At 68.9% G+C, this 54768-nt stretch carries 55 protein-coding genes and 2 pseudogenes (1 of these 57 only partly in view); 33 read left to right on the forward strand and 24 right to left on the reverse strand.

All coding sequences use genetic code 11. From position 1 onward, the window contains the following. Positions 1–631: 631 nt before the first annotated feature. The 4 genes from ACFWY5_RS48920 to ACFWY5_RS48935 all read left to right on the forward strand — a co-directional run bounded on the left by ACFWY5_RS48920 (position 632) and on the right by ACFWY5_RS48935 (position 5544). Positions 632–1117 (forward strand): SigE family RNA polymerase sigma factor, encoded by a 486-nt coding sequence (locus ACFWY5_RS48920; RefSeq protein ID WP_379622591.1) that lies wholly within the window; start codon positions 632–634, stop codon positions 1115–1117. Continuing rightward, positions 1114–2442 carry a hypothetical protein gene (locus ACFWY5_RS48925; protein ID WP_379639028.1) on the forward strand — a complete coding sequence of 443 codons (1329 nt, stop codon included), beginning with the start codon at positions 1114–1116 and terminating at the stop codon, positions 2440–2442. Before ACFWY5_RS48920 ends, ACFWY5_RS48925 begins: the two co-directional genes overlap by 4 nt. A 203-nt stretch (positions 2443–2645) precedes the next feature. Further along, positions 2646–4580: a hypothetical protein gene (locus ACFWY5_RS48930; protein WP_379639029.1), complete on the forward strand. Its 1935-nt coding sequence runs from the start codon at positions 2646–2648 to the stop codon at positions 4578–4580. 73 nt (positions 4581–4653) lie between these two features. Continuing rightward, positions 4654–5544 carry a hypothetical protein gene (locus ACFWY5_RS48935; protein ID WP_379639030.1) on the forward strand — a complete coding sequence of 297 codons (891 nt, stop codon included), beginning with the start codon at positions 4654–4656 and terminating at the stop codon, positions 5542–5544. 208 nt (positions 5545–5752) lie between these two features. Here ACFWY5_RS48935 and ACFWY5_RS48940 read toward each other — a convergent pair whose 3' ends face one another. From ACFWY5_RS48940 to ACFWY5_RS48950, 3 genes are all read right to left on the reverse strand, one after another. Next, a complete protein-coding gene (locus ACFWY5_RS48940; protein ID WP_379639031.1) occupies positions 5753–6274 on the reverse strand; it encodes a hypothetical protein in 522 nt (173 codons plus the stop codon). A 314-nt stretch (positions 6275–6588) separates the two neighbouring features. Continuing rightward, positions 6589–6984: a hypothetical protein gene (locus ACFWY5_RS48945; RefSeq protein ID WP_379622581.1), complete on the reverse strand. Its 396-nt coding sequence runs from the start codon at positions 6982–6984 to the stop codon at positions 6589–6591. Between the two features lie 38 nt (positions 6985–7022). Continuing rightward, on the reverse strand, positions 7023–7856 hold the full coding sequence (locus tag ACFWY5_RS48950) for a helix-turn-helix domain-containing protein (protein WP_379639032.1): 834 nt from the start codon (positions 7854–7856) through the stop codon (positions 7023–7025). 96 nt (positions 7857–7952) lie between these two features. Between ACFWY5_RS48950 and ACFWY5_RS48955 the strand changes: the two genes are divergently transcribed. From ACFWY5_RS48955 to ACFWY5_RS48965, 3 genes are all read left to right on the forward strand, one after another. Continuing rightward, positions 7953–8966: an RNA polymerase subunit sigma-70 gene (locus ACFWY5_RS48955; protein ID WP_379639033.1), complete on the forward strand. Its 1014-nt coding sequence runs from the start codon at positions 7953–7955 to the stop codon at positions 8964–8966. 56 nt (positions 8967–9022) lie between these two features. Next, positions 9023–9598 carry a dihydrofolate reductase family protein gene (locus ACFWY5_RS48960; RefSeq protein WP_379639034.1) on the forward strand — a complete coding sequence of 192 codons (576 nt, stop codon included), beginning with the start codon at positions 9023–9025 and terminating at the stop codon, positions 9596–9598. Positions 9599–9693: 95 nt separating this feature from the next. Continuing rightward, on the forward strand, positions 9694–10287 hold the full coding sequence (locus ACFWY5_RS48965; protein WP_379622572.1) for a GNAT family N-acetyltransferase: 594 nt from the start codon (positions 9694–9696) through the stop codon (positions 10285–10287). Here the strand turns inward: ACFWY5_RS48965 and ACFWY5_RS48970 are convergent. Next, complete coding sequence (locus ACFWY5_RS48970) at positions 10272–10529, reverse strand: hypothetical protein (protein ID WP_379639035.1); 258 nt, start codon at positions 10527–10529, stop codon at positions 10272–10274. The genes ACFWY5_RS48965 and ACFWY5_RS48970 overlap by 16 nt on opposite strands. 14 nt (positions 10530–10543) lie before the next feature. On the opposite strand from ACFWY5_RS48970, the gene ACFWY5_RS48975 reads away from it, so the two are divergent. Then, positions 10544–11944, forward strand: a complete 1401-nt coding sequence (locus ACFWY5_RS48975; RefSeq protein WP_379639037.1) for a hypothetical protein — start codon at positions 10544–10546, stop codon at positions 11942–11944. A 48-nt stretch (positions 11945–11992) separates the two neighbouring features. Here the strand turns inward: ACFWY5_RS48975 and ACFWY5_RS48980 are convergent, their stop codons facing one another. Next, on the reverse strand, positions 11993–13561 hold the full coding sequence (locus ACFWY5_RS48980; protein ID WP_379639038.1) for a hypothetical protein: 1569 nt from the start codon (positions 13559–13561) through the stop codon (positions 11993–11995). Between the two features lie 137 nt (positions 13562–13698). Between ACFWY5_RS48980 and ACFWY5_RS48985 the strand changes: the two genes are divergently transcribed. Both ACFWY5_RS48985 and ACFWY5_RS48990 read left to right on the forward strand, forming a co-directional pair. Next, positions 13699–13932: a hypothetical protein gene (locus tag ACFWY5_RS48985; protein WP_379639039.1), complete on the forward strand. Its 234-nt coding sequence runs from the start codon at positions 13699–13701 to the stop codon at positions 13930–13932. A 3-nt stretch (positions 13933–13935) separates the two neighbouring features. Continuing rightward, complete coding sequence (locus tag ACFWY5_RS48990) at positions 13936–15945, forward strand: immune inhibitor A domain-containing protein (protein ID WP_379639040.1); 2010 nt, start codon at positions 13936–13938, stop codon at positions 15943–15945. A gap of 107 nt (positions 15946–16052) precedes the next feature. On the opposite strand, the gene ACFWY5_RS48995 is transcribed toward ACFWY5_RS48990, so the two are convergent. Continuing rightward, positions 16053–16475, reverse strand: a complete 423-nt coding sequence (locus tag ACFWY5_RS48995; RefSeq protein ID WP_379639041.1) for a hypothetical protein — start codon at positions 16473–16475, stop codon at positions 16053–16055. 86 nt (positions 16476–16561) lie between these two features. Between ACFWY5_RS48995 and ACFWY5_RS49000 the strand changes: the two genes are divergently transcribed. Then, on the forward strand, positions 16562–17200 hold the full coding sequence (locus ACFWY5_RS49000) for a hypothetical protein (protein ID WP_379639042.1): 639 nt from the start codon (positions 16562–16564) through the stop codon (positions 17198–17200). On the opposite strand, the gene ACFWY5_RS49005 is transcribed toward ACFWY5_RS49000, so the two are convergent. Next, positions 17139–17702, reverse strand: coding sequence for a hypothetical protein (locus ACFWY5_RS49005; protein ID WP_379639043.1), 564 nt, complete (start codon positions 17700–17702; stop codon positions 17139–17141). The two genes, ACFWY5_RS49000 and ACFWY5_RS49005, sit on opposite strands and share 62 nt — an antisense overlap. Positions 17703–17843: 141 nt before the next feature. Between ACFWY5_RS49005 and ACFWY5_RS49010 the strand changes: the two genes are divergently transcribed. The 4 genes from ACFWY5_RS49010 (at position 17844) to ACFWY5_RS49025 (ending at position 21884) form a co-directional block, all read left to right on the forward strand. Next, positions 17844–19103 (forward strand): sensor histidine kinase, encoded by a 1260-nt coding sequence (locus tag ACFWY5_RS49010; RefSeq protein WP_379639044.1) that lies wholly within the window; start codon positions 17844–17846, stop codon positions 19101–19103. Then, positions 19100–19738 carry a response regulator gene (locus tag ACFWY5_RS49015; protein ID WP_379639045.1) on the forward strand — a complete coding sequence of 213 codons (639 nt, stop codon included), beginning with the start codon at positions 19100–19102 and terminating at the stop codon, positions 19736–19738. The genes ACFWY5_RS49010 and ACFWY5_RS49015 overlap by 4 nt, the downstream gene beginning before the upstream one ends. Positions 19739–19798: 60 nt before the next feature. Further along, positions 19799–20371, forward strand: a complete 573-nt coding sequence (locus tag ACFWY5_RS49020; protein ID WP_379639046.1) for an ArsR/SmtB family transcription factor — start codon at positions 19799–19801, stop codon at positions 20369–20371. Positions 20372–20483: 112 nt separating this feature from the next. Then, positions 20484–21884 carry an alpha/beta hydrolase family protein gene (locus ACFWY5_RS49025; RefSeq protein WP_379639047.1) on the forward strand — a complete coding sequence of 467 codons (1401 nt, stop codon included), beginning with the start codon at positions 20484–20486 and terminating at the stop codon, positions 21882–21884. 27 nt (positions 21885–21911) lie between these two features. On the opposite strand, the gene ACFWY5_RS49030 is transcribed toward ACFWY5_RS49025, so the two are convergent. Next, positions 21912–22271: a winged helix-turn-helix transcriptional regulator gene (locus tag ACFWY5_RS49030; RefSeq protein ID WP_379639048.1), complete on the reverse strand. Its 360-nt coding sequence runs from the start codon at positions 22269–22271 to the stop codon at positions 21912–21914. Positions 22272–22361: 90 nt separating this feature from the next. On the opposite strand from ACFWY5_RS49030, the gene ACFWY5_RS49035 reads away from it, so the two are divergent. Beyond that, complete coding sequence (locus tag ACFWY5_RS49035; protein ID WP_379639049.1) at positions 22362–23849, forward strand: MFS transporter; 1488 nt, start codon at positions 22362–22364, stop codon at positions 23847–23849. 93 nt (positions 23850–23942) lie between these two features. Here ACFWY5_RS49035 and ACFWY5_RS49040 read toward each other — a convergent pair whose 3' ends face one another. The 6 genes from ACFWY5_RS49040 to ACFWY5_RS49065 all read right to left on the reverse strand — a co-directional run bounded on the left by ACFWY5_RS49040 (position 23943) and on the right by ACFWY5_RS49065 (position 29082). After that, entirely contained in the window at positions 23943–24812 is an 870-nt protein-coding gene (locus tag ACFWY5_RS49040) for an alpha/beta fold hydrolase (RefSeq protein WP_379639050.1), read from the reverse strand. A gap of 71 nt (positions 24813–24883) precedes the next feature. After that, positions 24884–25507 carry a TetR/AcrR family transcriptional regulator gene (locus tag ACFWY5_RS49045; protein ID WP_379622542.1) on the reverse strand — a complete coding sequence of 208 codons (624 nt, stop codon included), beginning with the start codon at positions 25505–25507 and terminating at the stop codon, positions 24884–24886. Positions 25508–25664: 157 nt separating this feature from the next. Then, positions 25665–26384: a TetR/AcrR family transcriptional regulator gene (locus tag ACFWY5_RS49050; protein WP_379639052.1), complete on the reverse strand. Its 720-nt coding sequence runs from the start codon at positions 26382–26384 to the stop codon at positions 25665–25667. Between the two features lie 35 nt (positions 26385–26419). Then, complete coding sequence (locus ACFWY5_RS49055; protein ID WP_379639053.1) at positions 26420–27631, reverse strand: FAD-dependent monooxygenase; 1212 nt, start codon at positions 27629–27631, stop codon at positions 26420–26422. A gap of 129 nt (positions 27632–27760) precedes the next feature. Beyond that, complete coding sequence (locus tag ACFWY5_RS49060; protein WP_379639054.1) at positions 27761–28693, reverse strand: NAD-dependent epimerase/dehydratase family protein; 933 nt, start codon at positions 28691–28693, stop codon at positions 27761–27763. Further along, positions 28690–29082, reverse strand: a complete 393-nt coding sequence (locus ACFWY5_RS49065; protein WP_379639055.1) for a hypothetical protein — start codon at positions 29080–29082, stop codon at positions 28690–28692. Before ACFWY5_RS49065 ends, ACFWY5_RS49060 begins: the two co-directional genes overlap by 4 nt. Before the next feature lie 151 nt (positions 29083–29233). Here ACFWY5_RS49065 and ACFWY5_RS49070 point away from each other — a divergent pair, with 151 nt between their 5' ends. From ACFWY5_RS49070 to ACFWY5_RS49085, 4 genes are all read left to right on the forward strand, one after another. After that, positions 29234–30196, forward strand: a complete 963-nt coding sequence (locus tag ACFWY5_RS49070) for a GlxA family transcriptional regulator (RefSeq protein WP_379639056.1) — start codon at positions 29234–29236, stop codon at positions 30194–30196. Continuing rightward, positions 30193–30801, forward strand: a complete 609-nt coding sequence (locus ACFWY5_RS49075) for a DJ-1/PfpI family protein (protein WP_379639057.1) — start codon at positions 30193–30195, stop codon at positions 30799–30801. Before ACFWY5_RS49070 ends, ACFWY5_RS49075 begins: the two co-directional genes overlap by 4 nt. Before the next feature lie 49 nt (positions 30802–30850). Next, positions 30851–31441 carry a helix-turn-helix domain-containing protein gene (locus ACFWY5_RS49080; protein ID WP_379639058.1) on the forward strand — a complete coding sequence of 197 codons (591 nt, stop codon included), beginning with the start codon at positions 30851–30853 and terminating at the stop codon, positions 31439–31441. A 263-nt stretch (positions 31442–31704) separates the two neighbouring features. After that, on the forward strand, positions 31705–31923 hold the full coding sequence (locus ACFWY5_RS49085; protein ID WP_379639059.1) for a hypothetical protein: 219 nt from the start codon (positions 31705–31707) through the stop codon (positions 31921–31923). Between the two features lie 106 nt (positions 31924–32029). On the opposite strand, the gene ACFWY5_RS49090 is transcribed toward ACFWY5_RS49085, so the two are convergent. Genes ACFWY5_RS49090 through ACFWY5_RS49105 form a run of 4 tightly spaced genes read right to left on the reverse strand, consistent with a single transcriptional unit; the run spans position 32030 to position 35987 of the window. Beyond that, positions 32030–33070, reverse strand: coding sequence for an ABC transporter ATP-binding protein (locus tag ACFWY5_RS49090; protein ID WP_379639061.1), 1041 nt, complete (start codon positions 33068–33070; stop codon positions 32030–32032). Then, entirely contained in the window at positions 33071–33877 is an 807-nt protein-coding gene (locus ACFWY5_RS49095; protein WP_379622525.1) for a carbohydrate ABC transporter permease, read from the reverse strand. It abuts the gene before it with no gap. Beyond that, a complete protein-coding gene (locus ACFWY5_RS49100; RefSeq protein WP_379622522.1) occupies positions 33874–34737 on the reverse strand; it encodes a carbohydrate ABC transporter permease in 864 nt (287 codons plus the stop codon). The genes ACFWY5_RS49095 and ACFWY5_RS49100 overlap by 4 nt, the downstream gene beginning before the upstream one ends. Then, entirely contained in the window at positions 34734–35987 is a 1254-nt protein-coding gene (locus ACFWY5_RS49105; RefSeq protein ID WP_379639062.1) for an ABC transporter substrate-binding protein, read from the reverse strand. The genes ACFWY5_RS49100 and ACFWY5_RS49105 overlap by 4 nt, the downstream gene beginning before the upstream one ends. Before the next feature lie 74 nt (positions 35988–36061). On the opposite strand from ACFWY5_RS49105, the gene ACFWY5_RS49110 reads away from it, so the two are divergent. Next, a complete protein-coding gene (locus tag ACFWY5_RS49110; protein WP_379622518.1) occupies positions 36062–36712 on the forward strand; it encodes a transcriptional regulator in 651 nt (216 codons plus the stop codon). A 21-nt stretch (positions 36713–36733) separates the two neighbouring features. Here the strand turns inward: ACFWY5_RS49110 and ACFWY5_RS49115 are convergent. Next, positions 36734–37939: pseudogene (locus tag ACFWY5_RS49115) on the reverse strand (alpha/beta hydrolase); the annotation flags it as partial. A gap of 396 nt (positions 37940–38335) precedes the next feature. On the opposite strand from ACFWY5_RS49115, the gene ACFWY5_RS49120 reads away from it, so the two are divergent. The 8 genes and pseudogenes from ACFWY5_RS49120 to ACFWY5_RS49155 all read left to right on the forward strand — a co-directional run bounded on the left by ACFWY5_RS49120 (position 38336) and on the right by ACFWY5_RS49155 (position 43604). Beyond that, a complete protein-coding gene (locus ACFWY5_RS49120) occupies positions 38336–39556 on the forward strand; it encodes a sensor domain-containing protein (RefSeq protein WP_379622516.1) in 1221 nt (406 codons plus the stop codon). Then, complete coding sequence (locus tag ACFWY5_RS49125) at positions 39508–40158, forward strand: response regulator (RefSeq protein ID WP_379639063.1); 651 nt, start codon at positions 39508–39510, stop codon at positions 40156–40158. The genes ACFWY5_RS49120 and ACFWY5_RS49125 overlap by 49 nt, the downstream gene beginning before the upstream one ends. Before the next feature lie 94 nt (positions 40159–40252). Then, positions 40253–40438 carry a hypothetical protein gene (locus tag ACFWY5_RS49130; RefSeq protein ID WP_379639064.1) on the forward strand — a complete coding sequence of 62 codons (186 nt, stop codon included), beginning with the start codon at positions 40253–40255 and terminating at the stop codon, positions 40436–40438. Continuing rightward, positions 40414–40551 (forward strand): annotated as a pseudogene (locus ACFWY5_RS49135) (FAD-dependent monooxygenase); the annotation flags it as partial. The gene ACFWY5_RS49130 and the pseudogene ACFWY5_RS49135, both read left to right, overlap by 25 nt. Positions 40552–40627: 76 nt before the next feature. Beyond that, positions 40628–40774: a hypothetical protein gene (locus ACFWY5_RS49140; protein ID WP_379639065.1), complete on the forward strand. Its 147-nt coding sequence runs from the start codon at positions 40628–40630 to the stop codon at positions 40772–40774. 157 nt (positions 40775–40931) lie between these two features. Beyond that, positions 40932–41444, forward strand: coding sequence for a MarR family winged helix-turn-helix transcriptional regulator (locus ACFWY5_RS49145; protein ID WP_379639067.1), 513 nt, complete (start codon positions 40932–40934; stop codon positions 41442–41444). Further along, positions 41441–42361, forward strand: a complete 921-nt coding sequence (locus ACFWY5_RS49150) for a DMT family transporter (protein WP_379639068.1) — start codon at positions 41441–41443, stop codon at positions 42359–42361. The genes ACFWY5_RS49145 and ACFWY5_RS49150 overlap by 4 nt, the downstream gene beginning before the upstream one ends. A gap of 49 nt (positions 42362–42410) precedes the next feature. Next, positions 42411–43604, forward strand: coding sequence for a trans-sulfuration enzyme family protein (locus ACFWY5_RS49155; protein WP_379639069.1), 1194 nt, complete (start codon positions 42411–42413; stop codon positions 43602–43604). A gap of 29 nt (positions 43605–43633) precedes the next feature. Here the strand turns inward: ACFWY5_RS49155 and ACFWY5_RS49160 are convergent, their stop codons facing one another. From ACFWY5_RS49160 to ACFWY5_RS49170, 3 genes are all read right to left on the reverse strand, one after another. After that, positions 43634–45301, reverse strand: a complete 1668-nt coding sequence (locus tag ACFWY5_RS49160; RefSeq protein WP_379639070.1) for an ATP-binding cassette domain-containing protein — start codon at positions 45299–45301, stop codon at positions 43634–43636. Further along, the gene (locus ACFWY5_RS49165) at positions 45298–47049 is read right to left on the reverse strand and encodes an ABC transporter ATP-binding protein (protein ID WP_379639071.1); all 1752 of its coding nucleotides are present in this window, start codon (positions 47047–47049) and stop codon (positions 45298–45300) included. The genes ACFWY5_RS49160 and ACFWY5_RS49165 overlap by 4 nt, the downstream gene beginning before the upstream one ends. A 122-nt stretch (positions 47050–47171) precedes the next feature. Further along, positions 47172–48269 carry an acyltransferase gene (locus tag ACFWY5_RS49170; RefSeq protein WP_379639072.1) on the reverse strand — a complete coding sequence of 366 codons (1098 nt, stop codon included), beginning with the start codon at positions 48267–48269 and terminating at the stop codon, positions 47172–47174. Between the two features lie 152 nt (positions 48270–48421). Between ACFWY5_RS49170 and ACFWY5_RS49175 the strand changes: the two genes are divergently transcribed. The 3 genes from ACFWY5_RS49175 to ACFWY5_RS49185 all read left to right on the forward strand — a co-directional run bounded on the left by ACFWY5_RS49175 (position 48422) and on the right by ACFWY5_RS49185 (position 51966). Beyond that, the gene (locus ACFWY5_RS49175; RefSeq protein WP_379639073.1) at positions 48422–50338 is read left to right on the forward strand and encodes a sensor domain-containing protein; all 1917 of its coding nucleotides are present in this window, start codon (positions 48422–48424) and stop codon (positions 50336–50338) included. After that, complete coding sequence (locus ACFWY5_RS49180) at positions 50278–50925, forward strand: LuxR C-terminal-related transcriptional regulator (protein ID WP_379626682.1); 648 nt, start codon at positions 50278–50280, stop codon at positions 50923–50925. The genes ACFWY5_RS49175 and ACFWY5_RS49180 overlap by 61 nt, the downstream gene beginning before the upstream one ends. 186 nt (positions 50926–51111) lie before the next feature. Further along, positions 51112–51966, forward strand: coding sequence for a hypothetical protein (locus tag ACFWY5_RS49185; RefSeq protein WP_379639074.1), 855 nt, complete (start codon positions 51112–51114; stop codon positions 51964–51966). Positions 51967–52061: 95 nt separating this feature from the next. Here ACFWY5_RS49185 and ACFWY5_RS49190 read toward each other — a convergent pair whose 3' ends face one another. Together ACFWY5_RS49190 and ACFWY5_RS49195 are read right to left on the reverse strand one after the other, a co-directional pair. After that, positions 52062–53519, reverse strand: a complete 1458-nt coding sequence (locus tag ACFWY5_RS49190) for an MDR family MFS transporter (RefSeq protein ID WP_379639075.1) — start codon at positions 53517–53519, stop codon at positions 52062–52064. 6 nt (positions 53520–53525) lie between these two features. Then, positions 53526–54107 (reverse strand): NADPH-dependent FMN reductase, encoded by a 582-nt coding sequence (locus tag ACFWY5_RS49195; protein WP_379626688.1) that lies wholly within the window; start codon positions 54105–54107, stop codon positions 53526–53528. A gap of 110 nt (positions 54108–54217) precedes the next feature. Between ACFWY5_RS49195 and ACFWY5_RS49200 the strand changes: the two genes are divergently transcribed. Further along, positions 54218–54768: the 5' portion of a TetR/AcrR family transcriptional regulator C-terminal domain-containing protein gene (locus tag ACFWY5_RS49200; RefSeq protein WP_379639076.1), read on the forward strand. 166 nt of this gene lie beyond the right edge of the window; only the first 551 of its 717 coding nucleotides appear in the window; its start codon is at positions 54218–54220; its stop codon lies off the right edge, out of view.

Below are 54768 nucleotides of genomic sequence, written 5' to 3' on the forward strand. Positions count from 1 at the left end.
TGGGGGGCAGACCGCCCCGGGTGCGGGGGTAACGGCGGCCTTCGAGCCGCCACGGTTCCGGGTGGTCCCGCACTAGGGGTGTGTGTAGCCCAGCTGGTGCTCGAACACGCCCGGGTGGGGGGCCGGTCCTTCGCGGCCCCGCACCGGGACCCTTGCCAGCGCGCGGCGACTCTGCGACCTGGGTATGAGATCGCTTGCGGTGGGGCCATGAGCGAGGTCACGGGACGCCGGAAGTGCCCCGCTTGCCATTGGCGCCGTCACCGTTACCCTGCGGCGCGAGCCGGGCCTGGTAGGTCTCCCACAGCCTGCGACGGCAAGCGGGCGGGTAAGACGGGGAGTTGGGCCTCGATCAGCTCGTGGCCCGCCACGAGCTGATCTTCAGAGCGGCAGCGATGGCACCGGCGAACTGCCACGGTTGGCGTGCCCGCCGCCGTAAATCACGGCGGTCGCACTGGGCGGCCGGGCCGGCAGCGCAGGTCGCGCGGGAGCGCACCGCCGCCGCGCTGATCCTGTTGCGAGCCTCCTGAGGGGGCAAAGCTCCGATCGTCAAGGGGTGGAGTCTCGATATCGCGGACTTGAACAGGTGAGTGATGATTTCGGGTAAAGATCTTTGCAACAGAGCGAGCGGCTCATGCGTCCCGGTGGTGTGGAGTTCGAGGATTTCGTCCGGACCAGGGGATCAGCCCTGCTCCGCTACGGCTACGTGCTCACCGGCAACGCGGAGGACGCCGCCGATCTCGTCCAGGAGGCTCTGCTCAAGGTGAGCGACACCTGGAGCCGCGTACGCAACAAGGACAGCCCCGAGGCGTACGTACGCACCACCATGGCCCGCCAGCACATCAGCTGGTGGCGCAGGCGGCGCAAGGAGCACGTAACCGACGAGATCCCGGAAGGGTCCCACCACGACACCCACACCTTCGGCGAGCTCTGGAAGGAGCTCGCCACGCTGCCCAGGAGGCAGCAGGCCGTGCTGGTCCTGCGGTACTACGAGGACCTGCCGGATGACGAGATCGCCGCGATCCTCGGCATCTCTCGGGGAACAGTGCGCAGCCAGGCGTTCCGGGCGCTCGCAACGCTCAGGATCAGGCCAGCTGTGCTCGAAAGGGGACGCACATGAGATCGGGAGACGAGCCGAGGGCCGGCATGAGGACGGAAGGCGATCTGGTGGGGGCGCTGCGGCAGGCGGCCGATCGGGCTCCGGAGCCCGATCTGCTGGCCGGGGTCGGCGAGCGCAAGCGCCGGAGGACCAGGCGGCGCGCGCAGTTGCTGGCAGCGGCCGCGGTGGTGGTCGTGGTGGGCGCGGGTACGGCCGCCACCAAGGTGATCTTCGCCAGCGGGGGCGGCGAAGGCATCGGGACGGATGCCCGACCCACAGCCGAGGAAGATCGCGGGGCGGTTGCGGAACCCACGGTCACTCAGGGGCTCGGTGAGGGGCCCGAGACGGCCGAACCCACGACCACCAGGATCGTGACGGTGACGCCCAGGCGCCCTGCGGGGACGCCGATCGGGAGGCTGTGGCCGAAGGCGCTCTTCCAGATGCCCGCCAAGAACGCCGACGGCTGGCGCTACCGCCCGGTCACCGGGATCAACGCCACCGAGGTGCTGCTCATGGCGGAGTCCTCGTTTGAAAAGGCCGGAAAGATCGAGATTTATGATACTAAAACCGGCAAGGCGCGGCTGGTCGCCGAGGTGCCGGCGACCAAGGGGTTGAAGGAGTACTTCCCGCAGAGCGCCACGACCGACGGCACGAACGTCGCCTGGTACGCGTCCGGCACGGACAAGGACCGGAACAGGGTCGCGGAGGTCTGGTGGGCTCCTCTGTCCGGCGGCAAGGCGCAGAAGATCCACACCACGACCGAGTACGCCATCGACGCCATCGGACTCGACGGAGATCAGGTCGTCTGGTCGGCCGTGAAGGGCGGGGTGCAACGGAAACCGCTCGTGGGCAGCACCATCGAGCTGCTGAGCAACGAGGACCTGCACCTGATCCGCTGGCCCTGGGCCGGCGACATCGGTGACGGGCCCGACACCCTGGAGGCCAACCAGACGAAGATCGTCAACCTGGCGGAAGGTACGGAGACCAAGATCACCATCAAGCCGGGCACGACGGGCCTGCGATGCGGGCCGACCTGGTGCCACGGTCGTCTGGACGACAGGGGCATCATCCAGCGCCCCGACGGAAGCGGGTTCCGCAGGTTGCCAGGGGCCGGGTTCATGAACGGGCTCTCGCCGTACCCCATTCTCGACCGCTTCCTGCAGTCCGGGGATACCGTGTACGACCTGAACACCGGCAAGCAGGCCGTGATCACGAGAGTCGGCAGCTGGGGCGGCGTCGGCACCTCGTCGGAGGCCAGCACGATCGTCTACTGGGGCGTCACCAAGGAGCAGAAACCGGCCAAGTACTGGATGCTGAACTTGGCGGCCGTCCCGCCCGGGCAATAGCGTCCGGATCATGCCCACCGCCAGCCCATCGGCCGATGCTGCGTGGATCGCCGCGGCCAGGTGGAGGTAGGCCACGACCGTCCACCGTATTGACGTCTCGCGCGCGAAAGATTACGGTCCTGACCATAATTGAACATGAATGGACAGCCTGGAGGTCTGCTGTGCTACGACTCTGTGTGTCCTTACTTATGGTCCTGACCGTTGTGCTGGTTCCAGCCTCCGCCCGCGCGAGCTCCGCGCCGGACTGCGGCACCCAAGCGGTCACCACGTACGGCCCGGCCTCCGTCACCGGCGCGATCGTCGGTGCCACGGTCCACGACGGTCACGCCTACGTGGTCTCCCGCGGGCCGAAGCCTCCGGTCGTAGCCGAGATCGACCTGGCCACCCGCAAAGTAACGCGCACGGCCACCCTGCCGGACGGCCCCGCGGCAGGCGAGCCGGAAGGCGGTTGGGCCACGGCCGTCGCCGACGGCAAGCTGTACATCGGTACCTATCCCGTGCCCGACCTGTACAGCTACGACCTGGCCACGGGCCAGGTGGCGCACCTGCGCTCCTTCGGCGCGAACGGCGGCTTCGTCTGGAGCATGGCGGCCGCGCCGGATGGCGCCCTTTACCTCGGTACCTCCTCCGACGGCCGGCTCTGGGAGTACATCCCCTCGACCGGCGCGGTCCGCAGGTACGGCGTGCTGGCCCAGGGCGAGCACTATGTCAGGGCCGTGGCCGTCGACGACACCACGGCCTACGCCGGGCTGCTGGAAAAGGCCAAGCTGCTGGCCGTTGACCGGGTGAGCGGCGTGGTCAGGGAACTCGCCCAGGGGCCCGCGGCCGTCGGTACGGTGGCGCTGTACGGCGACCGGGTACTGGCGGCGAGCGGGAGCACGCTGATCGACGTGCGCAAGGATGGCACCGACCGCCGGCAGTTCGAAGCCGGAGTGGGCACCATCGACGCCTTCGAGGTGGCCCCTGACGGCACGGTCTACCTCACCTCACGCCCCGGCGGCGCCGTCTACAGCTACCGTACCGGGCAGAACGCGGTGATCAAGGTCGCCGACCCGCCCTCCCCGGGCGAGGAGACCCGGGCGCTGCACCTGAACGGGCAGCAGCTCATCGGCTTCGCCGGCAGCGGCGGCATGTGGTGGCTGAACCTGGCGAGCGGGACTTCCGAGTTCGTCGACCTCATCGACGCGGGCATGCCGGCGGGTCCCGAGCGGACCCAGAGCATCCTGCTGGTGCCCAACCGGGCACTGTACATCGGCGGCCACTTCGCCGTGGAGGTCCGTGACCTGCGGACCGGAAAGCAGCGCAGAATCCGCGTGGTGGGCGAGCCGAAGGCCATGGTACGGCGGGGCAACGAGATCTACGCCGCGCTGTATCCGAGCGGAGAGATCATCTCCATGAACATGCACACCGACGAGGTACGCAGCCACGGCTACATCGGCCATGGCCAGTCACGCCCGTGGGATATCGAGCACGATCCCGTCACCGACACCATCCTGGTGGCATCCGCGCCGACCGGCGCGAAGCTGAGCGGCGCCCTGACGGTGCTCGACCCCGCCACCGGGAAGCTGGACGTCTATCCGAACGTCATCCCCGACCAGAGCCTGATGAGTCTGAGCGTCGATGCCGCGCGCGGTGTCGTCTACCTCGGCGGCGACGTGCTCGGCGGAGGCGGCACCCCGCCGACCAAGACGACGGCCTCGATCGCTGCCTTCGACCTACGGCGGGGTACGGTGCTGTGGCAGATCGATCCCCTGCCGAATCACCGCACCTTCCAGGACCTCAAGGTGCACGACGGGCTGCTGTACGCGGTCTACAAACGTGTGCTCGGCGCCTGGATCGCACTCGACCCCGCCACCGGGACCATCAAGCACCAGGGCCTGCTTTCTGGCCACGGAGAGCTGTACGTACACAGAGGCCGGGTGTTCACCTCCACCTACTTCGGCGGCGGCAACGCCTACGAGCTCGGGTCAGAGGCCAAGCTGCTGGCGACCGGGCTGGGCGACGAGTGGCACACCAATCCGCAACTGCAGTTCGAGCCTGGCTCGTTCAACGCCTGGACGATCGTCGGCCGAAATCTGGCCAAGGTGCGGCTCGACCCGCGCTGCCCGCCCGTGACGATCCCGGACCAGCACGGCTAAGGCGCACTCGCAAAAGTGGAGAAATCCATGCGGGGCGCCGGGCCAGGGCTGATCCTGGGGTGGAGGAGGACTCGTGCGGAAAATGATCGAGTGCCTGTCCCTGGTGCTGTTCCTGTGCTCCTGCGGGGTGGTCCACCAGGCCCCGACCGGCGGATCACCTGACGCCTCGGCCGATGAGTTCGACAGGCGTGCCCGGGAGGTGGCGCAGCGCTGGCAGGACTCGGCCGACGACCGCGCCTGGCGTACAGGATTCGTCGCCCTGGAGGTGCTGAACCCGCAGGGATGGAACCACGTGCGCCAAATCCCGGCATGGGTGAACAGAAGCGCGCACAACGGTGCCTGGCAACTGGCCGCCGAACTGCCCGAGGCCGCACCGGAGCGCGCCGACGTGCGATGGCCGGACGGCGAAGTCTCGCAGGTGCCGCTCATCAGTGCGGCAAGCGCATACGCGCAGTTCAGCCGACCGGCCAAGCTCATCGAAGAGGACTGCCCGGCCAAGGGATGCCGTCCGCTCCGGGTGATCGGCGCCCGCCTGGGCAAGGTCCCGCTCCAGACCAGCCGCGGCACCATCCAGGCGCCCGCCTGGATGTTCGCTGTCGAGGGAGTCGAGCAGAAGAAGGTCCACGTGGCGATCGCCCCCTCGGCTGTCACCGCCCGTCCCGAACGCGTCCAGGGAGACATCGAGGAGGTGATGGCCTTCGAGCTCACCGCCGGCAAACCACACGAACTGCTTCTTCGTTACGGGTACGGCGCCTGCGACACCGTTCACGGGGCACGCGCCTACGAGACCGACCAGCTGGTCGTGGTCGACGTGGACACAAGGGATTCGGGCTCCGGTGAGGTCTGCCCGGCGATGCTCAAGACGGCCACGACCACCGTCGCGCTCGCCCGGCCGCTGGGAGAGCGCCTCGTGCTCGACTCAGGCACGGGGCTCCCGGTGCTGCGGGGGTTGAAGACGCGCTGAGCGCCGCAGGTCCTGAACAGCCTCTCCAGCAACGCCGGAACTTCGCTCGATCCTCCCGAGGTGGTTCGCACCCGCCCTTTCCCGGCTCCGCCGGAATCAGCGGACGGGGCGAGGCGGGTGGCTGTGCAGGTGGAACCCGGAGCGATATGGATCAACTGCCTCAGGAGGCTCGTTCGGCTGGGGGCGCCCCTGAGCGAGGCTATGCGGTTCAGACCACAAAGATGCGGATGGCTTCCATGGGAAGCCCCCAGCCCTCGGATCCGAGGTATATCCGACGCCAGGCGTTACCATCGCCCAGCCAGCCGCGATTGCGCACGTGTGCGCTACCTATCAACCGTGCGTCCGTGGCGTCGATGTCGCGTATCTTGATCTCCACTTGCTCGAGCGGCTGATTCTCGCCGACTGTGCCTACTCTGAACGATTCATTGACGTTGCGGCACTCCCAGGAGTCCCACCTGCGGGCGCCCACCAGCTTGACACGGGCGCAGATACCGCCGGGAATCGTGGTCATGAAGTTGAGCGCTTCCAAGTTCAGCCCCTGTCCCTGGGTGCCCGCCATTTGCCCAGCACACTTCCAGTCCAGCCAGCCCAGATCCTGGACATGGGCGTTGTAGCAGATGGTGCCGGTCGAGGCCCCGCCGGCCGCCGCCGCGGGCGGTCCGGTGCCGCTCACCAGACCGCTGACGGCCAACGTCAGCACGCCGCCCAGAACGGACATGAATCTACGCATGAAAGAAGGCCCTTCTCTTCGGTGAGCGATTCGGAATGGCATGGTCGGCCTTACCGCCATCGACGTGCCAGGACCCGTACGCAAGCCGTCGGCGGGTACACGCCACCGCTGGCATCCGAAGCCACACCTCATGTGTGAACAGGCCCATGCCCGAGAGGATCTCGGGCCTCGCTCACCGCGAACTCACCGCACACTCACCGTCCTGCGTCACAGCGAGCGGACGCGGCCCGTGAGGGGTTCAGCGGTGGGATGAAGGATTCAGGACAGGTGGCCCGGGATGGATCGCCCGATCGCGGGCCACCCCGCTTCTGGGCTCAGCTGCAGGTGACGCGGATCTCGTTGGACGGTCTGGAGTCGGGCTTTCCTGTGTACGGGTTTCGCCAGGTCACGAGCGTGCGCCAGGTCTGCGTTCCTCGGCCGCCGCAGTCGAAGTAGATCCATTCGACGTATCCGGGACCGTTGATGACCTCATGATTCATCTGGACCCAACGCCAGACGTCCCACCTTTGGATGTAGATGTCGGCACGGCTGTTCTGACCGCAACTGCTGTCGATACTGCCGCTGCCCCAGATGAGGTTGCCGTCCTTGTGGGTGACGCCGACGTGTCCTTGACAGGCCGCGGCGCTTGCGGGATTGGCGGGGCTGAGAGCGGTGATGGACGCAGCGAGCGCCGCTACCGCTACGGAGAACCTGAGCAGTTTCAGCTTCATCGGGGCTCCTTCCGGAAGGTGTTCGGATGAAGCCACTGTCAGCCACGCGGCGGCCGGCGTTCTTGCAGATTCGTGCTCAGTTTGCGTCGGAGCCTGGCCGGTGTGTCGGCGAGGTGACGGCGGATGACATTGGTCATATGAGCCTGATCGACGAACCCGTGGAGGACCGCAAGTTCGGCCAGGTCGGTCATTCCTTCGGCGAGGTGCTCAAGGACCGAGCGGACCCGTAACTCGTTGCGGTATGCCGTGAGGGTCTGCCCGGTCACCTTCTTAAAGACCCGGCTCAGGTGGTGTGGCGACGTACCGACTAACTCGCCGAGCCGTTCCAGCCCGCAGGAGGGGTTGCAGTTGAGCGCCTCCTGGGCCGCGGCGGCCAAAGCGTGATGCGCCATTCGGGTGCTCGGCCACGATGTGGGTCCAGGCCGTTCGGTACGCGCCGGCAAGGCTTCGAGCAGAGAAAGAAGCCTTTCCGCGAGCTCGAAGGAGTCGGTCCTGTCGCGGACCGCCGCGAGTAAGAGACGGTGCTGCAAATCCAGGCCGCTGCAGACGTTCAGCAACCAGTGCTTCCGCTGTGCTCCCTCCACACAGGCGTCGAACGCGGCAGGTGAAAGCCGGATCCAGGTGAATCCGCACCGCCGGCCGAATACACGTTCTACGGTTCCTGCCTTCGCGAAGTAGCCTCGGGTGGCGTCGAGAAACTCTCGGCACCCCGACTCTTCCCGCCGGAACCAGCCCGACCTGACCAAGCAGAGCCCGTCGTCGGTTTCTGGAAGTTCAGGTGACCATCGACACCGCTCGCGGGCGTCTCGGAATCTGATGTCGCCGAGCACCATGCCGCCCGTCGCGGCGAGCCGCCGGCCATGAATCACCATATGCGGATGATGCCGCATGCGATGGGTTGCGGCGGGGGCCCGCCCTTATGTGACAGGGCTTTCGGTTCGGCGAAGCTCGGGTTCTAGCCTTTCCGCATGGATGAGAACGTTTTGCTGGAACGGGCCCGCGCCGGTGACGAGAGAGCGTTCGAGCGTCTGGTGCTGGTCTATCGGGGTGAACTGGCCGCGCATTGTTATCGGATGCTCGGCTCGCCGCACGACGCCGAGGACGCGGTGCAGGAGTCGCTGCTGAACGCCTGGCGTGGGCTGGCGGGGTTCGAGGGGCGTAGCTCGTTGCGTACCTGGCTATATCGGATCAGCACCAACACCTGCCTGCGGCTGAGCGGCAAGAGGGGGCCGCGGGTCACGTCGGCGGATCGGGAGGCGGCTCGTGGCCGTACCGACGATCTCGGGACGTTCGTGGGCGGGCCGGTGTGGATGGAGCCGTGGCCGGACGATCTGGCGTCGGACGAGGCGGGACCGGCCGGCAGCTATCTGCGGCGGGAGGGCGTCGAGCTGGCGTTCGTGGCGGCGTTGCAGCGGTTGCCCGGTACGCAGAGGGCGGTGCTCATTCTGCGGGAGGTGCTGGGGTTCTCCGCGGCGGAGGTGGCCGGGCTTCTGGACACGTCGGTGGCATCGGTGAACAGCGCGCTGCAGCGGGCGGGGCAGACCATGCGCAAGCGGGTGCCCGTGGTCAGTCAGCGCGAGGAACTGGCCGCGCTCGGCGCGGGCGGGCGGCGTGAGCTGGTGGCCTCGTTCATGTCCGCATGGGAGCGAGCGGACGTGGACGGGCTCGTGGCGCTGCTGGCGGAGGACGCGCGGTTCACCATGCCGCCGCTGCCCGCCTGGTTCGACGGGCGGGACGACGTACGCCGCTTCCTGGCGGAGCGTGTGTTCGCGTTCGACTGGAGGTTGCGCCCGCTCGAGGCCAACGGTCAGCTCGGCTTCGCCTGCTACCAGCGGGCCCCTGGCGGTTCCGGGTTCGCGGCGGCCGCGATCATCGTGCTGAGCCTGCGGAAGGGGAAGATCGTGGAGATTGCCGGGTTCCTGGACGCGCAGCTGCATCACCTTTTCAGACTTCCGCCGGAAATTTCGCCCGAGGAGCGATGAGTTCGCGGCGGCTTTCGTCTCTGCACTCCTGACAACCGACACAACGGGAGAGCATCATGCGCAAAGTCGTCGTGACCAACATCGTCACCCCGGACGGCTACTTCGAAGGGCCCGGCAAGGACTTCATGGCGATGCCGGAAGAGGACGCCTTCGACGAGTACAACGCCGAACGGTTGCGTGCCGCCGACACCCTTGTGCTGGGGCGCGTGACCTACGAAGGGGCGAAGGCGTACTGGCCGGGAGCCGCCGGCGACGCCGAGACCCGTCCCGTCCTGCGGGAGATGTCGCGGCTCATCAACGCCATGAACAAGGTCGTCGTCTCCGACAGCCTGACGCCGGAGCGGAGCGCGCCCTGGCATGACACGCGTATCGTCAAGCGCGGCCACGCCCATGAGGCGGTGACAGGACTCAAGCGGTCGCCCGGCCGGGACATCATGATCTTCGGCAGCCACGTGCTCTGGAACGACCTGCTCACGCACGGCCTCATCGACGAGTTGCACCTGATGATCGGCCCCAAGATCCTCGGCGGCGGCACTCCGGCCTTCGAACTTCCCGCGCCGATGTCCCTGCGCCTCCTGGAAGCCAGGCCGCTGCCGTACTCCCAGCTCGTCTTGATCCGGTACGGCGTCTAGCGGGACGTGGCGCTGCCGGAGGACCTGACAACCTTGAGGGCCCGGGGCCGGATATTCGGTGGTCTGCCTGCCCCCGAGGACGCAAGATGGTGCGCATGACTCTGGCCACCCCCGTACTGCACACCGCTCGCCTGCGACTGCGGCCGTTCACCGATGCCGACAAGGAGGACCTCTTCGCGCTGCACAGCAGCAGCTACGTGCTGCGCTACTGGGACTCTCCGCCGTGGACCGAACGGGCTCGCGCCGAGCGCTTCATCGAGATGTGCCGGAAGATGGAGGACGAAGGTAGCGGGGCCCGGGTGGCCATCGAGCGTGCTTCTGACGGGGTCTTCGTCGGGTGGTGTGGTCTGACCGGATGGAACCCGGACTACCGCAGTGCGTCGTTGGGCTACGTTCTCCACGATGCGATGTGGGGCCGCGGCTTCGCGACGGAGGCCGCGCACGCCTTGCTGAAGTGGGCATTCGACACACTGGACCTGAATCGAGTCCAGGCCGAGGCTGATACGCGCAATGCGGCGTCCGCCCGGGTGCTGGAGAAGCTGGGATTCATGCGTGAAGGGACGTTGCGGGAGGATTGCATCGTGAACGGCGAGGTATCCGACTCGTGGGTGTTCGGGTTGATCAGGCGAGAATGGCGACCGTCGGACGCGCCGACCCCAGAGCCCCGTCAGGTTCACATTGTGAGATAGCGTTGCCGTCCGAAGCAGCCCTTCCACGGCGACGCTTGCGCGAGGGCCTCGGAAGAGCGTTCAGGTGCAGGCACCGGATCGTCCTGCCTGCCCTCGCCCGTCAGGGACTCGACCGCATGATCCGGCAGCTCGACGAGGATGCCGTAGGTGCAGCCCAGCAGGACGGACACCATCAGCCGCCGCACAATGTTCGATCCGGCCATGTGGTGCCCTAGGGTTCGGTGTCGTGTCTCGACGATCATGGATTCTGTGGAGCGTGGCATTACTGGTCACGCTGATTCCCGACGTCTTCTTCTGGATCCGATCGCTCCTGGCCGGAGATGACGGCGGCAAGAGTTACGTGTGGATGTCCGCGGGTTCGTGCCTGGGCAACCAGATCGACGACCTGATCAGGTACCCGGAACGCATGGTCAGGCTCCTGCCCCTCTTCTGGTACGGCGGCGCCCCCATGATCGTCGCAGCCTGGGGCGGCTGGTACCTGAGCGTGCGGACCGGGCGTGACCGGCTCGGCAGGGTCATCGCCCGCTCGGCCGCCGTGATCCTGCTCCTCCTCCGCCTCCCTGAGCTCCTGCTGTTCACGCTCGACGGGGCGCTGGGCCGGGAATGCCTGGACGCGTGGGGCCCGCCCGCGATAGTGAGCCGGAACGCGGGCATGGATCTCTACTTCCTGGCGCCGCCCATCCTGGTTCTGCTCGCGGTGCGCCCCGTTCGCCGCGGTTTCGTCAGGAGAGGCCGCTTCGCCCGTACGGCGGTCGCGGTCCTGACCCTGATGACCACCCTCCTGGTCGTGGACCAAGCGGCCCCTCCCGGCAAGGTGAGCAGCGAACGGGAGCTCGACTGCGCCGGTTTCGGCGACGGCACCGCAAACGACCTGACCAAGGCGGAGAAGGACTTCCTGTGCCGGGTCCGCGGCTACGACTCCTTCATGGACGATGGCATCGAGAGCTGGGCCGAGGTTCCCGACCGGGTGGTCCTGGCCCAGGGCCATGACCTGTGCCGCGTGGCCGAACAGCATGAGGGCGACACCGGCGCTCCCGCCGTGCGCGAGGCACCCCACGCGGCGCTGGCCGGCGCGCTGGGAGCGTTGTGCCCCGCGGTGGCCAGGGCCCAGGAACTGGCCGGTCAGCGCGGGCAGGCGGAAGAGGCCGCGTACTTCGCCGGCAAGGAGAAGGCCTGCGCCGCGCACCCCGCGCACCGCCCGAAGATCGAACCGGTCCGGCGACACCACGCCACCATGTGGACCGAGTTCTGGACCATCAACGGATGGGACGACGGATACGAAGGCACCAACCCCGAGCTGGTCAGAGACCTGGTCGGAAGTGAACGGGGCGCGCTGACCATCTGGGCGGCCGACAAGATCGGGCACGCCTGCGTGACCACCGAGTCCTACACCCAGCGGCCGCCGCTGGAGACCAAGGGGTGGAGGGAGGTGGTCGAGGTCGCCTACGAGAGCCCGACCGGTTCGCTGGCCCTCGCCGACGGCAGGGGGACCACGTCGCCCAAGCTGACGGCCAGCGGGCCAGGGTCCTACCGGGTCCGGGTCCACCTGCGTGGCCGTGACCTCGTCTACCAGGTTCCCTACCCGCCGGACGCCGCCGTGGAGCTGCTGATCATGGTGTTCCCCGGCGAGCGGAAGGAGCCGGCCGTCTACCGGTGACGGAGTCCGGATCACGACGGCCATCTGGCAGGAGGGCGCGATCACATCTCACGTGCGTGGAGTTCCTTCGGTCATCCACGCACGGTTCGTAGAACGTCGCACCCGTTCGAGCGGCACCTCCACGCGGCTGCCTGGCCGTACGTCCTCGGTGAGCCCGGTCAGCCGGCGTACCAGGGCCATGCCGCCGGGGTTGCGCGGCATCGTGAAGGCCAGCCTGTCGACGTCGAGCGCGCGCAGCTCGTGCCAGAGCCGTGCTGCCGTCGGCAGGGCCAGCTGCCGCCCGCGCAGATCCGGCCGGATCACGAAGGCGCTCACCTCACAGGTACCGGGTTCAGGCCGGTGGAGCCGGACGGCGATGACACCCATGAGCCCCAACCCCGGGTTCCCTCTCCGGGGTCTGTCGGCCACCAGCAGTACCCGCGTGTCCGCGAGCGCCTCCCGGAGGCCGTCCCGCTCGGCGTGCTCACCCGCCGCCTCCAGAGCGGCGGCCATCGACACCATGCCGGGCTCGTCGTAGGGCTCATAGTCCCGCACGATGTATCCGTCGTTGAGTTCGATCTCCAGGTAGGCGTCGTCCTGGCACGGCGCGTGCAGCGGATGCCGCCGGGCGCAGCCGGGATCCCAGTGGCCGGCGTAATGGATCAGCGAAGCGGCCAGATCGGAGTGGGCTGCCGCCCAGAGGTCATCGAACAGGAACCACTGCGCGTGTCCGAAGTAACCGCTGTGGACGCACATCTGGGCGAGATGGTCGCCGAGGTGGATGAGCGTACGGCCGGGGTCGCGCTCGTCCTCCGGGGTGAAACCGTTCAGCAGACGCAGTGCCCTGGCGTGCGCTTCCTGGTGCGGTCGGGCCAGCGCCGCCAGGTGACGCCGGCGAGCGGCGGCGGATTCCGGGATGGACTCGTCCGGCCACCTGTTGCGACGCTCCAGCGCGGCACCGATCCGTTCCTCGCCCGGGGCCGTCAGCGCCCGCAGGGTCAGCAGTTCCTCGTCCCAGCGCTCGGGATCGGCATCACTCTCGCGCAGGGCCGCCGCCAGCTCCGGCAGCCGCACACCGGGCAAGACGGTGGGCCGGAGTCCGCCCGCGCTCCGATCGCCATCGGGGAAGTCAAGGATGACCGCATAGGTGACGCCCACCTGGCCCGCGTGGCTGAGCTCGGTTCTGATCGGGGGCACGGGTGGCTCGAAGGTCCTGCCCTGGTCTGCCGGGGTGTCCGGCAGGCGCCAGCCCTCCTCCCACACGGGATAGGCCCAGCGTTCAGGCTCGGCCAGCACGAGCGCGTCGTCGGCGAAGTAGTAGGCGAGCTTCACGTCGTCATCGTTGGTGAGGACCCGCACGCTGTGGTCGTCCACGCGCAACTCCTCCTCGTAGTAGAGGTGCTCCCGCATCAGCCGCCGCAGCTCAGCCATGCTCTCGGGAGCCGGCTCGCCCGTCTCGAAGATGCTGCCGAGGCCGTAGACATCGGTGCCGAACTCGCGGCGTACCCACTCATAGGCGTCCTCCCCGGCGGCCTCGTACCAGGACCTGCGGAACCAGTCCAGGACGGAGAGGCCGGGATAGTGCCGCACCAGCTTGCTGAGCGGGCCCTCGTACCAGCTGCGATAGACGAAATACATCCCGCGTCCCATCCGTGGTCGACTGCAGCGATCATGGCAGATCCGTAGGACAAATCCGGAAAAGGTGACTCTTCTCTGAGTGCGTGAAGTGTGACATGTTACACGCGACATAGTTGTTATCGAGAGGAAGGCGTGACGTGCGCACGTTATCCGTCGTGCTCTTATCCGGCCTTGTCCTGGGCCTGGTGCCCGGGACCGCTGCCGCCGGGCCAGACCCCCATCCCGCGAAGGTCTCATCAGCGGTCCACCGCGACCGGCCGGTCAACCCCATCGCCGACGAGGAGCGCGCCCTGCGCACCAAGGCCATGGAACAGACGCTGGGGACCACCGCCCCTCTGGCGCGCGGTCGTGCGCCCAAGGTCGGCCGGTAGTACGTGGAGCTGGCCCTGGAGCGCAAGGACCGGGTTTTCACGGTCCTGTCCGAGTTCGGGGACAAGGTCGACAATGAGACACGGCACAACGGCCAGATCAGGTACGGCGGCGCCCCCGGCCCGCTGCACAACCAGATTCCCGAACCCCGGCGAGGATACGACAACCACACCTTGTGGAGACCGGATTTCAACCGCGCCTACTACCAGGACATCTACTTCGGCCAGGGCAACTCGCTGCGCAGCTTCTACCGGCTCCAGTCCTCCGGCCGCTACGACATCGGCGGCTACGTCTCCGACTGGGTGAAGGTCCCGTACAACGAGTCGCGCTACGGCACCCCGCGCTGCACCTCGGGACTGGACTGCGACACCCCGGTCTTCGACTTCGTCCGCGACTCGGTCACCGCCTGGTACGAGGCCGAGCGAGCCAAGGGCCGCAGCGTCGCGGACATCGCCGCCGAGCTGAAGACCTTCGACGTCTGGGACCGCAGTGACCACGACAACGACGGAGACTTCGACGAGCCCGACGGATACCTCGACCGTTTCCAGGTGATCCATGCCGGTGTCGACGAGACCTGGGGCGGCGGTGCCCAGGGCGCCGACGCGTTGTGGGCCGTCAGCCACGACGCCTACTGGAACCTGCGCGGCCAGGCGGGCCCCGCCGGCAACCTGCGCGGCGGCGTCCAGATCGGCGAGACCGGCATCTGGGTCGGCAAGTTCCTGACCGCCGGCGAGAACAGCGGCGTCGGCCTCATCGCCCACGAATACGGCCACGACCTCGGGCTTCCCGACCTTTACGCGTACGGCGAAGGAGGGGACAACGGCGTCAAGTTCTGGTCGCTGATGTCCGACGCCTCCTACCTCGGGCGTAAGCACGGACCACTCGCGGAGTACCCGGGCGACCTCGACGCCTGGAGCAAGCTGCGCCTGGGCTGGCTGGATCACGAGCGCGCCCGGGCCGCGACCTCCTCCGCACACACCCTCGGCGTCAGCTCCTACAACACTCGCGATCCGCAGGCCGTACTCGTCGACCTGCCGCCACGTACGGTCAGCACCGAGCTGACCACCCCGGCACAAGGCTCCTACCAATGGTGGAGCGGCAAGGGCGACTACCTCAACGAGACTCTCACCCGGCAACTGGACCTGACCGGCGTCACGGACGCGACGCTCACCGCGAAGGTCTGGTACCAGATCGAGCAGGACTTCGACTACCTCTACACCGAGGTGTCCCTCGATGGGAAGGCATGGACCCAGGTCGGTGACAGTCTGACCGGCACCTCGGATTGGCGGGACCTGAGTGTCGACCTCCGTGCGTACGCCGGGAAGAAGATCTGGTTCCGGTTCCGCTACTCCACCGACACCAACACCGTCGAGAACGGTTTCGTGGCCGACGCGATCAACCTGCCGGGGGTCTTCTCGGATGACGTCGAGAGCGGCGACAACGGCTGGACCGCGGTGGGCTTCAGCCGCGTGGGCCGGGTCGGAACCAAGGACCACCCGCGCGCCTATCTCGTGGAGAACCGCCGCTACACCGGATACGGCCAGTACCTCAGGACCGGACCGTACAGCGCCGGGTTCCGCAACGACCCCGAGCGGGCCGAGATCTTCGAGCGCTTCCCGTACCAGGACGGTGTGCTCGTCTGGCTCTGGGACACCTTCCACGCCGACAACAGCACCCAGAACCACCCGGGCGAGGGCCTGATCCTGCCGATCGACGCCCGAGCGGTGCCGCTGCGGTGGAAGGACGGCGCTCGGGCCGGAGGGCGGGTCCAAGTCTTCGACGCCACCTTCGGCCTGGCCAGGACCGACAGGCTGCGGTTGCGCAAGGACGGCGTCGAGACGGTCTTCCCCGCCCGGCCGGGCATTCCCGTCTTCGATGACCACACCGGGGTGTACTGGGACGCCGCCTACCCCACCCTCGGCGTCCGCCCGCCGGACACCAACACCAGGATTAGGGTGATCCGAGAAGCCGACCAGGGGCGGCGCACGACCATCACGGTCGGCCCGGCCACCTGACCCGATGGCCGCCATGAGCCCGGCATGCCACGTCTGGCGGGCTCGTACCCTCGTGGAACGGCGCTCGCGCCCGGCGACACCCACGGCTGGGGGACGCCCCGGTTGGGCTATGCGCGGGTCGCGAGGTCGAACAGGGTCGTCAGCTCACGGGCGTAGCCCGGCAGGTCGAGGCCGGCAGCGCTCTGCAGCAGGAACGGCAGGCCGTCGAGGCTCCGCTGAATGGTCGCGGCCATGACGAACGTGTCGAAGTCGCGGAACTCGCCGTCGGCCTGGCCCTTGCGCAGGATGGCCTGGACGCGCCCGACGGCGGTGCGGTCGTCCGCGGGATCGTAGGAGCCGGCGCCGTCACCGTCGCGGAAGTTCAGGAAGATCGACATCAGGGCCTGCATCTGCGTCCGATGCTCGGCGATGAACTCGACCACGCCGGTGATGTACGCGCGGAGCTCGGTGCGCGCGTCCGGCTGGCCGGTCAGCCGCTCGGTGAGGAACCGGCCGAGCAGTCCGTAGACCTCGGTCACGACGGCGCTCATCAGCTCGGCCTTGCCCGCGAAATGGTAGGAGATCAGCCGCGTGCTGCTCAGGCCAGGCGCAGGCCGGGTACCACGTCGTCTTCAGCGTGCTGATCCCGATCATGCTCGTGGACATCCTCTTCCCGGCCCACCGCGATCGGCCCTACCTGCGACCGGGTGGTCTCGCCGGCGTCGCCGCCCTCGCGGTCCTCGGTGTCGGCATGGTACGCATGACCATCCCGCCTTCGCAGGACCCCGGATATCAGGCACCGGTGGCCGTTCTCGCGGGTGTCGTGCTCGCGGTCGCGATCCTGGCCGTGCTCGCCCTGCGCGTACTGCCGGGCCGTACCCCGTCACCGGCCCCCGCGAGCCGTCTCCCACAGCCCGCGGCGGCCGGGCTGCTCGCCCTGCTGGCCACGTTCGGATTTCTGGGCCTGCTGTTCCCGGCGGGAGATCCGCCGGCGTTCGGCGAAGGGGCGTGGACTCTCGTGCCGATGGCGATGGCGGCGGCCATCGGCGCCGGTGCGGGATGGCTGTTCCTGCGGTGGTCGGCAACCGGCGGATGGAGCGATCAGCACCGGATCTGGGCGGCGGGCGGTGCGCTGATGGCCCATTCCGTCGTGGCCGTGTACGTCTTCGCGTCGAGCACCTTCGACCGCGTCGGCCAGATCGTCCTCGCCGCGATCACGGTCCTCCTGCTCGCCCTGCTGGCACGACGGACACGCCGCGCCGCGCCCTGCCTCTGACGGTGCGTCCCCATGGCTTGACGATGGAGAGCACCGTGGCGAGGAAGAGGACGGCCAGCATCACGACCGACCCGGCGATCAGGCCCGGCTCCAAGGAGCCGACGTCGGCCCGCGGATCGGCCAGGGTGGCCGCGAGCGCGGCCTTCACCCCCTGGGCGGTGTACGCGTATCCGAAGACCATGGCGAAGACGGTGAGCACCAGCTTGGTGATCACCCACCAGTGGTGCAGGACGCGCCACTTGGTGTACAGCGCCAGCACCAGACCGGTGATCAGCGCGGCCAGACTCCCCGGGATCATGATCGCCGTGTCGCTGACATGCATCAGCTCGTAAGCCGCGGGCCGCAGCGGCTTTCCGCCGCTGGTCAGCGCCACGACGCCCATGACGAGCATGGCGTAGCACCCGCCCAGCCAGCCCACCGAGGCGCTCACGTGCAGAACCAGCCACACCTTGCGTGCACTGGGCTTCATCCGCCAGGTGATGGCGGTATGGACTGTTCTCATGTGATGCCCTCCTGCGTGATCGACGACGATGCCTCCAGCACACAGGCGATCGGCAGCCGGGCGAATCACGGCAGATGCCACTCTTCTTGGTATAGCTGGCTGTCATGGCACGGGCGTACAGACGTCCTAAGCTGCGACGGTGTGGAGAGCACGCATCCGCGAGAGGCGGCGAGGCTCCTGGCCTCCGCCGCCCCCTGGCGCGCCTGGGCCTACGCGGCGACCGGCGCCCTGCTCGGCGGCGGCACGATGGCGGTGGTGCTGACGCTCGTCCTGGTGGGCGCGACGCTGGCGCCGGTTCTCGTGGGATTCGTCCCGCTCACGGCGGCGGGGCTGGCCGGGATCCCGGTCGGCGCCATCGAACGCCGGCGGCTGCGATTGCTGGGCCTGCCGGCGCACCCCAGCCCTCACCGGACGCTGCGCGGCGCGGGGACCGTGGCCTGGCTGCGCACCAGGCTCCGTGAGAACGCCTCCTGGCGAGAGTTCGCCTACACCATGGCGCTGATCGCCGGACTGTGGCTGCTCGACTACGTGGTCGCGGCCGTCCCTCTCGCCTGCCTGGTCTGCCTCGCCGCACCTGTCGTCTATCTGGTGTCCGGGCCGGTGGACGTCCTCGGCATCCATCTGGCCACGCTGGGGGACTCGCTCCTGACGGCTGGATTCGCCGGGCTCGGGCTGGTCGCCGCGGCCTATCTGGCCGTCGCGGTCGCGAGCGTCCGCGTCGCGGTGGTCCGGGTACTGCTCGCGCCGCCACCGTCCGAGGCCCCTGACATGGAGACGGTCGGCTCCAGCGGCCGGCTGCTCGACGCGTTCGACGCCGAGCGACGACGTATCGAGCGTGACCTGCACGACGGCACCCAGCAGCGGCTGGTCGCGCTCGGCGTGATGCTGGACATGGCGCGGATGGGCGTGGAAGACCCTGAGCTGCGCGGTCTCCTGTCCCGAGCCCATCGGGAGACGCTCACGACGCTCGACGAACTGCGCGATCTCGTCCGCGGCATCCATCCGCGGGTGCTGACCGAGCGCGGCCTGCCCGAAGCCGTCGCCGAGCTGGCCAGAGCTCACCCCCTGGCGATCCGGGTGAAGGTCGAGGTACCGGGCAGGCTCGCGCCCGGCGTGGAGAGCACCGCGTACTTCGTGGTCTGCGAGGCGCTGGCGAACGTCGCCAAACACGCCCAAGCCGGTGACTGCTGGGTCAGCGGGCGGATCGTCCGCGACGTACTGATCCTGGAAGTAGGCGACAGCGGGCGGGGCGGCCTCGCCCCTCGGGAGGACGGAGGCGTTCGAGGCATGGCCGATCGGGTGGCCGCGGTGGGCGGCCGGGTGAAGTTCGACAGCCCAGAAGGAGGGCCGACCGTGCTGCGCGCCGAGATCCCCTGCCTGCCACAGGCGATGACGGCATGAGAGTCGTGCTGGCCGAGGACTCCGGCCTGCTCCGGGAAAGCCTGGTCAACCTCATCACGCACTTCGGCCACGAGATGGTGGCCGCGGTGGCCACGGCCGGCGACCTGCGTACCGCTGCCGCTGAAACCCGGCCCGACATCGTCGTCACCGACGTACGCATGCCGCCCGACCACACCGACGACGGCCTGCGGGCCGCGATCGAGCTGCGCCGCGGCCGCCCCTCGCTGCCCGTGCTGGTCCTCAGCCAGTACGCCGACACCGCCTCGCTCACCGAGTTGCTGCGCAGCGGTGGCGCCGGCACCGGCTACCTGCTCAAGGACCGGGTGGCCGACGGAGCCCAGTTCGTGGCGACCATGTGCGAGGTCGGCGAGGGTGCGACGGTGATCGATCCGGATGTGGTGCGGCGGCTGCTCACGCACCGGGACGACCCCTTGCTGCGGCTCAGCGCCCGCGAGCTCGAAGTGCTGGCCCTGATGGCCGAGGGCCGGTCCAACGCCGCCATCGGCAGGGAACTGGTCATCTCCGACGTAACCGTCTCCAAGCACATCGGCAGCATCTTCACCAAGCTGGACCTGATCGAGGACCAGGTCAGCCACCGAAGAGTCCTGGCGGTTCTCAGCTACCTGCGCGGCTGACCGCGTCGCTCCTTGCAAATTGTCTTTGCAAAGAGTCTTTGCATCTCGTAGTCTGGTCTCATGCCTGATCCGCCGGGTCCCCAAGAGATCACCGACGTCGAAGCGCTGAAGCTGCTGGCTCACCCCATGAGGCAGCGGATCGAGCGGCAGCTACGGCAGGGCCCGGCCAACTCCACGACACTCGCCCGCGCCCTGGGGGAGAGCAGCGGGCTGACCAGCTACCACCTCCGGCAACTGGCCAAGCACGGCTTCATCGAAGAGGTCCCCGAGCTGTCACGGGGACGGGAGCGATGGTGGCGTCATGTGCCGGCGGATCGCCGGATTCCGCCTTACAGCAGGCAGAGCCCGGAGATGCGGGAGGTGGTCGAGGAGATGAATCGCCTCGACTTCGCCGACGAGCTGGAGCAGTTCACCCGCTTCCAGCTCCAGCGCGGGCAGATGGGGGAGTGGGCCGACGCCCTGGCCTGGTCCCGCTCGACGATCAAGCTCACGGCCGATGAGCTCACCGAATTCCTTGAGGAGTATGTGAAACTGCTCTACCGCTTCAAACGGCCGGAGAAGGAGACGCCACCCGGCGCGCGTGTCGTGCTCGCGCGGCTGCTGGCCTTCCCCGCACCCGCCGACGGCGAGTGAATCCGGGCCGCCGAGTGCCAGCTCGGCGGCCCAGGAACGGAATCCGCATCACCACGCCCGCGAAGGGCGTGTTTCACCGTGCGCGAATACCGCAAAGAAAGGAGAGCAGCTCATGCTGCTCCGACGCAAGTTGCCGGCCCTGTTACTGCTGCTGGCCGCTGTTCTGCCAGCCGGCCCCGTCCGGGCCGAGACCCGGGACGTGCGCAGCGGCGACGTCACCTTCACCGGTGCCGGCGGAGTGACCCTGCACGGGACGATCATCGGCCCGAAGACGACGAAGGGGCGCGGCCCGGCCATCGTCATGGTGCACGGCGCCGGCCCGGTCACCCGGGACGAATATCGGGACGAGGCGGAGGCGTACGCCAGACAAGGGGTCGTGACCTTGATCTACGACAAGCGCACCGACGGCTACTCCACCGTGCGGCGGGACTACGGGATGCTCGCCACCGACGCCCTCGCCGCCGTGCGGACCCTGCGCGCCCGCCCCGAGGTCGACCCGGACAGGGTCGGCATCTGGGGACTGTCGGAGGGCGGCTGGGTGGCGCCCCTGGCGGCGGCGCGTTCGGCGGACGTCGCCTTCGTGATCGTCGCGGGGGCGGTCGGCACCACCCCCGCGAGACAACAGGCGTGGGCGTACGGCGAGCGGCTCCGCCATGCCGGGATCCGCGGATCGCTCATCCCGGCGCTGCAACGACGTCTCATCCGTTACGCCGTCGCCAGCGGGCTGTTCGGCGAGGCCGCCCACGATCCCGTACGCGGCTGGGAACGTGTCCGCCAGCCGGTCCTCGCGGTATGGGGAACCCTGGATCGGGAGGCGGTGCCCGCGGAGAGCGCGAAGATCATTGCCGGGGCGCTGGCCCGGGGCGGCAACGAACACTACGCCATCCGCTTCATCGCCGGCGCCCGGCACAACCTCAACGGCACCCGGGACGACGGCTTCGACCGGCCCGACCTGCTGCCCGCGGCGTACGCCACGCTGGAGGTCGCCTGGATCAAGAGCCTGGCCGGCGGGCCGCCGCCGATCCGGATCGGCAGCCCGCCGCCCCAGGCACAGGCGAGCCGCCCGGTCGACGGGCCGCTCGCGTGGTACGAGGCTCCGCAGTGGCAGCTGGTCGCGTTCGTGCTCTTCGCGATGGCTTGCCTGAGCTACCCCGTCGGGGCGCTGGTGCGCCGGGGGCGCGGACGCCGCGGCGCCCCCGTGGCCGCCCGGCCCGCCCGCGTGTTCGTCGTCGCGCTGACGGCGACGGTGATCGGCTTCCTCGCCTATCTGGGCGTCCTGATCCTCACCGGCGCGACCGTGATCGGGCCGGTCGTCCTCGCCCGGTCCGTCCCGTGGCTGCTGCTCCAGGTCCTCGCCGTGACCGTGGTCGCCGCCGGAATCGCCACCGGCGCCGCCGCGTGGCGATCGCGGCGTTCCCTGTCCCGTGGCGGCCGGCTCCGGCTCGGCGTGCTGATCGCGGCCGCCGCGGCGTTCCTGCCGTGGGCGCTGTACTGGGGACTCGTTGTTCCGTAGACACCCCTGTCCGAGTGGAATCGGCGGTCACACCACTTCGCCATCCGCGTGGACGGCGGGGTGGTCCTCGAGGTATGACCTGCCCCACGTGTCGAGCAGGCCGACGATGGTCTCCAGGCTCCTGCCCGTGTCCGTGAGTGAGTACTCGACCCGGGGCGGCACCTCGCGGTAGACCATGCGCGAGATGATCCCGTCCTCCTCCAGTTCCCGGAGTTGGCGGGTGAGCATGCGGGGGGTGATGCCGGGCATCTCCCGCTGGAGTTCGCCGAAGCGGTGCGTGCGCTGGAGCAACTTGTAGACGATCGCCAGCTTCCAACGGCCGCCGAGGATCTCCATGGCCACCTCGACCATGCAGTTGGCGGGCTTGTCGTGCAACCCCTTACGCACCGGTGACCTCTATTTCTATACAAATCGTCACTATGACACATGAAAGACAGTACTTGTAGAATATGCACTATTATCCCCAGGCTGGTGCCTATGCACCAGGACATCCATCCACCCTCGACACCTCACAAATGGGCAGTACTCGCCGTCATGTGCGCGAGCCTGTTCCTGGTCGGCATCGACGTGACCGTGCTGCACGTCGCCCTGCCCAGCCTGTCCAGGGACCTGAAGCCCGGCGCGAGCGCGATGTTGTGGATCGTCGACAGCTACTCGCTCACCCTCGCGGCGTTGCTGGTGACCTTCGGCACCCTGGGAGATCGGCTCGGCCGCAAGCGCATGGTGCTGGCCGGGTTCGCCGTGTTCGGCGTGATCTCGGCCGCGGCGGCGATGTCCACCACGACCGCCCAACTCGTCGGGGCAAGGGTCCTGCTCGGCGTGGGAGCGGCGATGATCATGGCGTCCACCGTGGCGATCATCAGATCGGTCTTCCCCGACGCCCGCGAGCGGACGATCGCGCTCGGGGCGTGGACGGCGGCGCACAGCGCGGGCGCGATGCTCGGCCCCGTCCTCGGCGGGCTGCTCCTCGAACACTTCTGGTGGGGCTCGGTCTTCCTGGTCAATCTGCCCATCGTGGCTCTGGTGCTGATCATCGGTGCCCGGCTCATCCCTGAGTCCAAGGATCCCGCGCCGCGCCGCTGGCGCCCGGCGGACGCGGCGCTGTCGGTCGCCGCCCTCGGTCTCATGGTCTACGGGCTGAAGCACCTGGCCGAGGATCCGTCGCTGGTGCCGGCGGTCGCCGGGTCGGCCGGAATGGCGCTGGCGGTGCTGTTCGTGCTGCGCCAGCGGCGTGACTCCGAACCGCTGCTGGATCTGTCGCTGTTCGCCGACCGCCGGGTCAGCGTCGCGACGGTGAGCGTGCTGGTCTGCTTCGGCGCCAACACGGCGCTGCTGTTTTTCCTCACCCAATGGTTCCAGCTCGTGGACGGGCTCACTCCGTTTCAGGCCGGTTTGTCGCTCGTGCCGCTGGCTGCCGCCAACGCGGTGGGCGCGGCCGCGGCACCGTGGCCGGCGGCACGCTGGGGACGCCGTTCGAGCGTGGCGGCGGCGCTGGCCGCCCTCGGTGCGGCACTGGCCGTTCTCCCACTGGCCTTGGGCGGGCCCGCCGTACCCCTTGTGCTGGTCCTCGCGGGAGCGGCCGCCGGGGTGGTGATGACGCTCGGCGCGGACCTGGTGATGTCGGCGGCCAGCCAGGAGCGTGCGGGACAGGCGGCCGCCATCCAGGAGACCTCGTTCGAGCTGGGTGCGGGGCTGGGCATCGCGATCCTGGGTACGGTCGTGTCGGTCGTCTACCGCGCCGCGCTGCCCGGCCCGCCGTCCGAGGCGAGCCAATCGCTCGGCTCAGCCGTCGACAGCGCCGCGACGCTCCCGCCCGACCAGGCGGCCAACCTCCTCCAGGTGGCACGAGGCGCATTCCACACCGGCCTGAGCACCACCCTGACCGCCGCCGCGGTCGTTCTGTGGCTGACCGCCGCCATGGCCATGGCACTGCTGCGAAACACACCCGCCCACGATCGCCTGTGACCTCGGCCTGCACCCTGACGAACGCACCCGCCTGCCCGGGTTTCTCGGGCCGTCGGCGGTCGGCCTCCGGCGGGAGCCGGAAGGTCGGCGGGCTCAGGCGTCCGGCTCGCTCGTGTGCCGGAGGATGGCGGCGGCGATGCGGGGGAGTGCCGGTGCGGGCAGGGTGTGGCCCATTCCCTCGATGGGCATCAGGACGCCGCCGGGGATCGCCGCGGCCAGCGCGCGGCCCTGGTCGAAGGGGGCCATGGGGTCCTCCGTGCCGTGGATCACCAGCGTGGGAGCCGTGATCGAGCCGATCAGATCCGAACGGTCGCGCGAGGCCATCACCGCGAGGATGTGGTTGCGCATCGAGTGAGCCATGTCGCCGGCCCGGGCCGCTTCCCGCTCGATGATCCGGCGCGTGGCCGCCTCGTCGAACGAGGCGAGGGAGCCCGACAGGATGCGGGCCAGGTCGATCCGGGACTGGATGCGCTGGTCGTCGGTGGTGGGGGGATCGGTGGCCTGCCGGGTGTCCCAGGCGACCAGTCGCGGGTCGCGCTCCGAGCCGCGGAAGGTACCGGTCTGCGGGTCGACGGCGGCGGCCGCGGACATGACGGCCGTCAGGGTGCGTACCCGGGCGGGGTGTTCCAGGGCGATCTCCTGCGCGATCATGCCGCCCATCGAGGCTCCGACCACGTGCGCGGCCTTGACGCCCAGCCCGTCGAGCAGGCCGATCGCGTCGTCGGCCAGGTCGGTCAGGGTGTAGGGGCGGGTCGCGTAGTCGACGGAGCCGGACAGGCCGGTGTCGCGGTTGTCGTAGCGAATGACACGGCGCCCTCCGGCCCGCAGCATGTCACACAGGTCGTCCGGCCAGGAGGTTCCCTGGGCGCCGAGCCCCATCACCAGCAAGATCGCCGGGTCGGCCGGGTCTCCCAAGGTCTCGCACCACAGCCGGATCCCGTTGCTCTCGACCCAGCGTTCCATCGCGTGCTCCCGTCTGTGGCAGACTGCTTCCGGCAAAAAGTATAGGCCCGTTAACTTTTTGTCGGAAGTGGTCAGGGAGCGGGTGCCCGTATCACCGCGAGCATCTGCGCTCTCAGGTGGTCGCGGACCACCGCGAGGTCGCCACCGAGCCGGGCAGCGATCACCGGCGTGACCATGCCCATGACGGAGATGACCGCGATCTGGGCGGCCAATGCGGACAGGTCCGGCCGTACCTGGAGCAGGAGGGAGACCCACTCCTCGCGCACCACGCGCATCGCACGGATGAGACGCCGGCGGTCCTCCTCGGGGAGCCTCGGTAGTTCACCCTGCAGGATCAGCATCAGCTCCTGGTTCTCCAGGGCGAATGCCGCGAACCACTCGATGAGCGCGACCAGTCGCTCCTCGGGCGCCTGCTCCCGCGCGGTCAGTACGGCCCGCCCGCCCTCTCCCAGCCGTTCCAGCGACAACTCGATCAACGCGATGAGGATGGCCTGCTTGCCCGCGAAATGCCGGTAGACCGCGGGCCCGCTGACGCCGGCCGCCGCGCCGATGTCGTCGATCCCGGTGAGGTCGTAGCCGCGTTCGACGAACAGGCGGGCGGCCTGCAGCAGGATGACCCGTTTGCGCGCCCCGTGCTTGCGCCCGCTGCCGACGAAGGCTTCCAGCTCGGCCATCACGGGCCCGTCTGATGTCACCGCCCGCCTCCGTTCCTGTCCTTGGTGACGCTCAACGTACGACACCCAGACGTCGGCGTGTGAGCCAGGAGGTCCCGAATGATCTGGTGTACGGTCTCCCGCTCCCCGGCAGGCGCGCCCATCAGGTCTATGGAGGGCGGCAGCGCGTACAGGATGATCAGGGTTCGGGAGTCTCGCCGCGGTGGATGAGATCGAGCACGGCGTCGCGGACGTCGTTGAAGACGGCGATGGTCTCCTCGGCTGCTGCGGCGATGGCCGCCCGGCTGGGTGGGGTGGCGGGTTCGAGCAGGGTGGCCATGGTGTCGGCGAGGACTTCGACGGGGTCGTCGACACCGGCCGGGGCGATGGCCGGTTCGGAGACGGCGGCGAAGAATCCACCGAGTACGGCGTGCACGACATACGTCTGGCGAGGCAGGGGCTGGTCATGGCGGATCAGGCCGTGGCGGTGCAGGATCGGCATGACCGCCGAGCACATGGCGGCGGGATTGATGCGGGCGAACAGCTCACGGTCGGCGGGCTCTTCGTCGAACAGCCGCAGGAGTTCCGTGTCGCCCCTGTAGGTGCGGTGCGCCAGCGGGAGTTGGTGGGTGGTGCGCAGGAGCAGTGCGGCCAGGTGACGAGGCTGGACCGTCGCGGGGTCGGCGGTGATGCGGCCGATGCTCTGGTCCATCAGCGTCAGCAGGTCACGGGCGAACAGTCCGCGAATGAGGTCTTCCTTGCTCGGCCAGTACAGATAGACGGTGCCCTTGCCGACTCCGGCCGCGCGGCTGATCTCGGACACCGTGACCTTGCCCGCGCCGTGGTCGAGCACCAGTTCGCGTGCGCTGTCCAGGATGCGGGCGGCTTTGCGCGAGTGGTGTTCGACCAGCTGGCTCATCGGGTTCGTTCCTCTTGTTCCAGATCCGGGACGTCTCAGACGGCGGCGACGTCCACCTCTTTGTTGCTCATGTCCGGGCCTATTATCTTGCCCAGGAACTGCCCGATGGCCGGGGTGTGCACGAGGCGCATCATCAAGGTGCGCAGGAGCCGCTCCTTGCGGTCATGCGGAGTGAAGATCTTGCGCATCTGCAGCGCGCTGTTCTGCTCGGTATGGATGAAAGGCCGCATCCTGGCCTCCCACGCCCGCAACGCGCCAGGCTGGTCACCCGGGTGGCGTTGCAGCATGGTGCCCAGCAACTCGGCTCCGGCGATGCCGCTGGAGGCGCCCATGCCCGCGTACAAGGTCACGCACCAGGCGGCGTCGCCGATCAGGACGACCCGCCCGCGGTGCCATCGTGGCATCTTGACCTGGTTCACGGAGTCGAACAGGTATTCCGGCGCCTGTTCGAACCGCGTGAACAACTCTTCCAGCAGCCGGCCAGTGGGTTCGGGGCCGAAGGCGGCGCGGATGGACTCGATCGGCGGACGGCGGAACTCGGCGTCGATGTCGCGCGTGCGGTAGGAGAACAGCAGGCTCGGCGTGTGGTCGGAGAAGGGGAAGATGATCGCTGAACGCCCCGGTTCGGCCAGGGACAGGCCCACGTCCAGGCCGAGACCCTCGATCGGCTGGTCAAGGACGGTGGCGCCGATCATGTAGTTGAGCGGGTGCAGGTACTTTTCGGGTCCGAAGGCCAGCTCGCGCACGGTCGAGCGCATCCCGTCGGCGCCCACCACCAGGTCGAAGCGCTCGGTGACGGTGGCCCCGGAGACGGTGTCGAGGAGGGTGACCTCGGCCGCGGAGTCGTCCTGCGTGATCTGGGTCGGCACCGTGGAGTAGCGGATCTCCACATCGGCGGGCAGCGCGGAGAACAGGGCCTGCTCGATGTCGCCGCGCAGTAGCTGCCGGGGGATGGCGGGCAGGGCGGCCGGGCTCATTCCGGGGCTGCGGCGCCCGGCCCGGTTCACGTCATGGCTGACCATCCGGGCGGGCGTCCGATCTCCGATCGCCTCCAGGACGCCGAGCCTGCGCGCGGGGGCGGCGCCTGCCTTGAACAACATGATGAAGTACCCGCCCGCACGACGGGCGGGTGCTCGTTCCACGACCACGGGCTCCCAGCCCACCTGGCGTAGCCGCAGCGCGGTGGCGAGTCCCGCGACGCCGAGGCCAACCACCAGAGCCCGGCCGCCCTTGCCCGTTTTTGTCATGACAGCTCCTCTTGTTCGCGTCCTGAGCAGAAGGCTAATTGAGAAACTGACCAAATTGGTTCTGGCGGTCAGTTCGTGCGGGTGAGATGCCTCACCGCCGGTTCTGGACCCTCGGAAGCGCCTTCGACATCACGGCCTCTCACGGGCCTCCAGACCCTCGCGCAAGGTGCCGTACGCAGGGGTCCAGCCGAGTTCCCTGGTGGCCTTGGCATGGGAGATGCGCATCGTCGTGTCGATCATCAGGCAGCCCAGATACGGCACGGCGAGCCGGAGCAACCATCTCGGCGTCACCACGGGCCGCGGGGTGCCGTGGGCTCGGGAGACCTCGGTGAGGAAGGCGCGCCAGCTTACCGGCTGGTCGTCCACGATGTTGTACGCCTCGCCGGCCCGGCCGCGTTCCATGGCCGCGACCGTGGCGGCGGCCGCGTCGTTCACGTGGACGAAGGAGGTGGTGGCGGTCTTGCCCCGAGGCAGGATGGGCGCCCGTTTGCGCATCATGTCGGCGAACATGTCGCTGAACGCGTTCTTGCCGTAGAACATCCCGTACCGCAGAGCGATGCCCTCGATGCCGTCGGCGGCGAACACCTGGCTTTCGGTGGCCATGCCGGCGTCGGTGACCAGGTCGCCGATGTTGCCGACGCGGGAGCCGAAGGTGTCGTCCTCGGTCAGGACGGTGTCGCCGTGATCGCGGTAGCCGTACCCGGTGATCAGTGATTGTGTGACGAACCGCCGCGCGCCGACCAGGCGCGCGGCCGCCAGGAGGTGCTCGGTCCCCCGGCCGCGCAGGGCAAGGGTGGGGTCGTCGGGGCGCAGGGTGCGCGGAGCGTTCCGCAGCGCTGTGGCCTGGTGCATGACCACGTCGGCGGACCGGCCGTCGACGGCGCGGAGCAACGCGTCCCGATCCAGTACATCGGCGATCACCGGGTCCGCGCCATGCTCGGCGACCAGTCGTCGCTTGGCGGGATCGCGGATGACGGCAGTCACCTCGTGACCCGCGCCGGCCAGCGCCGACAGCAGCGGTACCCCGATCGCGCCGGTCGCTCCGGCGAGCAGGACCTTCATCGCGCTTGCTCCTTGGTCGCTCGCGCGCGCAGATGCCGGGCCCGGAGGACAATGCCCACCAGTGCGAGGAGGGTCTGCGCGCCGATCACGTAGGGATCGCTCGCGGCGCCGCCGAGATGAGAGTCGATCGTGTGGTTGACCGTGTGGATCAAGCTGGCCGTCGCGAGGCCGACGAGGGCGACGAGGATGGCGTCCCGCCAGATCAGCGAGACCAGCAGGGCGACCCCGATGCCCAGGTGGAAAGCACCCAAGTCATGCAGGAAATGAACATGATTGGGATAGTTGACGAACTCGGCGAACTCGCGTGGCCACCCCCACATCCAAACGCCGAAGTACAACGTGTAGAGCGCGCTGACGATCACGACAATCGTCGTCACAGCCCGTGTCATGAAGACCTCCTGCCTCGAATGAACATCGCAAGGACGGAGCAGCCGGCGTCGGTGTGACATGAGGGCGGCCCTTGTGGCACAGGTCACCGTGGCGCGATCTGTGGGGTGTGTGTCGTTGACGCCCGGCCCGGGTTGGTCGCACCGTCGAAGTGTGCAGAAACGTCAGATCGCCTTCGTCGTCTACCCGGGCTTCCAGTCGCTCGATCTTGTCGGACCGCACGAGGTGTTCAGCCGCGCGGAGACCTACGCCGCAACGATCGTGGCGCCGGAATCCGGGCTGGTGCGCGCCGAGAGCGGGCTGCCGGTCCACGTCGCGCACGGCCTGGCCGACCTGGATCCGGCGGGCTTCGACACGCTCATCGTGGCCGGCGGGTCGGGGGTTTACGCGGCCAGGTACGACCGGCGCCTGACCGCCTGGGTCGAGGCGGCGGCGGCGAGCGCCAGGCGGGTCGCCTCGGTGTGCAGCGGCACTTTCCTGCTGGCCGAGGCCGGGTTGCTGGACGGCCGCCGGGTCACCACCCACTGGAACAGGGCTCGGCGGCTGGCGCGGGAGTATCCGCGGGTCAGCGTCGATCCGGAGCCGATCTTCATTCGTGATGGGCGCATCTGGTCGTCGGCCGGGGTGACCGCGGGGATGGATCTGGCGCTCGCCCTGATGGAGGAGGATCTGGGCCAGCGGGTGGCGCTGGAGGTCGCGCGTGACCTGGTGCTGTTTCTGCGCAGGCCGGGCGGGCAGTCGCAGTTCAGCGTGGGGTTGTGGTCGGTACGGCCGGCCAGCGACCCCATCCGCGAGGCGGTGTCGTCGATCCATTCGGCGCCCGGCGCCCGGCACGACATCGCCGATCTGGCCGAGCAGGCGGGGCTCAGCACCCGCCACCTGCAACGTCGTTTCACCGCCGAGGTCGGCATCCCGCCCGCCGCCTATGTCGAACGTGTGCGGTTGGAGGCCGCGCAGCGAGCACTTGAGGAGGGCGGGGACCCCGTCGACGTCATCGCGCGCCGGTTGGGCTTCGGCACGGCCGAGACCTTGCGGCGTGCTTTCCATCGGCGCCTGGGGGTCGCCCCTTCGGACTATCGCGACCGATTCCGTTCCGCTCTGAGAGGATCGTCATGACCACCTACGGACTCCTGGTCTTCAACAGCGCCGAGGAACTCGACTTCGTCGGCCCCTGGGAGGTCTTCATGGCCTCCAGGATGCTCCGCGAAGACGCCGACACCGGCGTGCTCGTCGCCGAACGGTCCGAACCCGTCCAGTGCAGCAAGGGCATGCGCGTGCTGCCGCATCACACGCTCGATGACCATCCGCCGCTCGACGTGCTGCTGGTTCCCGGCGGCAACGGTGCGCGGCGGGTCGAGCCGAACAACCCGGTCGTGACCGGCTGGATCGCCAAGACCTCCGAGCGGGCCGCGTGGACGGTGGGCGTGTGCACGGGAGCGTTCCTGCTGCATGCCGCCGGGCCGGCGCGCGGCCGCCGCGTGGCCACCCACTGGAACCACGAGGACTCGCTGGAGGCTCTCGGCGACGTCACCGTCGTCCGTGACGCGCGTTACGTCGTGGACGGCAATCTCCTCACCAGCCAGGGCGTCTCCGCGGGGATCGACGCCGCGCTCTGGCTCGTGGGGCGGCTGCATGGACGCGAGCACGCGCGGGCCGTGCGCCGCATGATTCAGTACGAGCCGGCGCCGCCGTACATGGCCGACGAGCCGCTGGCGCTCTAGCGGGTGATTTATAGTTCACTGGCAAGTGCACTTACAGCAGGGGTGGCGCATGACCAGCTTGCATGACCTGACCGGTACGCTCGCCGCCAACGTGCGAGGAAACCGCCAGGCTCGCGGCTGGACGCTGGATGAGATGGCCGAGCGATGCGGTCTGAGCCGGCGCATGATCGTGCAGATCGAACAAGGGCAATCCAACCCCAGTATCGCCACCTTGTTGCGTATCTCCGATGCCCTCGGGCTGGGCCTGCCCCAGCTCGTGGCGCTTCAGCAGCCGCCCAAGCCGAAGGTCGTCCGTTCCGGGCAGGGCCCGCGGTTGTGGCGGGGGACTCACGGCGGCCACGCGCATCTGGTGGCCGGCTCGGGCCCGCCCGACGTGCTGGAGCTGTGGGATTGGACGCTCCATCCCGCGGAGTCGCACAGCAGTGAGGCACACTCGCCGGGCACCGTCGAACACCTGCTCGTCATCAGTGGCGAAGTCGATCTCCGGGTCTCCGACGAGGTGCGGCGCCTGCTTCCCGGTGACGCCGTGAGCTTCAACGGAGACCAGCCGCACAGCTATGCCAACGATCCGGACGCCGAGGGTCCGGCTCGATTCGCGCTCAGCGTTCTTCAACCCGGAGTGGGCGCCGCGACAGGCTGATGACAAGGGAGTGATCGCTCTGGATCCATCGATCGTCGACCAGCAACTGGACGCGGTGATCCGGTCATTGACCGCGACCGTCGACGGGGACGTGGTCGCCTCCGCGACGACCCTCACCCAGGAATACCCCCTCGCTCTGGAGAGCCTGTGGGAAGCGTGTACGGCCCAAGAGCGTCTGGCCAAGTGGCTGGGGCCTCACGGTGATCCATTCCGCCGGCATAGCGGCACAGCGATGGGAGCAATACGGAGCCGGTGAGACCGGTGTGGGCTGGGACATCTGGTTGCTGGCCCTGAGGTGGCACCTGGCCACCGGAGACGCGGTCGCCGGCGACATCATCAGCTGGACCGAGAGCGCCGCCGGCCACACCTTCGTCACCAACAGCAGTCGCAGGTGGGCGGACGCCTCCATCCTCGCCGGCACGCCGGAAGCCCAGGCGCGGGCCGCCGAATCCCGCATCACGTCGTTCTACGCGAATCACTGATTCCGCCACCCGGCTTGCACTAGAGAGTGCATTATGGTGCATTTCGGAAGGGTGCGGACAGCTCCGCGCTCCGAAAGGGAGTCCGGAATGGGGGCTGACGGAACGGCTACGCCTGCCGCTCACCCGTTTCCGCGTCGAACCAGGACGCGCCGGTCAGGTCCAGGTCGACCCGGCACTCGCTCCCGGGCGCGAACGTCAGGTCGCCCGGCATGCGCGCGTAGTGCAGTTCGGGGCCGTCCAGGGTGAAGGCGATCACGGTCTCGGCGCCCAGGTGTTCGACGACCACCACCTTGCCGCGTAGCCCGCCCGGTTCTGCGGAGATCGTCACCTTTTCCGCGCGTACGCCGAGCAGCCGCCCGTCCCGGGGCAGGAGGTTCATCGGCGGGCTGCCGATGAAGCGGGCGACGAAGGTGTTGGCCGGCCGGTCGTAGATCTCCTTCGGCGTGCCGTACTGCTGGATGACGCCCTCGTTCATCACGATGATGCGCGTGCCCATGGTCATCGCCTCGACCTGGTCGTGCGTGACGTACACGAAGCTCTTGCGTACCCGCTGGTAGAGCGCGCTGATCTCGGCGCGCATCTGCGTGCGCAGCTTGGCGTCGAGGTTCGACAGCGGCTCGTCGAGGAGGTAGAGCGACGGCTCACGCACCAGGGCGCGGGCGACGGCGACCCGCTGGCGCTGCCCACCGGACAGGGTCTTGGGACGCCGGTCCAGGTGCGCGGTCAGCTCCATCATCGCGGCCACCTCCTCCACGCGGTCGCGCACCGCGGGATCGCGCAGGAACTTCCGGCGCATCAGCCGGTTGACCACCGGGAAATGGTGATACCAGCGGAAACGGCCCATGAGCAGCGGGAAGGCGATGTTCGCCCGTACCGTCATGTGCGGATACAGGGCGTAGGACTGGAAGACGAAGGCGATACGCCGCTCGCGCGGTTCGAGCCCGTTCACCTTCACGCCGTCGAACTCCAGCGTGCCGCTGGTGATGTCGGTCAGCCCGGCGATCATGCGGAGCATGGTCGACTTCCCGCACCCGGAGGGCCCCAGCAGGACGAGGAACTCCTGGTCGGGAACCTCCGCGTCGAAGTTCTTGATGACGCTGACGTCACCGAAGCTCTTGGTGACCGCGTCGAAGCGAATGTTCGGCATCTAACCCTTCACCGACCCAGAGGTGAGCCCGCTCACGATCCTGCGCTGGACCAGCAGGAAGAAGATGATGGCCGGCACCGTGAAGATCAGGGCCGCGGTCATCACCGTGCCGAGCGGGGTGACGAACTCGCCGACGTAGGAGGCCAGCCCCTTGGACGCCGGCCACTTCTCCTTGTCGACCATGAACGTGTTGGCGAACAGGAATTCGTTCCACCCGTCGAAGAACGTGATGACGGCCGCCGCGGCCACCGACGGCATCACCAGCGGGAGGATGATCTGCGGGAGCATCGCGTACTGCGGGCAGCCGTCCACCCGCGCCGACTCTTCGATCTCGATCGGGATCCGGTCCATCGCGCTCTTCATGATCCACACGGCGACCGGCATCGCGAAGGCCGTATTGGCGAGCACGAGCCCGCCGAGGTCGTTGAGCAGCCCCACCACCAGGAAGATCGCGTAGAGCGGCACGACGACTAGTGCTTCGGGCAGCATCTGCGTGGCGAACAACGCGAAGCCGAACACGCCCTTCCCGCGGAACCGATAGCGAGAAAGGGCATAACCCGCCAGTACGGCGAGCAACAGGCTCAGCAGCGTCGTGCCGAACGCCACGAAGGCGCTGTTGGTCAGCCAGCCCAGCATCGGACCGAGCGCGCCGAAATCCAGCCCGCCAGGGTCGGGCACCAGCGGCGGCGACGCGGAGAAGATCTCCTCGGTGGTCCGCGTGGCCGTCGTCAGCATCCAGTAGAGCGGGAAGCCCGTGCCGATCACCAGCACGAGCACTGCGAGAAAACGCAGGATCCGGCCGATCACCACGCCTCCTCCCTTCTGTCGAGCAGGAAGTGGGCCACCGTCACCAGCGCCGCCAGCAGCAGTCCGACGGTTCCCAGCGCCGCCGACAACCCCAGGTCGGAGTTGAGGAACGACTCGCGGTACACGCTGATCACCACCGTGTTCGTGGCCTCGACCGGTCCGCCTTGGGTGAGCAGCCAGATGATGTCGAAGCGCCGCAGCGACCAGATCGTCATCAGCAGGGCCACGATCCTGAGCGTGGGGGTGAGGAACGGGAAGACGATGTCCCGGAAGGTGTTGACCGGGTCGGCGCCGTCCACCCGCGCCGACTCGTAGAGTTCGTCGGGCACCGACTGCAGCGCGGCGAGCACGACGAGCATGACGAAGGGGAAGACCTTCCAGATCGAGGCCACCGTGACCGCCGTCAGGGCCCAGGTGGTGTCGGTGAGCCAGCCTTGGCCGTCGAAACCGAGCGCGCGCACGCCCCGGTTCAGCACCCCGCTGTCGTTGTTGTAGATCCACACGAAGATCAGGGCGACCGCCACGGTCGGTACCGCCCAGGGCATCGTGAGGATGGTCCGCGCCGCCGTACGCCCGGGGAAGGTGCGGTTCAGCAGAACGGCGGCCAGCGTCCCGAGCAGGAGAGAACCGGCTACGGTCGCCGCCGAATAGACGAGGGTGACCACGAGCGAGTGGTAGAAGCCGGGCTCGCCCAGCAGGTTGGCATAGTGCTCGAACCCGATGAACTCTCCGGCCGTGGGATTGAGCAGCTTGGCGTCGGTGACGCTCAGCCACAGGCCGTTGAGCAGCGGCGCGGCGGTCAGCAGAACCAGGTAGACCGCCGCTCCCGCGATGAGGAGGTACGGCAAGCGCCGGGTCACGCCAGTTTCTCCGCCTCCTGTTGAGCCCGCTTCAGTGCCGCCGCCGGGTCCTCGTCCTGCACCAGGACCTTCTCGATCTCCTGCAGCACGATGTGCCTGATCTGGGGCGTCTTGGTCTCGAAGCCGTCGATCACCGCGTCGCTGGAGTTCGGCGCCTGTTCGCGGAAGGTCTCGACCCACGGGTTCTCGGTCAGGAACGCCCGCGGTGGCTGGGCGTCGGTGCCGATCACGCTGGCGCCCAGCGCGGCGGCGGCCGACTCCTGCGCCCGGGCCGAGAAGAACCACTTCAGCCAGTCCTTGGCCAGCGCCTTGTTCTTGCTGTTCTTGTTGATTCCGACGAAGAAGCTCGCGTGGCTGGAGCCCTGGCCGGGGAAGGGCAGTTTGCCCGCGCCGACCCCGCTCGCGCTGGGAACGGCCTGGTTACCGTTGACCATGGTGAACAACGCGGAGCTGTTGTCGATCATCATTCCGATCTTGCCCTCTTTGAACTTCGACCGGAAGGTGGAGGCGTCGTCGCCGACGGACATCGCGCCGCTGTCGTACATCTGCTTGTACGCGGTGACCGCCGCGACGTTCTCCGGGGAGTCGATGGTGAGCTTGCCGCCCCGCGACCAGCCGCCGCCGAACCCGTACGGCCAGTTGGAGAAGTCGATCCACCAGGGCGCCTCCTCGTTGATCTGATGCCGTACGGCGAAGCCGGGATTGCCGGTCTTGTCCTTGATGGCCTTGGCCGCCGCGACCAGGCCGGGCAGGTCGGTGGGCGGTTCGACCCCGGCCTCTTTCAGCAGCTTCTCGTTCCAGAACAACGCGTAGTTGACGATCTCCCAGGCGTACGCGAGCTGCTCCTCCTTGAAGACGGCCGCCTTGTTGCCGTTGTTCAGCTTGGCCTTGTCCTCGGGGGCGAGCACGTCACCGACCGGTTCGAGCAGGCCGTTCTGGGCCAGTTCCGGGAAGAAGGTATCGGGAATGAGGAGAATATCCGGCCCGCCGCGCGCGCCCATCTGCGTCTTGAGCGTGCTCTCGTAATCCTTGCGGGTGATCGCCTGCTGCTTCAGCCTGGCCTTGGGATTGGCCTGCTGGTAGCCGGTCACCGCTTTCCATAGCTGGTCACCGCGGTTGGGTTCGAGCCACTGGAAGTTCGCGAAGACGAGTTCCCCGCCCTCGTCGGCCGGCTTGCCCGTACCGCCGCCTCCGCCGCAAGCCGTCACGGCCAGCACCGCCGCCGTTAATAAGGCTCCGAGTTTGCGCATGGCCAAGTGTGGTCAGAACTTTTACAACGAATCAATATGCTGGACAAAAAATCTGTCAATGGGACACTGTCCGCGTGAGCGCCATCGAGGAGTTCGAGCCGCTGCTGCGCCCCATCATGAAGGCGATCGCGGCGGCCGTCGGCCCGCATTGCGAGGTCGTGCTGCATGACCTGTCACGCCACGACATGCACAAGACCATCGCCGCCATCGAGAACGGCCACGTGACCGGGCGTCAGGTGGGAGGCCCTTCGACCAACCTCGGCCTTGAGGTGCTCAAGACCGAGGCGGAGGACCACGACGAGTTCGGCTACCGGGCCCGTACCAAAGACGGCCGGGAACTGCGCTCCTCCTCGGTCTACATCCGCGACGACTCCGGGCGGGTGGTCGCGGCCTTCTGTATCAACGTGGACATGACACCCCTGCAGGCCGCACGGGCCAACCTGGCGGCGATCCTCGACGGGGACGCGCCGGTGCGCGAGGAGATCTTCGCGAGCGACATCGTCGAGGTGCTGGACAACCTCATCGAGACCGCGATCGGCGGGAGGTCAGTGGCCCTGATGTCCAAGGACGACAAGCTGGAGGTTCTCCGGTTCCTGGACGCCAAGGGGGCCTTCTTCGTGAAACGCTCCATCGACCGCATCGCCCGCCGGCTGGGCATTTCCCGGGTGACCGCGTACAACTACCTCGACCAGATCCGCACCACCCCGACGAAGCCCGCGCTCTGAAACGGCTGGGCAGGAAGCGTCCTTCCCGGGCAGGACGCCGTCGCCGATCCAGTCGGCGATGTGCCTGTCGGCGCACTTGTTGCCGTTGCCGAGGATCGCGTGGTTCCATCCCTCCACGGTGACGAACGCCGCCCGTCGTCCCAAGGCGCGACGGGTGGCGAGGGCCCCGCCCAGATCGGAGATCCGGTCTCGGGTGTTGTTCAGCATGAGGATGTTCCGCGGGCCGTACGCGTCGGCCCTGACCGGTTCGCCGGTCGGCTCGCCCGGCCAGAAGGCGCAGGCGCTGACGTTGGCGAATCCGCCCCGGGTGATGGGGTAGCGCCTGGCGTCCACCCGCGTGTTGCGCCGGTAGACCTCGATGTCACGCGGCCACGCGGTGTCGGAGCACTGAATGGCGAGAAAGGCGGAGACTTCCCGGTCGCCGTCGGCGGTGGCCCCGGTGGTCAAGGCGTTCAGGAGCGCTGCCACGGCCGGCTCTGGCGGGGCGCCCGGCAGCCTGCCGAGAAACTGGATCAGGCCGGCGAGGGAGGGGAAGGCGCCGTTGGAGCGAAGCAGCGCGTACGTCGCCCTGCGCAGCTCGCGCCCGTCCATGGTGAACGCGCCGACGCGGATCGGCGCCGCGTCCAGCCGGGTGCCCAGCGCGAGAAAACGGGCACGGACGGCGGCGGCCTCCGAGCCGAGACCAAGGGTCTGGTCCTGGCCGCCCGCCCATGCCGCGAAGTCGTCGAAACGGAGCTCGGAGGCCCGGCCGATCAGGCGGTTCTGGTGATACCAGCCGTGTTCGCTGTCGACATTGGAGTCCAGGGTGATCCGATCGGTGTGCGGGGTGAACATCGACGCGTACGCGACTCCCAGGTAGGTGCCGTAGGAGTTGCCGTAGAAGGAGATCTTCCGTTCGCCGAGCGCCTGGCGCAGCAGGTCCATGTCCCTGGCCGTGTTGGCGGTGGTGAGGTGAGGCAGAATGGCTCCGGCTCGGCGCTCGCAGGACGTGGCGATCGACTCCGCCGTGGCGGCGTCGTCGTGGTGCGGGAACGGCACCTGCGAGTACACGATCTGCTCGTCGGTCAGCCCGCAGGAGATCGCGTTGCTCCTGCCGGTTCCCCGCGGATCAAACCCGATCAGGTCGAACCGCGCGAACGCCCGTCGCACGGACGGCGGGCCGACTCCGGCCAGGCCCACGGTGTAGGCCAGTCCCGGCACCCCTGGGCCGCCGGGGTTGGCGAGCATCACACCCCGCCGGTCGGGACCGGTGGCGGGAACCCGGGACACGGCGATGCCGATGGTCTGTCCTCGCGGTTTCCCATGGTCCAAGGGCACGCGCAGGGTGGCGCACCTGGCCTCGGCGGGCCAGCCGCCGGAGGGTGCGGAATCGGCCGGGCACGGCCCCCAGTCCAGGGGCTCGCCCCCGGCCGCGGCCACCGCCGACGTGCAGGAAGCGGCCACGAGAGTCGCTAGAGCGATGATTTTGCCGATCACACGTGATCTCCTTCTCCGATGGACGAGACCACATCGTTTCCGGCCCCACGCCGAGGCGGCCACGGGCCTGGGCCCCCGATCATGGGGGCCTACACCCCCTGCGGGCGGGACGGTGACGCGGGAGAATGGGTCGTCATGCAAGGGGAGATGACCGCGCGGCGATTCGGCGCGCACGTCCGGCGCCGGATGGCGTCCGCAGGCGGCCTCGTGCTGGGCCTCCTCACCGGTGCCGCAGCGTTGTCCTTGGTGGTGCTGGTCGTGGCCGGGCTGATCCTGGTGCCGGTCGCCGGCCTTGGCCTGCCCGTTCTGATCGAGGCGCTGGTGCTGGTCAGGGCACTGGCCGGGCTGCACGGCCGATGGGCCGCGCGCGTGCTCGGCACCCCATCCTCCGGTTCGTACGGCGAGCGGCCCCAGCGCCGGCTCGGCGCGCGGTTGCGCGACCCGCGTACACGTCGCGAGATCCGCTGGCTGCTCGCCTGCGGGCCGGTCGCGGCCGGTACCACGCTCGTGCCCGGCGCGCTCGTGGCCGGGGCCGTGGCGGTGATGAGCAAGCCGAAAGATCTCGCCGGTACGGTGGCGCAGGCGTTCGCGGCCGCACTGCTGGTGCTGATCGCCTGGTTGCTGCTGCCCTGGCTGTGCCGCCTGCAGGCGAGGATCACGTGGAACCTCCTGGTTCCGGCCGATCGCGCCGAACTGGCCGCACGGGTGGCCGAGCTGACCGCCTCACGGTCGATGGCCGTCGACACGCAGGCGGCCGAGCTTCGGCGGATCGAACGTGATCTGCACGACGGCGCGCAGGCCCGGTTGGTCGCGCTCTCGATGAGCCTGGGACTGGCCGAGCAATCGATCGCCGGCGATCCCGAACAAGCCCGCCGCCTCGTGATGGAGGCCCGGGAGTCCGCGACCACCGCGCTGGCCGAACTCCGCGATCTGGTCCGGGGCGTTCATCCACCTGTCCTGGCCGACCGGGGCCTGCCGGGTGCGCTGGAGGCGGCCGCGCTGCTGTGCCCCGTGCCGGTGCGGGTGGAGGGCGGTGTGCAGGGGCGCCCGCCGGCGCCGGTGGAGTCGGCGGCCTACTTCGCCGCCGTCGAGGCGCTGACGAACGTGGCCAAGCACAGCTCGGCGGACCGCGCCTGGCTGGGCCTGGCCTACGACGGCGGCGTGTTGAGGTTGGTCGTGGGGGACGACGGTGTCGGCGGCGCGAGCCTGGATCATGGCAGGGGTCTGGCAGGGGTTCGGAGCCGGTTGTCCGTCTTCGACGGCACGCTCACCGTCCGCAGCCCGCGCGGCGGGCCGACCGAGATCATCATGGAGGTGCCATGCGCGTTGTCGTCGCCGAAGATCACGCTCTCCTCAGAGACGGGCTGATCCGGCTGCTGGTGGCGTACGACTTCGACGTCGTGGACGCCGTCGCCACCGGCCCGCTGCTGCTGGAGGCGTTGACCCGGCACCGGCCGGACATCGCCGTGGTGGATGTACGGCTGCCGCCGACCCTCACCGACGACGGCCTGCGAGCGGTCATCCAGGCACGACGCACCCAGCCCGGCCTGCCGGTCCTGATCCTGTCGCAGTACGTCGAACAGCTCTACGCCAAGGAACTCCTCTCCAGCGGCAGCGGGATCGGCTACCTGCTCAAGGACCGGATCGGCGATGTGACCGAGTTCGTCGACGCCGTCAGGAGAGTCGCCGCCGGAGGCACCGCGATGGACGGAGAAGTGATCGCACAACTCCTCACCCGGCGCGGCCGGGACGAACCGCTCGCCGACCTGACGCCCCGGGAACACGAGGTCCTGCGGCTCATGGCCGAGGGACGCTCGAACGCCGCCATCGCCGGACGGCTGTTCATCACCGAGAAGTCGGTCGGCAAGTACACGACCGGCATCTTCCTCAAACTGGGGCTCGCACCCTCTGACGACGACAATCGCCGCGTGCGGGCCGTCCTGACCTACTTGCAGTCCGATCCGCGTTAGGGCCGCTGCCGGTTGAGCAAAATTGCGCACTTGGAAATATTGACGATCGACCTGGGAGGCGACCGGCTGCGGGCCCGCTACGTGGTCGGCTGCGATGGCGGCCTATCGTGCGCAAGCGCGGCGGCATCGGGTTTCCGGCTCCACCAGCAGTGAGGTCTCCAGGATGGGCGAGGTGGAGCTGCCGGCCGCCGAGGCGCTCCGGCAGGTCTTCGGCGAACTCCTCCGGTACGACCACCCGCTCCAGGCCCTCACCACCTGGTTCGGGATTGCCAAGGAGTGACACGCTTCTACCTGTTCACGCCTCTGCCCGCGTACCACGAAGACCGGGTGGTTCTGATCGGGGACGCCGCCCATCCGATGACGCCCGACCTCGGTCAGGGAGCTGCGCCGGCCGCGGTCGTGCTCAGCGCCGAACTCGCCGGCATCCGTGCGGACGTCGACGCGGCGCTCGACCGCGTACGGAAGGCTCATGCGCGCCTGCGCCCGCTTCGCGAAACTCGCCCAGGCGCCGCATCCGGTCACCGCCGCCACGCGCAACCTGGTCACCAGGATGATCCCGGCGAAGGTGTTCCACGCCGCCGTCGAAAGGACCCTTGGCTGGACACCACCCGCCTGACCGGCCGGCGCCGGTAGTGCTCGAGCAGCCTATTGCTCGCCGTGGGTGGGGAGCCGCCGGTCAGGTTGACGAGCGTGCCGCCTGAAATTTCGGTGCGACCGGCGGTGGCCGCATTGATGATCTTGACAAACATATGCATGAGTTATATACATGAGTCATGTGTTATCGGACGGCCAATCTTCTCGGTGCGCTCGGCATCGCCCTGACCGATGCGCAGAATGCGGTGCTCGGGGCGTCGTCGGGGCTGGCGCCGACGGACGCGGCGGCGCTCAACGCGGTGGCGGTGGCGCCCGGATGCAGCATCGGGGCGATGCAGGTCGCTCTGGGGATCACGCAACCCGGCACGGTCCGCGCCGTGGATCGGCTCGCCGGCGCGGGGCTGGTGGAGCGTCGTGCGGGCATGGACGGTCGTACGGTGTCGCTCCATCTGACGTCGGCAGGCCAGGAACTGTGGCAACGGCAGGCTGACGCCCGCCTCGATTGGCTGCGGCAGGCGATCGAACGGTTGCCGGCCGCCGAACGTGCCGATGTCGAGCGGGTGATCTCGGCGCTGCTGACCGCCGTTACCGGTGACGAGGAGTCGGCGGAGCGGATCTGCCGGTTGTGCGATGAATACCGCTGCCCGCAGGATCGGTGCCCCGTTACCCTCGCGATAGGACCGGGCTCATGAAGGCCGGTGGGCCGCTGCTGATGGTCGCCAGCGCGGCTACGTGGGCCGCCGGGCTGGTGCTGACCAAGGTGGCGCTCGACGTGACCGGGGCGGCTCCCGGCTCGGTGCTGGTGGTGCAGCTGATCGCTTCCGTTGGCGCACTCGCCGTCGCCTGCTCGCTCACCCGATGCTCGCTCAAGGGCGCGTGGCGGCAGGGCTGGGTCGGTCTGCTGGAGCCTGGGGTCGCCTACCAGTTCGCCCTCGCCGGGCTCGCGCTCACCAGCGCCGCCAACGCGAGCGTGCTGGGGAGCCTGGAGCCGGTGATGGTGCCGCTCATCGCCTGGGCGCTGCTACGCCAGCGACCGCAGCGGCGGCTCATCGTCGTCATCGGGGGCGCCACGGTGGGATCGGCGCTGGTGTCGTTCTCGTCCGGCGCAGGGGGCGGTTCGTGGGCAGGAGACGGCCTCGTCGTCGCGAGCGTGGTCGCGGCCGCTGTCTATGTGGTGGTGGCCTCCAGGCAGGTCGCCGCCACCGGGCCGCTGGCGGCGGCGCTCACGCAGCAGGTGTGGGCGCTGGGGTTCGTGATCGCCTGTCAGCTCATGCTGGGGGGCCAGTTGGTGTGGTCCTCGGCCACGCCTGCCCAGCTTCTGCTGGTCGCCGCGGCGGGCGTCCTCAACTACGCGTTGCCGTTCTGGCTCTATCTGACTGCCCTCACGCGGATGCCGGTGGCGCGCGCGGCCACCTACCTCACCCTGATCCCGGTGTTCGGGGTGCTGGGCGCGGTGCTCGTGCTGGGGGAGCGCCTGACGTGGCTCGACCTCGTCGGCGGCGTCCTCGTGGTCGGCAGCCTGGTCGTCGACGCGCGCAGGGCCCCCGCGGACGACGGCGTACGCGACAAAGAGGAAGCTCGACTCGGCAACCCTGACCCTTGCCCATAATGCACTTCAAAGTGCATTATGGTGCACTATGGGAACGGATACGGCTGACATGGGCTTCAGCACCCTCGCAGTGCATGGCGGGGTGGCTCTCGATCCCGTCACAGGAGCCATCGGGCCGCACATCGCGACCTCGACGAACTTCGCCGCGGAGTACGGAAGCATAGGATTCAGCGCCGAGGCCACGGTCGAGGCGGAGGTGCCCTTCGCCTACGCACGCGAAGGCCATCCGAACGCGGCCCAACTCGAAGAGAAGCTGGCTCTGCTGGACGGCGCGCAGGCGGCGGTGGTGTTCGCCACGGGGATCGCGGCGATCTCGGGACTGATGCTTCAGGTGCTCTCGCCCGGCGATCACCTGCTGGTCAGTGACGTCAGCTATGCCGGCACCGCTGAACTCACCCGGGGGCTTTTGCCCGGCCTGGGGATCGAGGTGAGCATCGCCGACATGTCGGATCTCGACGACGTCCGCGCGGCGTTGCGTCCGAACACCCGCCTCATCTACGCCGAGACGCCGTGTAACCCGGTACTCAAGCTGGCGGACATATCGGCACTCGCGCAGATCGCGCACGACCATGGAGCGGAGCTGTGCGTCGACGGGACCTTCGCCACACCCGCGGTCACCCGCCCCCTGCGTCTCGGGGCCGACTACGTGGTGTACTCCCTGACCAAATACATGGGCGGTCATGGCGACGCACTGGGGGGAGCGGTGCTCGGCAGGGCGGAACCGATGGATCGCCTGCGGCGCCACATCGGGGTTCACCTCGGCGGCACCCTCAGCGCCTTCAACTGCTGGCTCATCCTTCGCGGGCTGGAGACGTTGCCGATCCGGATGGCCGCCCACGCGCGAGGAGCCACGCGGGTGGCGCGCTTCCTTCAAGATCATCCCAAGGTCCTGTCGGTCCGGTATCCCGGACTGCCGTCCCACCCGCAACACGCCCTGGCTCGGCGACAGATGATCAGCCCGTCCGGCATGGTGTCCTTCACGGTCGCGGACCATGAGAAGTTCGGTCGGGGACTCAAGGGCAACCTGCGGGTCTTCTCTTACGCGGCCTCGCTGGGCCTGACGCGAAGCCTCATTCTGGAGGCCCGGACGGCCGACCTTCAGCGCACGACCTTCAAGCTCGACGCGGAGCACCTCCGGCGCTACCGGGACTGGGCGGGCGAAGGATTCTTCCGTTTGTCGATCGGGCTGGAGGATCCAGAGGACCTGTGCGCCGACCTCGAACGGGCCCTGTCAGTGATCTAGCGGCCCTCGGGACGGATGAAGACAGGGGCTCAACGAACGTCACACCCGCGAGACCGGACGCGGCCGTGGTCGAGTTCGATGACCTGGTCGGCGCGGGCGAGGGTGGCCGGCCGGTTGGACACCACGAGCAGCGTCGTGCGCCGATCGGCCAGGAGCCGGTCCCATAGCCGTCCCTCGGTCTCGACGTCGAGTGCGCTGGAGACGTCGTCGAGCACGAGGAGGTCGGGGTGACGCACCAGTGCCCGGGCGATCGCCGCACGCTGGATCTGCCCTCCGGACAGGCGTACGCCGCGAGCGCCGATCTTGGTGTCCAGACCGTCGGGCAGGGAGCCGAGGTCGTCGTCCAGGACGGCGGTCCGGAGTGCGGCCGTCAGACCCGCGCCGGTGGGTTCGGATCCGAGCAGGATGTTGTCGCGAAGGGACTCGCTGAACAGCATCGGCACCTGCGGCACGTACGCGGAGTGCGGCGGGATGAAGAAGGCGCCCCGGTTCCCGACCGGCCGGCCGTTCCACCACACCGTTCCGGACTGGGCGGGCAGGAGCCCGAGCAGGGCGCGCAGCAGGGTGGTCTTGCCCGCTCCTGCCGGGCCGCTGACAACGGTGAGGGTGCCGCCGGTCACGGACAGGTCCACCTCGTGAACGCCGCGGCCGGAGATCGCGTTCACGCTGGTGAGCCCCTGGACGCGCAAGCTCCGGAGCCTGCCGGCACGCGGCGGCGTCGTGTGGCCGGGCCGGCGCGCCACCAGGTCCGCCGGCGATTGCGTGGGGAGCAGTTCGCTCAGGCGCTCGATCGCCACCCCGGACTGGCGGTGCCGGGTGAGCAGACGGCCACCGTAGTGCGGCAGGTAGACGAGCGTGCCGGTGTAGGCGGTGAAGAGGGCGAGATCGCCGATGGTGAAATCGCCACGTCGCATCGCGGGTACGGCGAGCATCAGCACCAGCCCGACGCTCACATCCACGGTCGTGCGGTTGAACGCCGACAACAACGCGCTGATGAGCTGATCGCGCAGCCCGGCCGCACGGCGTTGCTCGTTGAGCAGGTCGAGCCGCCGCAGGACCCCGTCGCCGGCCTGCGCCGCCTTGATCGCGAGAACCGCGCCGAACACCTCACCGAGCAGCCGGGTCACCGCGGCGGACGCCTGCCGGTAGGCGACCCGGTGCGAGCGGATCCGGTGGCCGGCCATCCGGGCGCCGATCATCATCGCGGTCAGGGGCAGCACCACGGCGACAGCCACGAGGGGATCGACTCTCAGCATGATCGTCATGGCTCCGGCGGCGAAGGCCAGTTTTCCCACCACGTAGACGCCCGTGTCGGCGAATCCGAGGAAGTCATCCACGTCGTCGCGGAACCGGCTGATCGCCTCACCACTTGACGCCGGCAGGACGGCCCGAGGCCCCCGTACCTGGGCGCGGAGGAGATTGCCCCTGAGCAGCCCGCGCATGGACTCCATGCAGATCGTCCACAACATTCCGCCCCAGACGACGCCCATCCGGACGGCCTCCACCGCGATGAGCACGGCGATCAGCTCGTACGTCCCCCATCCGGCAGAGGCGGCGCCGGTGAGTGAGTCGAAGATCTTCTGCAGCAGCCAGCCGGTGATCAGCCCGAGGCCGTTGGACGTGACGAGCAGGAGGACGACGGCCGAGAACAGTCCTATCCGGTGGCGGGCCACCTTCAGGGTAAGTCGGATGGTCATCTCGCGGCCCCGCCGGCGGTGGTGAGCAACTGGGCGAAACGGGACGAGGGGTCGGTGGTGAGGTCCTCCCGGCAACCGTGTTCCACGATGCGGCCCCGGCTCAGGACGGCTATCTCGTCGGCGCGATCGAGGGTGGCGAGCCGATGGGCGATGAGGATCGCGGTACGTCCCTCGATCAGGGTGTCGACGGCCCGTTCGATGCGCGCCTCGCTGACCGGATCCAGGCGCGAGGTCGCCTCATCCAGGATCACCAGTCCCGGATCCCGCAGAAACACCCGGGCGAAGGCGACGAGCTGGGCCTCACCGGCCGACACGCCGGCCGCCCCGATCCCCACCATGGTGTCCAGGCCATCGGGCAGCGCTCGGTACCACGGCCCGAGCTGGAGCTGCTGGAGCACCTCGACCAGGCGAGCATCGGTGGCGGGCTGCGCACCGAACAAGGTGAGATTGTCCCGGACGGAAGCGTCGAAGAGCTGTACGTTCTGAGTGACCAGGCCGACACTGCCGCGAAGGCTGTTCAGGCGTGCCTCACGGAGATCCACGCCGCCCAGCCGCACCACTCCGCCGGAGGGGTCCGCCAGCCGGAGCATGAGGCGGACCAGGCTTGTCTTCCCGCTGCCAGTACGGCCGGCCACTCCCAGGACCGAGCCGGGCTTCAGGTATAGGTCGATGTCATCCAGAACCGGTACGCCTTCCCGGTAGGCGAAGCGGACCCGCTTCAGCTCCACCGAGAGCGGCCCCGAGGGGATCGTGGCCCGGCCGTCGTCGCCGATCGACGGCGATTCGTTCAGTAGTTCCTGGACACGGGTGAACCCCGCGATCGCCTCCTGGGCCTTCTGCACCTGTGAGGAGATCTGCTCCAGCGGATCGCGCAGCAAGGTGGTGTATCGGAACAACAGGTAAACGGTACCCAGGGTGATCGCCCCGGAATGGAACAGCGCCGTCCCCGCGCCGAGGCTGCAGGCACTGCCGACCGCGAACACCGCAAGGGTGATGACGTAGATGCTCCGGGTGGCGACGGCAGCGCGCGCGGATGCCCGGAGCAGCGCGTCCTGCGCCCGCTGGAAGCGTCCCAGGGCGTGCGCGCCCCCGCCGTTGGCGCGCAGGTCCTCGGCGCCGGACAACCTCTCCTCGATTTCGCCGAACAGCGTGGCCGAGGCGGCCCGCCGTTCCGCGGCCCGAGGGACTGCGGCGTGCCGCAGGCGAACCAGCGTGACTCCGGCGACCGCGACGAACCCGGCCAGGCCGAGGCCTACGCGCCAATCCTCGATGAGGACGAGCACGAGCACGCCGGACAGCGTCAGGACGCTACTGATCATCTGAACCGCGAAAGTGGAGACGAACGATGACAGCGCGGTGATGTCACCATCGGTCCGCTCGATCATTTCACCGGGTGTCCGGCTGTCGTGGAAGGACAGATCCAGGTCCAGAATGTGGCGCGTCACCTTCGTACGGAGTGCGTTGGTGACGCGCCAGGACAAGTGCGTGGCTCCGTAGACGGAGCCGACGGACACCACCTGCTGGATGACGGAGACCAGCAGGTAGGCGCCGACCAGCCACCACAGGGCCGACCACCGGCCGCTCGCCACCTCATCGATGAACACCCTCAGCAATTGCGGACCGGCCAGCGGCAATGCCGAGCTCGCGGCGAGCAGCAGGCCCAGCCCTGCCAACCGGGCGCGCCTTCCCCGGGCGAGCACGCCGAACAACTGCCTGTAGGACGGATTGCTCGCGGATCGGCTTCGCAACGTCCCGCCTCCCCATCAATTGCCTGAGTCAGTCACATGTTCTCCCTGCATCGTGGCAAGACCGGGGAGGGGTGTACACGACGCGTACCCCACCAATCACGCCTCGCTGTTGATCGCACGTCTCAGAGCACGCGCCGGACCATTGGCAGCGCGCGAACGGCGGCCGCCACCATCCAGCACAAGGGAAGCGAGAGGACCGCCGCGAGGGCGAACTTCACCAGCGCTCCAGCGGGGAGGCCGGAGAGCGCGACAGACACCACAACGAGCACGCTCGCGTGCAGGACATAGACGGCGTACGCATGAGCGGACATGAAGCGGCCGAGGGGACCCGGCGCCGCCGTGAATCTCCGGCTGAACAGTCCGAGCATCCCCAGGGACATGCCCACGCAGTAGACGCCGTCGAAAAGTCCATGCGCCACCTGCGCGATGAGTGCCGTGCCTCCCAGCGCGACGGGCAAGAGGGGCAGGGCCGCCACAGCGGCGGCGGCGAACCCCCAGCCGGTAGCCCGCGCCGGGATGGCCGCCAGCCAGCCGCGCCGGTAGGCGATCACCCCGGCGGTGAACATGCAGATGTACTGCGGCAGGTAGTCCGGGACGGGAAACTGCACCACGGGGACGCGCTCAAGGGGCAGCACGCGCCAGAGGACGCCGAGCACCGCGAGGAGCGCGGCGAAGCCGATCACGGTGCGTGCCCGCAGCCGCGTGGCCGGCCGCGGGGGAGGTGCCGGGCGAAGTGCCCGGATGACGGCATAGGCCGCCACGAAGATCATGAGCGTCACCAGGAACCAGCCCGGACCCTGCTCGAGCTCACGAAGGTAGAAGTCCAGGTAGGGGACCGGGGCCCGGGCGTTCTCCCAGCGATACAGCGGCAGCTTGGCGAGCGGAACGACGGCGAAGACCAGCAGGATCAGCGGGATTCCCAGCCTGATCACCCGATCGGTGAGGAACCGCCGTCCGCCCTTCCGGTCGTAGGAGCCGGGTACCAAGTAGGCGGAGATCAGGAAGAAGAGTCCCATGAAGTAGGTCTGGTTGAGCAAGAGGAAAAGGTCCAGCAGCCGGTCCCATTCGCCTGGCGGCGACGGCTTTCCCATGCTCGGCTCGTGGTAGTACCACAGGTCGAAGCTCCCGTACGTCAGGGCGACGTGATGCAGGACCACGAGTACGGTCAGCAGCACGCGCACGCGGTCGAGGTAGTGCAGCCTTTCGGCGGTGATGGTCACGGGCGCCACGCTAGGAACGAAGAGAGGCGCAGGTAATGGGCCTGGCTCCCGGCCGGGGTGGGGGCTGGCACCCATACCGTCCAGGCCGCCCGCGTGGTTTCATCGATCGGGTGGGAAGGCCGTGGGGGAGCGACGCCGGCAGAGGCGCACGGATGCTCATGTTCGCCGCGGCCCCCGTGCGAGGTCTGGCGCTCGCCCTGCCGGCGATGCTGGGGCCGCCGCTCCTGGTCGTCTTGTTCGTCACCGGGCACATGGGCCTGCCGTCTCCGGCCTTCTTCCTTGAGCACGCCCGCCGCCTGCCGGCTCTGGCCCGGTGGCTGGCGGGGCGATGGGGCGGGGTGGAGATCCCCTCGCCCTACCGTCCGGCGCCGGAGCAGCCCGAGCGCGACGCCGATGGGTGGTATCACGACGGCGATGATCTGTACCGTTCCGCATTCGTACCGGCCTATCTGGCGCGGCTGAGATGGATCGCCGGCGATTCCGCGACCGTGCGTGACCTGTGGTGGATGGCACTCAACCCGGTGATCGGCGCTCCGATCGCTCTGCTGTCTCCGGCTCTGCTCGGTTGCGGTCTCGTAGCGGCGTGGCTGCGGTTCCCGGTTGCCGGCGGCGCGGCCGTTCTGCTCGGAATCGCGGTGGGTCCGGCGTCGCTGCACTGGCACGCCCGCTGGACCAGGGTGCTGCTCGCACCCACACGCGCGAACCCGGGAAGGGTGCTCGATCCGCGTATCGTCGCCGGTGTACGGCTGTGCGCGAGCATGGGGCTGGCCTTCATGGCGGCGGCCCTGGCGGCGGTTCAGGTGCTGGCGATCGTCGTGACGGCGACGAGGCTGTGGCCGGACATCGTGCCGGCCGGTCGCCGATTCGTGTCCTGGCGCCGGGCACAGATGGGTGAGTGGACGGGCGCGCGGATCGCGGAGCCGTACCACAGGGAACCTCCACCGCCTCTGCCAGACCACAACGGGATGTACCGGACGGCCTGGGGGGAGTTCGGCACGCTGCATCGCACGCGAGAGTCCGCGGCCCGCGCGCAGCGATGGCAGTGGACCGTGCGGGATCCAGCCTCGTGGCGCGATCTCGCCTGGTTGTCGCTGGAGCTCCCTGCCGCCACCGTGGTGCTCGCCGGGCCGGCCGCGCTGATCGCCGGCGGCCTCGTGCTCTGCTGGCTGTGGATGTGGATCAACCTCCTGCGCTTGGCCGGCGCGCAACTGCCGTGGTCGCCTGATGACCTGCTCCACGCCTTGTTGCCCGCGCTGGCCGGTGTACCCATGCCGGTGGTCGCTCTGGCCGCCGCCGCGCTCGGCATCGCCGTCAGTCCCGCGCCGTTGCGCTGGCACGCTCGCCTGAGCCGATCGCTGCTCGCGCCCACCAAGGCGGCGGTGATGACCCGGCGGATCGGCGAGCTGGCGACCAGCCGGACGCAGCTCAGCGATGCGCAGGCCGTCGAGCTGCGTCGGATCGAGCGCGACCTGCACGACGGCGCGCAGACCCGATGGATCGCCGTGGGCATCGCCCTGGGAGCGGCCGAGGATCTCATCACGCGAGACCCGGAGGCCGCCAGGGACATGGTCGCCAAGGCCAAGGACCTGTCGGTGAGCGCGCTCGGCGAGCTCCGCGAGCTCATCCGTGGTATCCATCCACCGGTACTCGCCGATCGGGGGCTCGCGGACGCCGTACGCACTCTCGCACTGGACGCACCGCTGGATGCCGACGTGCGGGTGGCGGTCGGCGGCAAGATCGCCCCGCCGATCGAGGCGGCGGTCTACTTCGGCGTCAGCGAACTACTCGCCAACATCGCCAAGCACGCGGAGGCCAAGAAGGTCGTGGTCGACCTGCGACACGCGGACGGGGTGCTGAAAGCCACCGTCACCGATGACGGCAGGGGCGGCGCGACGGCGAGACCCGGTGGTGGTCTGCACGGCATCCGGCGCCGGCTCGAGGGGTTCGACGGCGTCCTCACCCTTGTCAGTCCGCCCGGCGGGCCTACCGTAGCGACCTTGGAGATCCCATGCGCGTTGTCCTCGCCGAGGACGCATTCCTCCTCCGAGAAGGGCTCATCCACCTGCTGAAGGCGCACGGCATCACGGTCGTGGCCGCCGTGGACACCGGCGAGGACCTGCTCGTCGCGCTCGCCGCGCACGGGCCCGACCTGGCGATCGTCGATGTACGGCTACCGCCCGGCTACACCGACGAGGGCGTGCGGGCCGCTCTGGAGGCGCGCCGGCGTCACCCCGGATTCCCGGTGCTCGTGCTCTCGCAGTACGTCGAGCAGATCTACGCCAGGGAACTGCTGGCGGACGGCGTCGGCGGCGTCGGCTACCTCCTCAAGGACAGCATCTTCGACACCGGCCACTTCGTCGACGCCTTGCGCAGGGTCGCATCGGGCGGAACCGCCATGGATCCAGAGGTGATCGCCAAGCTGCTCGGCGGTACCTCACCGCAGCACCCGGTGGCGCGGCTGACCCCGCGCGAGAGGGAGGTGCTCCAGCTCATGGCCCAGGGGCGATCGAACGCGGCCATCGCGGGGGCGTTGTACGTCAGCGAGGGGACGGTCGGCAAGCACATCGCCGCCATCTTCACCAAGCTGGACATCGAGGCCACCAACGACATCCATCGGCGTGTGCTGGCCGTGCTGGCCTACCTGAATCGGACATAGCACCCCAGGCGACAGGCCTGCGACAGCTCGACGTAAGCCAGTGTTTCCAGGCTATGAACACCCTCTGAACGCACGGTCGGACAGGAAGGCTCCATGCACTTACGCCCGGATCTGATCATCCGCTGTGGGAATACCTTTGCCGGTCTCGTCATTCCCTACGCCATCCTGGGGGGCATCTCAGCCTTCTTGACCGTCCCCGATCCGGTCGCCCTCGGCCTGCTCGTCGTAGCCGTCGTGGCGATGCCATACCTGGCCGTCCGCGGCTACCGGATGGCGATCATCTGCACGCCCGCGACCGTCACCGTGCGAGGTTGGCTGCGCAGCCGCACCATGTCGATCGAGGATGTGGTCGACGCCGGCGATCTCCTCTCGGGCCGCCTGCTGCGGCTGGATGCGAACGGACGCGTGCGCACGACACCGGTGATCGCCTTCGTCACGATCGTCACCGCCTTCAGCCGCACAAAGGAGCACAACCTCCTGGCTCGGCAGCGGCTGCGGGACTGGATCGTCCGCCACCAGAGCGGCTCGGCCAGGCGCCGGAATACGGCGGCCTTGAGACGCAGGCCGGTCAGGAGACGCCTGCTGTGGCTGGGCGGGAGCTTTGACGATGTGATCGGCTGGGTGTTCATCGCGGTGATGCTGATCTGCGGAGGGCTCCTCGTGGAGGGGCTGCCGGCAGAGATCCGTGCCGCTCAGGGCCAGGGCCGGCCCGGGACGTTCACCGCGGCCGAACTCGACTGTGATCGTGCCATCTGCTCTTGGAACGGCGCCTTCCGCTCTCACGACGGGACGGAGATCAAGGGCGAGGCATGGCTGTACGGCACGCACGCCGACGACATGCAGGCCGGCGACCAGGTCGAGGCGCTGGACACCGGTCATGCCCACAAGGTTTTCACGCCCGGCACCCACGACCTCATCTCCTGCTCGATCGCTCTGATCGTGATGGTGATCCTCGGCTGGTACGGGTTCTGGCGCCTAAGAGGCGCCCGCCGAAAACGCCTGGCCGAACTGAGAGCGTACGGGGGCAGGTCCAGGCGCTGAGGCCGACCGCGCCAGGTTTTCCGACGAACGCCTGCGCATGCCGCCCCGCCTCCACCAGCTTCTCGCGCAGTGCGGTGGTATCAGAAGCATTGGGCCTATTCATCATGGGTTGCGGTGCGCAGCGGGGTTTCGCGGATCAGCCAGGCGATGGTGAAGGCGGCGACGGACAGGGCGGCGGCGCCGATGAGGATCACGTGCAGGCCCGCGGTCACGGCCAGCCGGACCGCGTCGGCCACCTGGGCGGGCAGGTCCGGCAGCAGGGCGGGGGTGAGGTCGCCACGCGTGGTCAGCCGGTCGGTGGCGGCCGGGCCCAGGTGGGTGGTCAGGTCGTCGCGTACCCGGGCGGCGTACAGGGTGCCCAGCAAGGCGATGCCGAGTGAGCCGCCGATGGTGCGCAGCAGCGTGAGGGTGCCGCTGGCGGCGCCCATGTCGCGCGGGCCGGCGCTGTTCATGGTGATCAGGGTGGTGCTCTGCAGTACCAGGCCCAGGCCTGCGCCGATGGGGAGGGTCAGGGCCGAGGCGAGCGCGGCAGGGGTGTCCGCGTCGAGCGGGAACAGTGCCAGCGCGCCGCCGGCCATGAGGGCCGCGCCGAGGATCGGGTAGGCGCGGTAGCGGCCGTTCGCGCTGATGAGGCGACCGGTGAGCAACTGGGCGCCGAGCATGCCGAACATCAGCGGGAGCAGCAGCATGCCGCTGGCCGCCGGGGAGGAGCCCTGCACGAGCTGCAGGTACTGCGGCAGGTAGTTGGTGACGGTGAGCATCACCGCGCCGACCAGGAAGCTCAGGACCTGGGCGAGGGTGAAGTCGCGGTTGGTGAACAGCCGGGGCGGGATGATCGGCTCGGCGGTGCGGCGTTCGACGGCCACGAACGCGGCCAGGGCCAGCGCGCCGGCCGCGCCGAGCGCCCAGGGCCAGGAGGTGCCGCCCGCCAGCAGGGTCAGGGCCACGATGGCGACGGTCAGCAGCACCGCTCCGGCGTAATCGATGCGCGGCCGGCCCCGCTCCGCAGGTGGCAGGTGGATCCTGGTGGCGATGAGCAGCAGCGCGAGGGCGCCGATGGGCAGGTTGACGTAGAAGGTCCAGCGCCAGCTGAGGTGGTCGGTGAGCAGCCCGCCCAGCAGCGGCCCGCCGACGTAGGCGACGGGCATGATGGCGCCGATCATCGATTGCAGCCTGCCGCTGTCGCGGGGCGGGACCAGGACGCCGATGATGGCCAGCGCGCCGACCATGAGCCCGCCGGCGCCGAGCCCCTGCACGGCGCGGAAGGCGATGAGCTGCGGCATGGTCTGAGCCAGGCCGCACAGCGCGGATCCGGCCAGGAACAGCACGATGGAGCAGACGAAGATGGCCTTGCGGCCGAGCAGGTCGCCGAGCTTGCCCCAGAGCGGGGTGGTCGCCGCGGCGGCGAGCATGTACGCGGTCACCACCCCCGGCAACTGGTCCAGGCCACCGAGGTCACCGGCGATGGTGGGCAGCGCGGTGCCCACGATCAGGCCGTCGAGCATGGCCAGGAACATGCCGGTCAGCAGCCCGAAGACACCCAGGCGTGACATGGCCACTCAGACGGCGTAGGGGCGGGCGGACCTGGCCTCGCACAGCGATCGCGCCCACCAGGCGAGCCGGTCCAGCATGACCTTGGCGGCGGCATCGGCGGCCGGGTCGATGGCCTTGCCGTCGCCGTCGAACTGCGCCCACGGATGCTGCAGGCCGACGGTGTCACGCAGGGTGACGGCGTGCAGCTCGGCCAGGACGAGCCGGAGCTGCTCGACCGCGCGCAGCCCGGCGGAGAAGGCGCCGTAGGAGACGAACGCGACGGGCTTGGCCTGCCATTCGACGCCGTGCCAGTCAATGGCGTTCTTCAGCGCGGCCGGGAAGCTGTGGTTGTACTCGGGTGTCACGATCACGAAGGCGTCGGCCGCCGCCAGGCGCGGTGAGACGGCCGCCAGCAGATCTCTGTCCTCTTGAGAGGACGGCGGCTGGCCGAGCACCGGCAGGACGGTCGGCAGTGGGGTCTCGGCCAGGTCGATCAGGTCGGCGCTCATGTCGCCGCGCTGATGGAGGTGGTCCAGCAGCCAGTTCGCCACGGCGGGTCCGAAGCGTCCCTCGCGGGTGCTGCCGAGAATGACGGAGATCTTGAGCACGACACTTCCTTCTGTGTACGCTGTATTGGGCGGATACAACGTACACATGAGCGTGTACGTTGTCTACTGTCGGTACGTTGTATCGGCAGGCGAGGAGAAGGGGCAACGGCATGACGACCGACAAGGGCGCACCGCTATGGGAGCGGCTCGAACGGCCCGCACCAGCTCCACGCCAGACGTTGTCCCCCCAGCGCATCGCCTCGGCCGCCGTCGCGGTCGCCGACGCCGAGGGCCTGGAGGCCATCACGATGCGCCGCCTGGCCACGGAACTGGGCGTCGCTCCCATGGCGCCCTACCGCTACGTGTCAGGCAAGGACGACCTGCTGGAACTCATGGTCGACCACGTCTACGCGGGCATGCGCGTGCCCGGCGACCTCGGCTGGCGGGAGAGCCTGCACGCGCTGGCCGTACGCACTCGCGAGCTGATGCTGGAGCACCGGTGGCTGGCGCAGCTCCCACCGCGGACCAGGCTCGCCCTGACACCCAGCCGTATGGCCGTGGCCGAGCAGTCTCTGACGGCGCTCGACGGCCTGGGCCTGGACCCCGACACGATGATGGGCATCTTCCGCAGCGTGGACGCCTACGTGCACGGCGCGATGAGTCACGACAGCGCCGTCGACGCGTTCATGAGCGAGCAGAGCCTGTCCACCAGCGACGAACT

It is taken from the genome of Nonomuraea sp. NPDC059007 (assembly GCF_042740555.1).
Classification (GTDB): domain Bacteria; phylum Actinomycetota; class Actinomycetes; order Streptosporangiales; family Streptosporangiaceae; genus Nonomuraea.

Excerpts from the sequence above, each read along its gene's own strand:
- ACFWY5_RS48920 (WP_379622591.1), top strand. The coding sequence starts at position 632 with ATGCGTCCCGGTGGTGTGGAGTTCGAGGATTTCGTCCGGACCAGGGGA.
- ACFWY5_RS48925 (WP_379639028.1), top strand. The coding sequence starts at position 1,114 with ATGAGATCGGGAGACGAGCCGAGGGCCGGCATGAGGACGGAAGGCGAT.
- ACFWY5_RS48940 (WP_379639031.1), bottom strand. The coding sequence starts at position 6,274 with ATGCGTAGATTCATGTCCGTTCTGGGCGGCGTGCTGACGTTGGCCGTC.
- ACFWY5_RS48945 (WP_379622581.1), bottom strand. The coding sequence starts at position 6,984 with ATGAAGCTGAAACTGCTCAGGTTCTCCGTAGCGGTAGCGGCGCTCGCT.
- ACFWY5_RS48950 (WP_379639032.1), bottom strand. The coding sequence starts at position 7,856 with ATGGTGATTCATGGCCGGCGGCTCGCCGCGACGGGCGGCATGGTGCTC.
- ACFWY5_RS48955 (WP_379639033.1), top strand. The coding sequence starts at position 7,953 with ATGGATGAGAACGTTTTGCTGGAACGGGCCCGCGCCGGTGACGAGAGA.
- ACFWY5_RS48960 (WP_379639034.1), top strand. The coding sequence starts at position 9,023 with ATGCGCAAAGTCGTCGTGACCAACATCGTCACCCCGGACGGCTACTTC.
- ACFWY5_RS48965 (WP_379622572.1), top strand. The coding sequence starts at position 9,694 with ATGACTCTGGCCACCCCCGTACTGCACACCGCTCGCCTGCGACTGCGG.
- ACFWY5_RS48970 (WP_379639035.1), bottom strand. The coding sequence starts at position 10,529 with ATGATCGTCGAGACACGACACCGAACCCTAGGGCACCACATGGCCGGA.
- ACFWY5_RS48980 (WP_379639038.1), bottom strand. The coding sequence starts at position 13,561 with ATGTATTTCGTCTATCGCAGCTGGTACGAGGGCCCGCTCAGCAAGCTG.
- ACFWY5_RS48995 (WP_379639041.1), bottom strand. The coding sequence starts at position 16,475 with ATGAGCGCCGTCGTGACCGAGGTCTACGGACTGCTCGGCCGGTTCCTC.
- ACFWY5_RS49005 (WP_379639043.1), bottom strand. The coding sequence starts at position 17,702 with ATGAGAACAGTCCATACCGCCATCACCTGGCGGATGAAGCCCAGTGCA.
- ACFWY5_RS49015 (WP_379639045.1), top strand. The coding sequence starts at position 19,100 with ATGAGAGTCGTGCTGGCCGAGGACTCCGGCCTGCTCCGGGAAAGCCTG.
- ACFWY5_RS49020 (WP_379639046.1), top strand. The coding sequence starts at position 19,799 with ATGCCTGATCCGCCGGGTCCCCAAGAGATCACCGACGTCGAAGCGCTG.
- ACFWY5_RS49025 (WP_379639047.1), top strand. The coding sequence starts at position 20,484 with ATGCTGCTCCGACGCAAGTTGCCGGCCCTGTTACTGCTGCTGGCCGCT.
- ACFWY5_RS49035 (WP_379639049.1), top strand. The coding sequence starts at position 22,362 with ATGCACCAGGACATCCATCCACCCTCGACACCTCACAAATGGGCAGTA.
- ACFWY5_RS49040 (WP_379639050.1), bottom strand. The coding sequence starts at position 24,812 with ATGGAACGCTGGGTCGAGAGCAACGGGATCCGGCTGTGGTGCGAGACC.
- ACFWY5_RS49050 (WP_379639052.1), bottom strand. The coding sequence starts at position 26,384 with ATGAGCCAGCTGGTCGAACACCACTCGCGCAAAGCCGCCCGCATCCTG.
- ACFWY5_RS49055 (WP_379639053.1), bottom strand. The coding sequence starts at position 27,631 with ATGACAAAAACGGGCAAGGGCGGCCGGGCTCTGGTGGTTGGCCTCGGC.
- ACFWY5_RS49060 (WP_379639054.1), bottom strand. The coding sequence starts at position 28,693 with ATGAAGGTCCTGCTCGCCGGAGCGACCGGCGCGATCGGGGTACCGCTG.
- ACFWY5_RS49065 (WP_379639055.1), bottom strand. The coding sequence starts at position 29,082 with ATGACACGGGCTGTGACGACGATTGTCGTGATCGTCAGCGCGCTCTAC.
- ACFWY5_RS49075 (WP_379639057.1), top strand. The coding sequence starts at position 30,193 with ATGACCACCTACGGACTCCTGGTCTTCAACAGCGCCGAGGAACTCGAC.
- ACFWY5_RS49080 (WP_379639058.1), top strand. The coding sequence starts at position 30,851 with ATGACCAGCTTGCATGACCTGACCGGTACGCTCGCCGCCAACGTGCGA.
- ACFWY5_RS49090 (WP_379639061.1), bottom strand. The coding sequence starts at position 33,070 with ATGCCGAACATTCGCTTCGACGCGGTCACCAAGAGCTTCGGTGACGTC.
- ACFWY5_RS49105 (WP_379639062.1), bottom strand. The coding sequence starts at position 35,987 with ATGCGCAAACTCGGAGCCTTATTAACGGCGGCGGTGCTGGCCGTGACG.
- ACFWY5_RS49120 (WP_379622516.1), top strand. The coding sequence starts at position 38,336 with ATGACCGCGCGGCGATTCGGCGCGCACGTCCGGCGCCGGATGGCGTCC.
- ACFWY5_RS49125 (WP_379639063.1), top strand. The coding sequence starts at position 39,508 with ATGCGCGTTGTCGTCGCCGAAGATCACGCTCTCCTCAGAGACGGGCTG.
- ACFWY5_RS49130 (WP_379639064.1), top strand. The coding sequence starts at position 40,253 with ATGGCGGCCTATCGTGCGCAAGCGCGGCGGCATCGGGTTTCCGGCTCC.
- ACFWY5_RS49140 (WP_379639065.1), top strand. The coding sequence starts at position 40,628 with ATGCGCGCCTGCGCCCGCTTCGCGAAACTCGCCCAGGCGCCGCATCCG.
- ACFWY5_RS49145 (WP_379639067.1), top strand. The coding sequence starts at position 40,932 with ATGTGTTATCGGACGGCCAATCTTCTCGGTGCGCTCGGCATCGCCCTG.
- ACFWY5_RS49150 (WP_379639068.1), top strand. The coding sequence starts at position 41,441 with ATGAAGGCCGGTGGGCCGCTGCTGATGGTCGCCAGCGCGGCTACGTGG.
- ACFWY5_RS49155 (WP_379639069.1), top strand. The coding sequence starts at position 42,411 with ATGGGCTTCAGCACCCTCGCAGTGCATGGCGGGGTGGCTCTCGATCCC.
- ACFWY5_RS49160 (WP_379639070.1), bottom strand. The coding sequence starts at position 45,301 with ATGACCATCCGACTTACCCTGAAGGTGGCCCGCCACCGGATAGGACTG.
- ACFWY5_RS49175 (WP_379639073.1), top strand. The coding sequence starts at position 48,422 with ATGCTCATGTTCGCCGCGGCCCCCGTGCGAGGTCTGGCGCTCGCCCTG.
- ACFWY5_RS49180 (WP_379626682.1), top strand. The coding sequence starts at position 50,278 with ATGCGCGTTGTCCTCGCCGAGGACGCATTCCTCCTCCGAGAAGGGCTC.
- ACFWY5_RS49190 (WP_379639075.1), bottom strand. The coding sequence starts at position 53,519 with ATGTCACGCCTGGGTGTCTTCGGGCTGCTGACCGGCATGTTCCTGGCC.